Below are 56,864 nucleotides of genomic sequence, written 5' to 3'. Positions count from 1 at the left end.
TTGATTGCGCAAAACACAATTTATCCGCCTGGCAACGAAGTAAAAGCAGCTTCCGTTGTCGCTGCAAAGCTCAGAGAAGAAGGTATTGGCTCGATTGTTTATGAGATTTTGCCGCATCGCACCAACTTAGTGGCGCGACTTAAGGGTACGGGGGAAAAGCCTGGTCTCGCGTTCTCCGCCCATTTCGACACGATCGATGTCGACCTCAAAAAGTGGTCAGTCGACCCCTTTGCTGGCGAGATGCGTGATGGTCGCCTGTACGGCCGGGGCACCGCTGACATGAAAGGTGGAATGGCAGCAATGACCATGGCGATGATCGCGATCGCCCGCTCGGGCACCCCCCTTAAAGGCGATCTCGTACTCACCTTTTCGGCGGCGGAAAACTCCGACTGCCTCGGCGCCAAACGCCTTGTTGCAGATGGGCATCTCGATGGCGTTGGTGCATTGTTGATTAGCGAGCCGTCGGGTAACCGACCACTAGTAACGGAAAAAGGTGCCCTGTGGTTACGCGCTACAGCGACCGGCGATTACACGCACAATGCGTTTACTGAAGACCGCACAGGTGATCGAGGTAACGCAATCATCCGACTCGCTCGCTATCTGGACAAAGTCTACGATCTAACGCTGGATGTGCCCGAACACCGCCACGTCAAGCCTCCGACTATCAACGTTGGCGTAATTCGCGGCGGCCACGAGGCCGCGTTCGTCCCATCCAGCGCATCGGCTGATATCGATATTCGCATGGCGCCTGGTCCTTCTGCAGAAGCTGTACTCGCTCAATTTCAGGCTATTGCTGGGCCGTACATCAGCTTGGAGATATTGGATCACAAGCCTGCAGTCGACACGCCTGACGACCATCCATTCGTTGAACTTTGCGTCGCCGCTTACCGTGAAGAAACAGGTAGTGATTTGGGCCCTGGGGGGGTTGGGTACTACACCGATGCGGCCATCATTTGCCCAGCCCTTGGTTTGCCCATGGTCATCGTCGGCCCCGGCGAGATCGGGATGAGCGGAGCCATTAATGAATATGTCGATATAGAAAAGCTCGAAACCTCAGCTCTAATTTTTGAACGCATCGCTCGCACATACTTAAGTTAAAGGGAGCTTGATCAAATGACGGAATTACCAGAAGAAAGATTGGCGGCGATGGGACTTGAGCTGCCGACAACTGTACCCCCTCAATTTTCTTATATCTCGACACGCTTTGTTGGAGACTTGTTGTATATCTCCGGCCAAGGCCCACGGGAGCCCAATGGGAGTTACCGTGCCGGCAAAGTTGGTAGTGACGTCAGCGTCGAGCAAGCCTATGCGGATGCACGATTAACAGGCCTGCATTTGTTAGCCGTTGCTAAAGAGTCTCTTGGAAAACTGTCGCGCGTGAAGGCCGTGGTCAAGGTATTTGGAATGGTCAATGCAACCGCGGATTTCGATCGTCATCCACAAGTGATCAATGGCTGCTCTGATTTACTTGTCGAGGTGCTCGGGGAACCTGGCCGCCACGCGCGCTCTGCGGTAGGAGTGGGCTCCTTGCCTCAAGGCATGACGGTTGAGATCGAAGCGATTCTACAAGTGGGGCCCTAGTGGCCGATTCTTGTAGCTCCAATACCGACTACCCGCAAGTATTGCATGCGCCTTGAGAGAACACTCAAAAGGCGCATGCTTGCAAAGAAATTGGGGGGCGGATAGTCTGAAATCACGTTTAAATGACTATATGTAGGCTCATTAAAATGATTTTGCCGCCTCTTAACACGCTTCAAGCATTCGAGGCCGCGGCCCGCCATTCAAGCCTCTCGAAAGCGGGTGATGAATTGAACATTACGCACGCGGCTATCAGTGGACAGATGAAGCGGTTGGAAGATTGGATGGGGCGGAAGCTGTTCGAGCGATCCGGGCGAGGTGTGGTGCTGACCCCGGCAGGATTGGAACTGTACAAAACCGTCGCTCCTTCACTCTCGTCGATTGCCCTTGTCAGCCAGTCGCTGCGTCGTCGAAAAGATAAGAAAAGTCTCACTGTCGCGTGCGTACCATCAATCGCGGCACGGTGGCTGATACCAGCACTGCCAGAGTTTGCGGAGGTGTTTCCGGATATTGAAATTCATGTGTCTTACGCCACTGCGTTTCAGGAGTTCGACCCTGAAATGCATGACATCTTGATCAACAATCGCAGTGACGTCACCGATGCGGCTGAAGTAGTCAAACTCTTTTCGCGCATCAACAAACCAGTCGCTAGCCCTGATTATCTCCGAAGAACTGGTGTCGACGAACGACTTAACGGCGCCCATCTGCTCTATGACGAGACAGTCGCCGACTGGGAGGAGTGGTTCGCTAAAGCTGAGTTGGCGCCGACCGGATTGACGCGTGGGCCGATCTACCAGGACTTCAATTTGCTATCGACTGCCGTAATTGCAGGACACGGCGTAACACTTTGTCCAGTCGAGGTGTTTCGGCGGGAGATTATGCGGGGAGATCTAATCGTGTTGTCGGACATCGCGATACTTGATGACCAAGGTTATTACCTTATAAGCGAGAAGCAGAGTAATCGACTCGTGTCGAAATTTTGTCAGTGGCTGCTTACTGTCTGCGTGAAGAGGGACGCGTGATAAGCAGCGGTTAACCGCTCGCAGAACTGCTGAGGAAAACCTGCAAAACGGCTAATCCATCTCCTCAAGAGAGCTATTCGATATAGGGCCTGACCAAAATAAAATCACCTAGCCAACCAAGTCTCAACATTCTCGAACAGGCCGTTAGCGTTAGACATGTTGACCACAAAGGGTCCTAGCAGAGCGCTTTTCATTTTTATGTTTTATCTGTCTCCCTGCTTAGCTAGCTCAAGCAGTTTTTGTTGCCTAGAGAGCGCTTTTGGATTGCGCCCAGACACCTGTCCGATCTCAGCCTTCGCCGCCTGTTCAATACCCCCGACCACTTGCACCCCACTACCGTCAGAGAGACCTTATTCGCGTCATGGAATAAATGGGTCTGCCTGGCAGACCCAGCCGAACACTAGAAGGATGTAAGCAACGTTTTCGCGGCTGCCTTCAGGATCTCTGCCAATATTTTGGGATCGCCAATTCTGGCCGTTGGACCTGCTACGGAAATCGCTCCTCGAACCTGCTCTTCGCTAATCACCGGCACGGCAACGCAAGTCAGGCCATCGATCAACTCTTCGTCATCCAGCGCGTAACCTTGCTCACGGATTTTGGCCAGCTCAGTCCGGAGCTGCTCTTTTCCAACAATGGTTTTGGGCGTGAATCGCTCTAATCCATGTTCGCAAATTTTCGCAAGAAATTTCGCTTCATTTGAAGCGAGCAGTGCCTTGCCTACTGCGGTTGCATGCAACGGTCCTCGCCAACCGACTTGGGAAAACATCCGAATTGGATGGGGAGAATCGACCCTCGCAAGGTAGACGATACGATCACCATCAAGTGCGGCAAAGTGAGCCGACTCTCCCGTTTTATTTACCAGCTGTTGCAACAACGGCTTTATGCGTTCGGCAAGAGCCGCCTCCGCACCCGCACCAACGCCATGGAAAAGCCCGGTAAGTCGAAGGCTGAGCCGATATGTCTTCTCTTCCTGAATCACCCATTCTTGTTGGGCCAGCGTTTTGAGTAATCGGTAAATCGTCGCCCGCGGTAAATCAAGGGATTGCGCCATCTGACTGACGCCAAGGACATTCTCCGAACTGGCCAGCAATTCAACAAGGCGGATAGCGTGCTCAACGCTATTGATTGTCGCAATTTCACCCATCAGCTCTCTCCTCAACGGTAGACGAAGACGAACACGCATTCACTTGACCAGTATTAGGCAGGCGAGTAATGTGTTCATTATTGATCCTAACATGTTCAGTACTGATACACAAGAGGGTGAAAAATGAGTGAATCAACATCTGGGACGCCTTGGATCGCCGCGGTAATCCAGGGAACCCCTATCCCGTTTGACCAGCGCCGAACTTTGGCAAAAGTCGAAGACCTTGTTGCTTCTGCTGTTTCCCAAAACGCCAAACTCGTCGTATTTCCAGAAGCATTCGTCGGTGGCTACCCCAAGGGCCACGCATTCGGATCGTACGTTGGTGGACGTACCGACGAAGGAAGGGAGGCCTATCGCGAGTATTGGGAAGCGGCGATCGATGTGCCGGGGCCTTGTGTAGATGAACTTGGTGCAATCGCAGGACGGCACGGTGTTCATTTGGTGATCGGCGTTATCGAACGCGATGCTGGAACGCTCTATTGCTGCGTGCTCTTTTTCGGGCCTACCGGAGATTTCCTTGGCAAGCACCGCAAGCTGATGCCAACCGGAAGCGAACGTCTTATCTGGGGTTATGGCGACGGATCGACCATGCCAGTACTAGATACCGCACTTGGAAAACTTGGCGCAGTGATTTGCTGGGAAAACTACATGCCGATGATGCGCACTGCTATGTATGCCAAGGGTATACAGCTTTATTGCGCGCCGACAGCCGATTCCAGGCCGTCATGGGTAGCTTCAATGCAACACATTGCCATCGAAGGTCGATGCTACGTGCTTGCAAGTAATCAATTCCTTCGGCGAAGCGACTTCCCTGACGCCTATACAAGCCTTTTCGGAGACGACGCCGAAGCGGTGGTTCAAGCCGGAGGGAGCTGCATCATCGATCCTTTTGGACGAATTCTCGCAGGCCCTGCGTTTGGCGAAGAAACCATTCTCACAGCAGAAATAGATCTTCGAAATATTGCACGCGGCAAGTTCGATTTTGACGTAACGGGGCACTACAGCCGCCCAGATATTTTCCGCTTAACGGTTGATGAGCGTCGTCAGTCGCCGGTGACCGTTATTCCATCGACACGCCAACCTGAGAGCAGTTACGAGGATTCGTCCAAATGATCACAAAAGAAGACATTCTCACAGCCGCGCAGCGTATAGCCCCATATATCCGTACCACTCCCACTATGCAGCTGGAAGACGGTTGGTTTGATGTACCTGGTGACACCTTCCTTAAGCTCGAATGTCTTCAGGTGACAGGTTCGTTCAAGCCAAGGGGAGCTTTCAATCGCCTACTCGGCGAGCCTCTTCCACCTGCGGGCGTTATCGCAGCGTCTGGAGGAAATCACGGTATCGCCGTCGCTTACGCAGCGCAGAAACTCGGCGTCCGTGCAGAGATTTTTGTGCCAAGCCTCGCGACTGAACTCAAGCGCAAAATGCTGACAGATCTTGGTGCGCATGTTGTTGTGGCCGGAAATACCTATGTTGAAGCACTCGCAGCTAGTGAAGCTCGGGCCGCCGAAACGGGGGCGTTGACGGTACACGCGTTCAACGACCCCGCCACGGTAGCAGGTCAAGGAACTATTGCTATCGAGCTGGACGCGCAGTTGCCAGACATTGACACGGTACTGGTTTCCGTTGGCGGTGGGGGATACATCGGCGGTCTCGCAGCATGGTTTTCTGGACGCGTCAAAATCGTCTCTGTCGAACCGGAACTATGTCCAACGTTTAATCGTGCATTGGAGGCTCGTGAGCCAGTCGATGTGCAGACAGGGGGCATCGCCGCGGACTCTCTCGGATGCAAACGTGTCGGAGACGTGCCTTTTTCCGTCCTGCTTCCGACCGTGAGCGACTCCGTGCTGGTATCGGAGGACCAGATTCGCGAGGCGCAACAGGTTCTGTGGGAAAAGCTCAGGATCGTCTCGGAGCCTGGCGGCGCAACCGCTTTCGCAGCTCTGCTTTCGGGCGCATATAACCGCTCGCCCAGGGAACGAGTTGCCGTAGTCATTTGCGGTAGCAACGCTGACCCAGCGTCGTTCATCAGATGAAGCGTCAGATGGTTTTGGTTGCCAGGTACGGCAATCATACCTCCTGCAGTGACGACCAAATGAACGCTACTTGGGCGCGCCGAAATACTGCGGCAGTTGAACAAAATATCGCTACGTACACTGCGATGCTTTTTAAGACTGAATCGGTACAGGCAAAGCTGATTGGTGGCGAGATGCTTGAGATGGGGATGTGCGATTTGACCTTCAGCCACAGCCTCCGTCACTGCACCCAGGTTGATCCGTTGATTATTGAGGAGTGAACGTCATGCAATCAATCGCTCAACTCGCACAGCAATTAGCCTCTGGTCAGACTACCAGCCAAGCACTAGTTGAGGCGGTACTTGATCGTATAGATGCCCATCGTAAGGCAGACGGCGCTGCTTTCATAAGTGTGGATGTCGATGCCGCAAAGGCTGCGGCAAGAGCGAGCGATCGAGACAGAGCTGCCGGTCGAGTTCCCTCGTTACTGGCCGGCTTACCTGTGTCCATCAAAGATTTATTCGACGTCAAAGGCCAGGTCACTCGTGCGGGCTCCATATTACTGGACACCGCAATGCCTGCTAAGGCAGATGCAATCGCGGTTAGTCGGTTGCGCGCCGCTGGTGCGATTTTGCTCGGACGGACCAACATGAGTGAGTTCGCTTTCTCCGGCTTGGGTCTAAACCCTCATTACGGAACACCTCGAGTACGTCAGGCGCCTTCGCGCGTGGCCGGTGGGTCGAGTTCTGGCGCCGCTGTAAGCGTCGTAGAGGGAATGGCAGTCGCGGGCCTAGGAACCGACACGGGCGGATCAGTACGTATCCCTTCGGCATTCTGCGGTCTGACCGGATTCAAGCCAACGGCCAGTCGAGTTCCCTTGGACGGTGCATTCCCCTTGGCGCAGAGCCTCGACTCGATCGGACCGTTAGCCCACAGCGTCGAAGACTGCTGGATAATCGACGGAATCCTCGCTGGCACACATTTACAAACTCCTGCATTGCCCCTTGCAGGCTTAAACCTCGCTATTACCCGTGACTACGTTCTTGAAGATATCGATGACGCTACCGCCCGTGCATTTCAGAAGAGCGTTCAACGTCTGACTGCTGCGGGCGCTCACGTGACATGGATTGATTTTCCGGAGCTATATCAGCTTCCGGAGATCAATGATGCCGGTGGCTTCACAGCCGCCGAGGCATGGTACCACCACCGGTATTGGCTAGAGGGTGACCGGCGTCATCTCTATGACCCACTGGTGGCCTACCGCATCAAGCGCGGTAAATCCTTGAGCGCGTTTGACTATCTGCAACTAATTGAATGGCGTCAGCAACTGATTGGGGCTGCTCAACAGCGGCTGGGACATTTTCACGCCTGGCTCATGCCGACCGTGGCAATTGTGGCCCCTCGGATCAGTGCACTCCAGGAGAACACCGCGACGTTTTTCAGTACTAATGGTTTGGTTTTGCGTAACCCGAGCGTCGTTAATTTTCTCGACGGTTGTGCATTGAGCCTGCCTTGTCATGCGCCAGGGGATTTACCCGTTGGACTTTCGGTTGTCGGTCTACATCGACGCGATGCTCAAGTCCTAGCAGTTAGCAAATCGATTGAAAAATGCCTGGCGACCATGCGCGGCGGATAGCTATTGCATGGAACCGGTATAAGGCCTGGTCCCACTGAATCATTTTTGAATTTGCAGCGGTAAACCTACTGTAGATGCGTTTGCTCGTCTGCAAATTAACCAATTGGAGCTGATCAAGCACATGGCGCAGGGAAAGCGCATAGCACCGCGCCACCGGTTGGTGACGCAAAACAACAATAACTAGGAGTCTAAGATGAAAATGTTCGCGTCGTTTTCCCAGAACTTCAAACATAGCTTGAGTATTTCACCTCGATCATCAATCGCCGCAATGGCGTTTACCATCTTGGCTGGTATTGGCCAGTCACAGGCAGCCCCACTCCCCAAGCTCAGCGTTGCCGCAGACCCTAGCGTCAAACCGTTTGCCTACATGGATCAGAAATCACATCAGATGGAAGGCTTTGACATGGATCTGATACGCGCATTGGCGCCGCTGGCTGGATACCAAGTGCAAGTTTTGCCGCTCGACTTCGCGGGCATTATTCCTGCCCTGCAAAGCGGAAACGTCCAAGCCTCGGCATCAAGTATCACAATCACCGACGCCCGCAAAAAAGTCATTGATTTCTCCAATCCTTACTACGACTCAGGCCTGCAAGTCTTGGTGAAGGACGGCCAAAATGGGGTCAGTTCGATGGAAGATCTCAAGGGCAAGACGGTCGCCGCTGTAACCGGATCGACGGGCTACATATTTACCCAGGAAACCTTGGGGAGTGACGTAAAACTCGTCCCTTATGCGACATATGCGGCTGCCTTCCTGGCGTTGACTGTAGGCAATACCGATGCAGTGGTTGGAGATCAACCGATGCTCGCCAACTACTCCACAACTGCTGGCAAGGGCAAGGTCAAAGTGGTCGGTCCGCTCTACCACGGCGAACAATACGGGATAGCCTTCAACAAAGGCAGCCCGTGGGTCGAGCCCACCAACAAAGCACTGCAGACCCTCAAAGAAAACGGCACCTATGCGCAGATTTACCAGAAATGGTTCGGCGTACTGCCTCCACAGACGCCTATTGTCCAACAATAAGTTTCAACAATTGAGGGGCTGCCTTACCGCGGCCCTGATGATTCGAACGAGGTACTCATGAACTTCCAATTTGATTGGCACGCCGCGCTTGCCTGTATTCCTGCATTGCTCAACGGATTGCCCCTAACATTGCTGATTTCACTGGTCGGCGTCGTCATTGGTATGTTGCTCGGGGTGGCCTTTGGTCTCCTGCGTTTGGCTCCTCAGTGGTACCTAAGGGCCTTGGCGGTAATCTACGTCGAGGTATTCCGTGGTACACCCGTGCTAGTTCAGGTGCTGTTCATTTTCTACGGCCTACCGTCGCTACTAGGTCATCCTCTTGATCCACTCACTGCGTCCATCGCAGCGATCGCACTGAACTCTGGCGCCTACATTTCTGAAGTGGTACGCGGCGGTGTGGGTTCCATCGACCGAGGTCAGAGCGAAGCCGGTTTCTCACTGGGCCTTGGCCCGATCCAAAGCTTCGTCTACGTGATCTGGCCTCAGGCACTCAAGCGAATGGCACCGGCGCTTGGTAATCAAATGATTACCAGCATCAAAGATACGTCATTGTTCTCAGTCATCGGGATAGGTGAACTAGTGCGCGAGGGGCAAACATTTATCGCAGCCACATTCAACGCCCTAGAGGTATACCTGATGATTGGGGTGTTCTACTTGATTATCACGCTGACCTTGTCGTTACTGATAAATTTCTACGAAAAAACCCAACTGCAAGGACGGGCGCGGTAATGAAGACGAACGAAATAGTGGTATCCGTCGAAGGCCTGCATAAGCACTATGGAGAGGCTCACGTACTCAAAGGAATAGACCTGCGAGTCACCGCTGGCGAAGTAGTGGTAATCCTTGGAGCCAGTGGCTCAGGAAAATCCACCTTGATCCGCTGCTTAAATGGTCTGGAAACTTACAGCGAAGGACACGTAATCATAGGAGGCCTCGCATTGCCACCTAATCGCCCATCGCTGAAAGTACTCAAGCACATTCGTAAGGACGCTGGAATGGTGTTCCAGCAATTTAATCTCTTTCCGCACAAAACGGTGTTGGAAAACATAACTTTGGCACCATGCAAGGTTCGGGGCAAATCCCGGGAAGCAGCCCGAGAACATGCAGTGGAACTTCTTGAAAAAGTGCGCATCGCGGCGCATGCACATAAGTTCCCTGGACAACTATCCGGCGGTCAACAGCAACGCGTGGCTATTGCACGAGCATTAGCCATGGAACCAAAAATAATGTTGTTTGACGAACCAACGTCCGCATTAGATCCGGAAATGGTAAGCGAAGTATTGGATGTGATGCGCGAACTCGCTCGTTCAGGCATGACTATGATCATCGTTACACATGAGATGAACTTCGCCCGAGAAGTTGCAGATCGCGCCATTTATGTGCATGAAGGACGCGTTCTTGAAGAGGGGCCGCCCCGTCAACTTTTCGAAGCACCACAGCATGAGCGAACTAAGGCATTCTTTTCCAGCGTTCTAAAACAGGCCTAAGGCAAGACTAATAATCCTTCTGCGCAGACGCATTAGCACTTCGAGCGCCTGCCTCAAACTTGTAGCTTTTCGAGCAGCGGCGTGCCTGCAATATTGCATGTACGCTGCACACGAATTTTAAACTACGCAAACGCGCTCTTAACAATCAGATTAAAGCCTGATCAATATCAACGATGGATTATTCACGGGTGTTGCTAGCATGGTTGATTCAAAAGCCTTTCAGGTAATTCTATGAGAAACTCATTAGCACAGTTTGAGCTGATCAAGGCAAAAATAACAAAAAAAACGTCACCAACGAATGTATTTTATGGTCCAAAACTGTACGTTGATGAGCCAGCTGAAAATCATACCGGGTTCATATGGAGTGACTTAGGGAAGGAGAGCCGGTTAATTCAAGATCTATGGGGAGAGGGGTACCTATATAACCTTTCCTTATGGAAAGATATCGATTCCCTACAAGATTATCTATCAAAAACCCCCCATATTGAATTCATGAAGAAAGGTGATGATTGGTTTTACCAAATCTCTAAGCCCAGAACAGTTCTGTGGTGGGTCCCAGAAGGGCATTTTCCATGTGTGCAAGAGGCCCATAATAGACTTGAATTACTTTACGAGATTGGGCCATCGTACCAGGCATTCGATCTTAAAAGCTGCGCCCGGGTTCATCAGTACTAAGATCCACCTTCTCAAGTAAATTTAGGGTTGCCTTCTACGCAGTCTCAATACACTTCACCCCAAGCACGACTGAAATTATCAAAGCGTACTGCGTGCATCTGATTCAGGAAGAAAGCAACTGTGATCAAAAATCTGAAATTTATTCACAAAATACTTATTGCAGTCTGTTTTATTGTTGCGAGTGCATTCACATCATTCGCATTCTATAACGACAACTTACAACGGGGCGCGATCTATAGAGACTTGAATAAAAACCTTCATGAACTGGGCAGCATTACTGCAAGCAATATTGCTAACTGGCTTTATGGCAGGGTTTTGTTGATCGAGAGTCTCTCTCAGGTTTCAGCCATTAACTCGACGACTGAGAGTGCCGCGCTGCTTCTCAAACAACAAGCACTTTCAACGTCATTTCTAACAGTTTTCATAGGGGATAAAGAAGGTAAATTTAGTAACTTTCCAGATAAAAAAATGCCAGATGACTACGATCCCCGCACTCGTCCATGGTACAAAGACGCAATAACAAGCAACAGCTCCACAATCACTGAGCCGTATATTGACGCCTCAAGCGGAAACCTAGTTTTAACGGTCGTTGATGCTGTAAGAAAAAATGGGCAGATCCTTGCTGTTGCTGGCGGAGATCTAAGTTTACAGTCCATTACGGACAGCATTAATTCGCTCGACTTCAATGGTCTAGGGTACGCCTTCCTCGTCAGTGCCGATGGGAAGATACTGGTGCACCCTAATAAATCCTTGGTAATGAAATCAATAAGTGAACTTTACCCAAAAGGCACACCAGGAATTAACTCCGACATCAGTGAAGTTAATTCTAATGGCGAAAACTGGATGGTAACATTCACTCCAATCAAAGGTATCCCCTCACAAAATTGGTATTTAGGCCTATCAATTAATAAGGATAAAGCTTTTTCACAGCTAAACGAGTTTCAAATTTCTGCAATAGTAGCGACATGCGTCGCAGTTATGACCACCATCGTCTTGCTCAGTGTTCTAATTCGGATATTAATGCAACCTTTTCGAGTTATGATTCGAGCAATGCACGACATCGCCGAAGGCGAAGGCGATCTTACGAAGCGTCTCCTCATTCAATCCAAAGATGAATTTGGCACTCTCGGCATGGCATTCAACCGTTTCGTCGATCGGATTCATGGTTCTTTACGTGAAGTTTCATCGGCAACAGAGTTAGTCAATGAAGTAGCTAAGAGGGTTGTAACAGCATCCAGTTCCTCAATGCGTAACTCGGATGAGCAATTCAATCGAACTAATAGTGTCGTAGCGGCTATTAACGAGCTTCGTTCAGCCACTTTAGAGATTGCCAGAAATGCATCTCAGGCCTCGCATGAAGTTAGCGATGCCGGCGGGTTGGCCGCAGGCGGCCAGGAAGTTGTGTTCAGAACAATCAGCGCAATGAAAATGTTGTCAGAGATGCTAAACAGCTCTAGCGGCAATATTGAAACACTTAATAGCAAAACAGTGAATATTGGACAGATTCTCGACGTCATTAGCAGTATCTCTCAGCAAACTAATTTACTGGCACTTAACGCAGCTATTGAAGCTGCCCGTGCCGGCGAGGCCGGACGGGGCTTTGCAGTAGTAGCTGATGAAGTTAGAAATTTGGCTCATCGAACCCAGGAGTCTGCGCATCAGGTCAAAACGATGATCGAAGAACTACAATTAGGCGCACGTGATTCGGTCAGCACTATGAATCAGAGCCAGCGGCACAGTTTGGAAAGTGTGGAGATCGCTAATCTTGCGGGAGAGCGATTGAATAAGGTGACACTGCGCATCGCTGAAATCGATGGCATGAATCAGTCAGTTGCTGCCGCCACAGAAGAGCAAACTGCCGTCGTCGAGTCAATCAATACAGACATTGGGGAAATAAACGCGCTTAATCATGAAGGGGTGGAAAACCTTCAATTGACCTTGCAAGCCTGCTCTGAACTGGAGCAACAAACTGTTCGTTTAAAACAATTGGTTGGCAGCTTTCGCATTTGACACTCATCGATTGACTACAAGGAACTAGCATTCAGAAGCAAATTGATCGTGTGTTGGACATGACGTCGGAAAATCGGTCTCGCAACACACCTACCCTGCGATCGAAGCTGACTGTCTGTGGAGCGCTTCGCACCGACCCGACGCGCGATGACCTTTGCCTTTACTCCTCCAATAATCCGGCGCCATTCTTTATGTTAAAAACTAAGGCGTGTTTTTCTTCATCTTATTGCAGATGAAGCGATGTTGAAGAAAGTCTGGGTTAAGCGCCTCTCCTAAGCCTTCAATGATAAAAACTAAAGCAAACGATGAACAACGAATTTTGAATGGGGCCTATATGACTGATAGAGTTTATTTTCGATCAGATAGCTTGGAAATGAATACATCCGTAGTTAGCTGTCGCGCACATGAAAATGGGCTGTACCGTATAGTACTTTTGGCGACCTTATTTCACCCTCAGGGCGGAGGGCAGCCATCTGACAAGGGGATGATCAACGATGTAAATGTTGTGCAGGTTTTTTTGGATCAAGGAGAGGTTGTACACCTTACAGATGGTCCCGTGGAAATTGGAGTTGTAATTTTAAAGGTGGATGCTGCTTGGCGTAAGCTGCACACTCGCTATCATTCTGCGGGACATCTCATAACCGCAGTCAGCGAACGATATGGTTGGGTTGGGCTGAAAGGAAATCATTGGCCCGGTGAGAGCCGTGTCACGTTAAATCCAAGTAACAATCCTATTTCGTTGACCGAACAAATGCTGGCCATAGCGGTGGCGGAACTAGTTACTCAAAATCTACCTCGCGTGATCGCAGAAAAGGATGGGAAGAGAACCGTTAGATGGGGACCATTGGCGGAGTCCGCCTGCGGCGGTACGCATGTCCAAACGACAGGTGAGATTGGCGCTGTTCAAATCATTCGTGCGCGCTTAAAAAAAGGCCAACTGTCAGTACAATACGAACTCAGCACTCAAGAATAATGTGTAATTAGCTAAACGTTTACCAGCACCAAAGCTATTCCGGTAGCATAATCAGTAAACGCATAGTTAATTTACCTAACCGATTGCTTTATTGTCTAGGCGTTCAATATAGAAAACTTCAGCGACTTCGATTGATAATGCCAACTAAAGACTTTAGAGTCACCGCAGAAATCATTATTAGCGACTAAGTCGAAGTCGTTGCCGGCAAGCATGAGCTTGCCGTTGCTCATCGAAGACCACTTCTTAATCCCGGGCCCAGTCACGTCCGTTGATCGGTGAGTCTCTCGTGATGCCTGGGGAGCCGTAGTATCCAGTTAGTAACGTAAGCGTCTAGGCAATACACCTTCCGAACTCCAGTATTAGGGGAGATGATGTCCGCGTATTTTTAAACGGACGCGATTGACCTTAACTTCAGCCCCCTAATGCACCAACGATTTTTTACCCTAAACCTGTCAAGTCCCAGGTTGTTCAAGAGTATCTGCAATCAGGCGCGACGGAGTCAGAGGTCTATGGAGTGTCAGCGCGTGTGGGCAGAGCAATCTCCGGCACATGCTTGATCATCAACTCCACTACCCAGTCCATGAACACACGTAATTTTCGGCTTACATGGCGGTTCGGCGCATAGGCAATATAGAGTGGCATCGACGCGATATCCCAGTCCTTGAACAGCGGTACAAGTTCGCCGCTCGCCACTGGTTGCAAAGCCATATATCGCGGCAGCCATATTACCCCCAAGCCAGCCTGTCCGGCTGCTAGATATGCATTGCCATCGTCCACTGCCAAAACATGTCGGCCATGCACCTGCAACTGCTCGCCCATGCGCCGCAAGGTGTAGGGGAGAGCTTTGCCTGTTCGTGCCCATCGATACCCCACAACACGATGCTCGCCTTCCTGCAATTCACGCGGATGGGCTGGCACACCATAGAGGGCCAGGTACCTGGGCGCTGCGTACACTCCCAGCGGCAGGTCGGCGATGTGCCGCGCGATCAGGGAGGTATCAGTAATCTCACCGCCGCGAATCACACAATCAACGCTCTCATCTATCAGGCTCACATGACGGTCGCTCACGCCAAGGTCTATCTGGATGTCCGGGTAGCGCTCAAGGAATGCTGGTAGCGCCGGAATCAGTAGCAACCTGGCCAGCGGACTGGGCACATCCACCCGCAGGCGCCCACGCGGCGCAGATGCGGCACTGGATAGCGCGGTTTCAGCGTCATCTAACGCTGCCAACAAGAACTGTACCCGCTCGTAGTAGACGCTGCCATCGGCGGTCACCTTCACCTTGCGCGTGGTGCGATTGAGCAGCTTCACACGCAAGTGCGTCTCCAGTTGCTGGACGAGTTGGCTCACTGTGGTTTTGCTCATGTGCAAGGTGTGGGCGGCCCGAGTAAAGCTGCCGGTTTCTACCACCCGAGCGAAGGCTTGCATGGCATCGAAACGATCCATGGATGCTCCATATTGTTTGGGGATTACAAACAGTAATGACCAGAATTGCCTGTTTATCGGGCCCGAGCAAGCGCCGTAAAGTCCTCATGTAGTTTCCAACTGCTGGAGTTTTCTGATGAACCAACGAGATGTTGTATTCCCCGCCGGCCGTCAGGCCCTTTACGAGCAAAACCGTTATTCAGCTGCGGTACGCGCCAATGGCTTGCTCTTTGTTTCCGGCCAAGTGGGCAGCCGCGAAGATGGGTCACCGGAGCCAGAGCTCAAGGCACAAGTTCGACGCGCTTTCGAGAATCTCAACGCGGTGCTGGCCGCATCCGGTTGCAGATTTGATGATGTCCAAGACGTTACAGTCTTCATGGTTGAACCGCAGAAGATCTTCGAACAGGTGTGGGAGGTCGTACCGGAATATTGGGGCGAGGCGCCTTTTCCCACGGTAACGGTGGTAGGGGTCACTTGGCTGTACGGTTTCGATGTTGAGATCAAGGTTGTGGCTAAACTTCCTAACGTCTGAGTCTACACCTGCTCACCTTAAGCGAACTGGCATAGCTGGTTGCCTAACGGCACCCAGTTATGCGGCAACAACTTAACGATTTCACTCACGCGCTGTGCTGGCAATCGCGTGAGGATGTCCTTCAGATACGCGTACGGATCATGTCCATTCAGCCGCGCCGACTGGATCAAACTCATGATCGCCGCTGCCCGTTTTCCGCTGCGTAGCGACCCTGCGAAGAGCCAGTTCTTGCGCCCAAGAGCCCACGGCCGGATTTGGTTCTCCGCCCAATTGTTGTCTATGGGGACGGCCCCGTCATCGAGGTAGCGCGACAGCGCTGCCCAGCGTTTTAGGCTGTAATCCAGGGCTCTGCTAATAGCCGAACCTTCCGGCACGAGATCTCGCTGGGCGATCATCCAGGCATGCAGCCTTTCCATCACGGGTACGGCTTTTTCTTGCCGTATTCGATGCCGTAACCCCGGTTCCAGGTCGCGGACTTCGCTCTCGATTTCATACAGCAACTGGATATAGCGAAGGGCCTGTTCGGCTAGCATGCTCTTGTTGGTGGCGTGCAGTTCGAAGAACTTGCGCCTTGCATGGGCCATGCAGCCGATCTCGGTCACGCCGAGTTCGAAACTGGCCTTGTAGCCACCAAAATCATCACAGACCAGTTTGCCCTTTCAGTCTTGCAGGAAGTTGCGCGCATGCTCGCCGGCGCGGCTGGGGCTGAAGTCGTAGACGACCGCCGCGGTTTCGCAGAACTGGCTGGTGGCGTATGCCCAGACATAAGAGCGGTGGGTTTTCTTTGTACCTGGCGCGAGCATCTGCACCGGTGTTTCATCGGTATGGATAACCTGCTGACCGAGCACTACGTCACGCAGTGCATCGACCAGGGGCTGCAACTGCACGCCCGTCATGCCCACCCATTGGGCCAACGTGGAACGGGGAATCGCCAAGCCGGCCCGACCGAAAATCGATTCCTGTCGGAACAGCGGCAGATGATCGGAAAACTTGGCGATCATGACGTGGGCCAGCAACCCGGCGGTCGGGATGCCCTTATCAATGACCTGCGCCGGTACGGGTGCCTGGATCAATGTTTCGCAGTCATTGCAGACCCACTTGCCACGGACATGACGTTCAACGGTAAACACGCCGGGCGTGTAGTCCAACTTCTCGCTGACATCTTCACCAATGCGCTTGAGTGCGCAGCCACATGGGCAGTGAGTGTTGTCCGGCTCGTGATGAATCAGTGTGCGTGGAAACTCTGCCGGTAGCGCCGTACGCTTGGGCTTCTGCTTTTTTCAGTCGCTACGGGAGCTGTTTGCAAGGCTTGAAGCTCGGCTTCAATCGCCGCGATATCGGTATCGATCAGGTCATCGAGCAAGCTGGCCTGCTCAGGATTCATCTGCTCGCTGCGCTTGGCAAACTTCAAGCGCTTGAGTTGGGCGATCTCGTGGGTCAGCTTCTCGATCACCGTTTGATCGCGGTTGATCTTCTTACCCATTGTCTCGACCGTCTTGCCCATGGTTTCGACTTGCGAGAGTAGCTGCGCGGCCAAGGCACGCAGTTGGTCAGAGGACATTTGGTCGAGATTGGGCGAAGAAGTCATGCCCCGGATTTTGCCAGAGCGTGCCGTTCACGGCGATAGACCGATAGGCTAATGGCTGCGGTTAAAGCAGTGTGATCGCGCCGCCGGAGCCCGCACGTTGCCATGGTAGCCCCAACACCAACGCCTGAAGTTGTTCGGTATCCAGCTCCATTTCAGCGCCGTGGCGAATGCCTGGCCAGTGAAACTTGCCCTGGTTCAACCGGCGCGCCGCCAGCCAGATCCCGAAGCCGTCATGCACCAGCACTTTCATCCGAGTGGCGCGGCGGTTGGCGAACAGATAAGCACAGTGCGGCTGCGCCGCACCGAACACCGCGATCACTCTGGCTAGTGCGGTCTCAGTGCCCGCTCGCATGTCCATCGGTTCGGTGGCCAGCCAGATGGAGTCGATGCGGATCACAGGGCAAGCCCCCGGATAAAGCGGGCGCAACCTTCAGGGTCGGAAGCTGGCCACTTCACGCAGATTGATTGCTCGCCAAGCAGAAGCTCGATGATCGCCGACGCTTGAGCCTTTGGTTTGGGGTCGACCGGCGCGACTTTCACAGGAACAAAAGCTGGCAGCGCGACTGCCTGTTGATCGCGGAACAGCGGTATCCACCGGCGAACGACATTGGCGTTGATCCCGTGCCTCATCGCAATCGCGGCCACGGAAACTCCGGGCTGCTCACACTCTTGGACGACTTTGGTTTTGAAGGATTTCGGGTAGGACTTACGTTGGCGCATGGTGATCCTGGCGTTAAGGGCAATTGCGTCCGCAAAAATACGCGGACACAATCGTCCTTATGGGCCGGGCTCGGAAGGTGTGTTCACCGGCCCCTTACCATCGTCCTCTCGTGTTGGAAACACCAGCACACTGTATTTCCCTGAGGCATCTGTTTGTGCCTCAGGGAAGTAGAAATGGCGGCCATCATGGAGGGTGTACCGCAGCGAGGCCCCATCCTGACTTCGAGCGATTTCCAACAATATATCCATGTGCCAGTCACCGGTGCCGTTGAGCCACCCAGGTGACACCAACTGTACCGACCTGACTTGGACTCCCGTTTCCGTTAGCTCCAGAAGGGACGTTAGCGCTGGCAAGCCATCCACAAACACTACGTCGTGGAATTCTAGGCCGTCCTCGCATCTGACTATCGTTGTATGAAACCAAGGTGACAGCAGGTGTTGTTGAACAAAATGCCAACCTTGGTGGCCAGGCTCCAGCATTGCTTGAGAGCCTTTCACTTCTGCCTGTTTATTGGTTATGAACACGGCGAACCCTCAGCATGAACAGTATACATTGTAGTCATATACTGTTCGAAAGCGCCTTATCGTTCCTTTTGCAGGGCATGCAAAGTGGAATTGAAAAGTGCTTTCGGGACAGTTCTTCGGTGGCTTCGTGTGAAACAAGGCCGGACGCAGGAGGACTTTTCCACCCTTAGCAGTCGGACTTACATCAGCACATTGGAGCGAGGTTTGTATGCTCCTACTATCGAGAAGCTCGACGACATTGCTGCTGTGCTCGGTACGCACCCCATAACGTTGATGGTCGGTAGCTATGCTCTAAAGGACAATCGTTCTGTTGCGAAAGTCCTTGAGGACGTCATTGGGGAGATCGAGCGTCTTGAGGTCGCCGAGGGCGTTTCGAAGCTTCGCAAGCATTACCCCAAAACCGAGTAAGCGCGAGAGCTTTGGAAACACTCGAGTAATGACTTCAATGCGCTGTATTTCACTTCGTCGTGTCGGCGCATTGGTTCGATGCAGGGATAGTTACCAGAGGGCGATTAAAGACCGGACACCTCCGGGGGGCAGGGTAGGCCCAAATTCTGTAACCCTAATTTTTGCACTGTAAACCACTGTGGTTAACAAGGAACAAAAGTGGTTTACACGGAGCAATTTAAGCCTCGGTTACCAAGGATATTTCTGTACTGACATTTCCCTCGACGCAAAAGGGTGCGAATGCATGCTATGCAAAATCGACCTATCCATGCGGCTTCCTTGAAGTCAGTTCGACAATCTTAGGGTCGTTCAGCTTTGCTTTGAGCACACGGTTATCGTCCATCAGCACCTCATTGATGGATGCGAGATTGGCGACCTTGGCCCGCAATTCTTCGATCTCCTGTCGGTACGCAGCGGACTTCTTACGTTCCGCAATCAAGTCTTGTTGTTTTACATCACGCATGGCGCGACTGGAACGACCTTGAACCTCCCGGATCGCTTCGGCAATTCGTGGGTAGTGGTTGTGAATCAGCGCCGTTGATACGCCCGCCTCACGGGCGACCGCTGCGATGGTAACCTTGGACTCCCCAGTGCGGGTACGACCCTTCTGGATGCGGAGGAGCGCGAGTTTCAGATCCTTCTCGCGATCCTCGGCAGGCTTGTAATTGGTTTGCTTGTCCTTAGGTATCATGCGATTAAAGTCTCCGGGGCCATTCCCAACTGCGCCAGTACGTCACGGCAGCGCTTCAGGTCGCGCTCAACGCGCTGACGTCCGCCCTCGCCGATGTCTGTGCAATGCAGCAGCCCTTTCAGATCATCGTAGAGTCGCTGGTAGATGGCCGCGTGGCCGCGTCCGATCACGGCATGGTTGCAATCGCCGCAGCGGGTACGTTCAAGGGTGTTGCCGACGCAACCGTCATTGTCCGCCGTGCACCAGGCATGGCCGTTGCTGCGGATTGCGGTACTCTCACTAATGGACTTCAACATCGAGGCGTGATCCTTGAAAATCAGCAGGTTCTGCGGCTCCCGCTGCCACTGCTTGAGCGCTTTGCCATAGCCCCCGGCCAAGGATTCGTCACCTAGCCATTTATCTACGACACCGAGTTTTATGTCTTCCACCTCTCCCTGAATATCGGCGTACAGTTCAAGGTCCAGATGTTGTCCCCAGCTATCGTCCATGGCGTAGCCCAAGGTCATGTCCAACGACCAGTGCGCGTAATGCTCCCTGAGGTAGCGCAGATCGCCGAAGCGGCTGTGCGCGGCGTAGTTGGCGAACTTGCGGCGGAACTGATGGGTAGTGAGATTCCAACTCAGACCACAATCCTTGGTGAATGCTTTAAGGCGCCCATTCCAATTTTTGTTGCTAAGCGTGCGTGCCTGATTAATTTTTGGATCCACAGCGAGAAAGAGCGCATGGCGGTGTTTCTGTGCCTCAACGATCTGCGGATCATATGGATTGGCGCGTCTCCGCTGCGTGATTTCGGCGGCAAGCATGGCCTGATAGGGCGTGCTCCAGCGCTCCATCAGGCGCAGGGCGCGCACAGCAACTTCGGGGATCATCCAGTCATGCACACCAGCATCGGTTTTTTCCGAGCGAGAGCGCATCCAGTGGTATATGGTGCCTTCGTCGTCCTCGGTGCGGTGGTGTGCGCCTGACTGTAGATTGGTCAGCTCGTGGTTGCGACAGCCGGAAGTGCTGGCTACGACGATGTAACAAGAAGTCCGCAGATCGAGTAGTGCCTTATTGAGTGAGTTCAGACCGCCCTCCCAACCAAGAGAGCCAAGCTGAAGGTTCTTGGCAGCATAGACGGAACTGGTAGGTTGCCCTTTTCGCTGCGTCGTTAGGGCATCCATTGCATCGCGGAGGTCAAGCAGGTGCTGACCGCTTTCAAGTTGCTGGTAGGCTCGCTCGAACAGGACGCAGAACACATCATCGGAAATTAAATGTGTTTTGCTTATGTAATTGGATCCATGGCCGGTGAGCCCCGCCAATGCCGCCGCTGAAGTCTCGGGCCATGGATGCGTCGGCATCCGGTCGTCGGTGTATTGACTGAGTTCATAGAGCGCTTCGACGGCTTGGAAACGGGATTCCATTATATTTTGCGAAAGTGGCTTATCTTTAGAATGCTTGGTTTGCCGATACGCCTTGCTTGCGTTCACATAGGTCCCGCAAACCATGGGGGTTGCCGCGTAAATGTGATCGAGCTTAAGCGCCTGCAAATGGCGTAAGAATGGCAGTGCATTATGGAATAAAACTTTCGTAGAGCTGCCTTTAGGCCGTATACCGGCTCTGCGGCCACGTCGTAGATAGCGGTACAACATTGCCTTCATCACTTCTCGAAATGCCGACGGTATTTTGTTGAAGTCCAGCCGTCTCCTGCTCATCTCCACGTTGCTGGTGAACCCATCGAGTTGCCAAATATTATCGCGGTAGTGGCTGAGGATGACCCACTTTCCATCGATCTGAGTGCTGCTGACAATTAGGGTTTCGCGCTCGGATGCGGAGAGCCCACGCACATCATCAGGCTGGGCTGCAAAGAAGGCACAGGTTGTTACCACCAAGGTGTTGTCGCTCATGCAAAGACCTCCAAGTTGTCAATCAGATCAACTGTCCAGAATGGATGAGGCAGGATGCGGGCACGCTCACGGGCGGCCTCCACGACGGCTGCCTTGAACGTGCCGCGACGAAGGCCCTCAGCAATGATGTAGTGGTCTATCAAACGGGGGATGTGGGCGTACTCTCGTGCCCAGCGCCGCTTGTCCATACGCGAGCGCTCGGTCAGCACGCGGAAGTAGAAGCTGAACAGTTTGTACAGATCCTCGGCGGTCACCGCATAGTGACTGCACCGCAGGCAGTTTATGAAGTTCGTGCAGGTCGCACCCTCGCGCTTCGGAGCATACTGGCCGTTCACCGGGTCGGCGCAGCGGCCCATGGGGGTATTCTTATAGGTCGCTCCAATGGTCTGGGTTAGCAACTCCTGCACCAGTACCTCACCCATGAACTGCCAGTTGCGACGGGCAACTTCACCGGGTGCCAAGTAGTTTTGGTCGGCTACACGCGGGGTATTGCCGAGTGCCACGGCAGTGGTCGCCAAATCTCCATCGGTCAGCTCGAAGATGCGGTTGGCGAAGGTCTTGCGCAGACGCGAGATGTTAATGCGCAGCGGCCTTCCGTCGCTGTTGGTCAGGTTATAGCGAGCTACAAGGCTGGTTACTGCGTATCCCAACGATGACGCACTCAACGCATGGATTTCGCCGGCATTTTTTCCGGAACGAATGCGATGCAGCCACACTCGGCCCTTGAGGTCGACCGGTGCCTCTGCATCCAGAGGCTCGGTTAGAGTCATCACGCGACGGATCAGCCGTTCCAGGGTGGTTCTCACGCTCGGCGTGGATTCCAAAACGCGTTCGGCGTCTGACTCGGGGCGGAGGGCCACTTTGCTGGAGTTGTAGCCGCGCCGTTTCCATAGCACCAGGAACACAGTGTTATCCTTAGGGTGCGAGCGCAGGCAGTCGCGGCCCATTTCCAGCAGTGGCGTGGTATTGCGTCCAGTGTGCAGTGCCACGACCAGCAGGATAACGCTTAGGAGTTCACCGGTCACAGGTACATCGTCATCCCAAATCGACTTGATGGCCTGCCGCAGCGCCACCGTTAACGCTTGCCGCTCGCGCTTGGACAGCGCCGTCTCGCCATTGACCTTACGGTTGCTATTCGGAAAGGGATTATCCGGGAAGGTCGCGGCATCGCCGGAGGTGACCAGGTGGACCAGTCCACGCCGCCCCAAGGCGAGCAGTACGGACTTGGTCTGTGAATAGGTGGTTCGGTTACTGATAGTTGTCACGTCTAACCCAGCGAGATGGCCGAGATAACCGTCGATTAGATCTCGGGTTATATCGGCCAAATCCAATTCTCGGCCAAATGCCGTTGCCCGCAGCATGCAATAGTCGAGAAAATTGCGCAGTCCCTTGCAGTAGCTAGTCACGGTGCTGGTTGCTAGGACGGCCTCTCCATCTGAGAGGAAGCGCTCGATCTGGCGCTGGCAGGCATGGGTGAGGGGGTCGATGCCAGCGCCGTACCAACGGGCAAAATCGAAGCTACGGATAGTGGTAGTGTTCCGCTTGAACTTGATAATGGTGTTACTCGGCGGTATGGCCTTGCGCAAAATAACCACATTGGCTACTGCATCGCGGCTGTGCTCGACTTGCGAGACACTGAGATCGGTCTTTGTAAATACCTTGCGCTTTCCCATTAGACCGCCTCCGCCAACGCGTTCAACTCATCGTCATAGGCCAGCACCGCTTCGTCGGCCATTTCGTTGACCAAGTGCAGGTACACCATGGTTGTCTGAATCGAACTGTGGCCGAGTTGCCGCTGAACAAACACTAAGGGCTCTAGTCCGCTCGCAGGGTTACGCTGAAGGCTGACCAGGGTTTGGGTGGCGTATGTATGCCGTAGCATGTGCGCATGAACCTTGATTCCAGCTTGCTTGCCAGTCTTGGTGATGATCCGGTTGAGACTCTTGCCGTTGTCCCCATAAGGTTCCCCGGACTTATTGAGGAACAACGCCTTTTGCGGGTTCTTGCTCAGCGAGGCACGCTCGCCGCGCACCTTCGTTGCATAGCGATAGAGATCGGCCATGAATTGTCGGCTAACTTGAATATCTCGCGGCTTGCTGCCTTTGGTCACCATGCCGCTGCCGTCAAACGGATCAAGTCGAATGCGCAGGTTGCGTTCGGTTTTTCCAGCGTTGTCCGGGTCGAAAACATAGACCAGCGGGAAGGCTGCGATTTCCTCGCGGCGCAAACCTGTATACAGCGCTAGGCGTATCATCATCCGATGATGGGGGTTCTCCGCTGCGGTCAGGAGCGATTTGATCTCGGGCATGCTCAGAAAACTGGGTAGGGTCCTGTAGGTACGGGGCATTACATCTTTTGCCATGGTCTTGCCGCCACTGGCATCGACATGGGCTAGGAAGCTCGCTTCACGCTTTACGTTGCGTTCTTCGTAGGTGAAGGGCACGCGATTCACCCACCCCTCCTTCAGGGCGTACTCGTAGAATTTGCAGATGTAAGTCAAGCGCTGGCGGGTGGTATTGCGTGTCAGTTTGCACGTCGTCATGCAATAGTCCCGATAGGCTGCCACCAGGCTCTTTGCCTCGCCACGATCAACGTCACGCCAGTCCAACTCATGGGCTTGGAGGAAGCTGAAGAAATCGTAAAGAGCACGCCCAGTACTGGGCCAAGAACGATTAGACCCGATAGCTCCGCGAAGCAAGTAGTGGCGGAAGAATTGATTGACGGGGATACAACTCTCCATCGAATCCCACAGAAGAATGGGAAATTCCGGGAAGGGTTGCCCAGCAATCACAAAATCTTGAGTAGCCCTCACAAGCTCCATCTGCCATCCCTACGTTGACCAGACACCCAATCCCTTTTGTCTGCTTTAACAGATTCAGGGCCATTAGATCGCCCCTTAATCACCAGCTCAGGCTATGAGGTCGTAAGGGGCTGCCATCTAATACAATGGGAATCTAACGCTTGCAAGGTGTCAGATCATTGCATTACCACCAGTATTTCCCGAAATTTTCCGGATTGGCCCAGAAGCGCGAATTGAGCCAGTCGGGGACTTGTTTGTATTCAAGCAGATCGTAGGTAAACAGGGTCAAGACCTGTTCGTCCCGTTGAAAGCGTTCGCTGGCTTGCAGGGCCAGGGAGAAAAAGTCCGTTTCCTGCCAGCCACAGGCCGGCAGATCTGCCAGCACTGCTATACGGCTGGCATTGAGGTTGCGGATGCCGCCTAGCAGGTTCAGGCCGTCGCGCTTGGGCAAATGCTCCAGGCAATCGACCACCAGGGCCAGGTCGAAACGGCGGGCCGCCAACTCGTCGGGCAATGGGCCGGGGGGCGCGAAAGCGACGCAACTGTCCGGGTGAGCGAGTTTGAAAGCCTCCAGCGCCGGGAACTCGCTGGCGCCGATCAACAACAGGCGCGCGGGGGCATATCGGTCAAGTAACGCGGCCAGTGCCTGCTGCGGCGTGCGTGAAGAAATACCTGCAATCATCAAAGATCCTCAATCAGATCCGCCAAGACTAGCCTGCCCGAACGTTCGGGCCTAGAGCGGCTTGGCGGTAAAAGCGCCAACCCGTCGTTAACGCGTGAATAAACAGCATGGCCTATTGCTGGCGGAGATTAAAACTCGGGTCTTTACTACCTGAATCGGTTCCAAGCCGATCCTTCAGGAGAAAACTAGATGAGCATAGTTCGGACAGCATTACCCTTGGTTCTGCTAACCAGTGTCTTGACTGGTTGCGCAGGTTTGCAGAAAACCGACTGGCCGACCTGTGCGGCGGTTGGTGGTGTCGTGGGTGCGGGCCTCGGTGCGACCGAAAGCTCGGCATGGGCAGGGTATGGTGCTCTGCTCGTCGGCGGTACGGCAGCGGCTTATTGCTGGGTTCACGGTGATGGCGACGAAGACGGCGATGGTGTACCGGATAGCCGCGACAAGTGCCCGGGCACGCCTAAAGGCGTTCATGTCGATGCCAACGGTTGCCCACCACCGGCACCTGTGGTCGAAGAGGCGGTTGTGGTCAAGGAAGAAACCATCGTCATCCGCGATGTTCACTTCCAGTTTGATAAAGCCACGCTTACCTCGTCCGACAAACAGGTACTCGACAAGATTGCCACTCGCCTGAAAGCCGAAGCACCGACTGCTCGACTGACCGTAACCGGCCATACCGACAGCGTAGGCAGCGATTCCTACAACCAGAAACTGTCGGATAAACGCGCCCACTCGGTGGTTGAATACCTCATCGAGCAAGGCGTACCTCGCAGCAACTTCGTGTCGGTTGTCGGTGCCGGTGAAAGCCAGCCGGTTGCAGACAACAAAACCGCTGACGGTCGTGCACAGAACCGTCGTACGGAAATCAAAATCCAGCGTTAAGCCCCCTCGCATCCGCGCCTTGTGCAGTCGCGGATGCGGGTCTTTACTCCTGTGTAACCGGTATTGGCCGGGGACACAGGAGCTTTCAACATGATAGTTCTCACAAGGACCGTCTTGCCGGTTCTGCTACTTGGCAGCCTCTTGACCGGCTGTGCGACCCACAGTGACGGCACTGCCCCCCTCAATCAACGCACCTGGCCAATTTGCAGCCTCATCGGCGGCCTGGTCGGTGGTGGCCTGGGCGCAATCGAAAGTGGCAGTTGGGCCGCGGGTGGGGCGGCGCTGGGTATCCTGTCCGGCGGCTTGATCTGCTATGCCCAGGATGGCGACGAAGACGGCGATGGCATTTTCGACCGACGTGACCGTTGCCCTGACACACCCGCCAATACCCTGGTCGATCACCACGGTTGCTCGGTGCCGCAGTATCCGGACAGCGTACAGGCCGAACCTGTGCAATCGGAAGTCATTACTCTGAGCGATGTACTGTTTGTCTTCAATCAATCCGACCTGACCCCGACGGCGAAGAGTCAACTGGTCGCGTTGATGAGCAAGTTCGAGGATGCCGATGTGGTCAGCATCAAGGTGGTCGGCCATACAGACAGCGTCGGTTCGGATGCCTATAACCAGAGCTTGTCGGAGCGGCGTGCCAGCAGCGTGGCGGAATACCTGTTGAGCCAGGGTGTGGCGCCGAACAAAGTCACCAGCGAAGGCAAGGGCAAGAGCCAGCCGATCGCCGATAACGAAACAGAAGAAGGCCGTGCGAAAAATCGTCGCGTGGACCTGCATATAAACCGCTGAGCCAAGAGATAGAGCCGTCGGGCGACAGGTTTGATCGCTGTGACGGCCGTTCGGCGGCCATCATGAAGATTTTTCCATTGCCCTCTGGCTTATCCCGCGTGGAAGCCGTTACTGTGCGCGCAAACAATAATTCTCATCGGGGGAGCGTATGAAAGTCTTATGGGGGCTGGGGCGGTTGCTGACCCTGCTGTTCTGGTCGGTGGTGCTGGTCAATCTGCTCACGCCGTTCGTCTTTCCGCTGCACCTGTTGGTCAATCTAGCCGGTGGCCTGTTGGGGGGCATCCATCTTCTGGAAGCGTTGCTGTGCTATCGCAGCCTCCGGGGGCGCGCCCATCCCTGGCTTGACCGACTGAAGATCATCATTTTCGGTGTGTTCCACCTGCAAACCATTCCAGCCCCCACCGCTTCGAAGGCTTCCCATGCGTAAACTCTGTCTGCTCGCCGCACTCATCAGCCCATTGGCCAGCGCACAGGTGGTGAGTGTCGAACCCAACTCGCTGATGCGCTTGCCCAACACCACCAGCACCCTGCAACTGGAACGCCTGGAAGTGGCCGATTACGGCACCTTGCTGATCCCCTCGAATGTGACCGAAGTTACCGTGGGTGAATTGCATCTGGGGCGTGAAGCACGCATTGCCATAGTGCCCGGGGAACAGGCGCTGGCGCTGAAGGTCCGTCGGGCCGATTTGTCCGAAGGCAGCCAGATCACCGCTCGTGGCGCACCTGGGACTTACCAGAAGGCCGCTCGATCTGGGCGCAACCTTGATTTGCAGATCAAGGCACTGAACGCACCGCAATTGATCGTTGATGCTCGCGGTGGTGCGGGCGCACCGGGGTTTGTGGGTCTTGATGGGGCCAACGGCCAGGAACCGGGCTGCACCTGGGGGCAGGCCGGTCGCGGTGCCGATGGCAGTGATGGCAGCAATGGTCAGCCGGGGGCACCGGGGGCGCTGGTCAAACTGGCAGTGCCGCACGATTTCCCGGCCGACCGGATCAAGGTTCAGGTGGCCGGTGGTGTCGGTGGCCTGGCCGGCCCTGGCGGCAAACCGGGTGCGGGTGGCAAGGCCAAGGGCTGCCTGGTTTACAAGGCCGATGGCGGCAAGAGCGGTAAACCTGGGGCTGATGGTCAGCCTGGGCCAGAAGGCGCGGCGGGTTCGGTGACTGTGCAGCGGATGTAAGCAACACCGAGATCCCTGTGGCGAGGGAGCAAGCTCCCTCGCCACACCAAGCTCCCAAGCCAGAGTTACTTCACAACATCGGCCGTGCTGCAGCAATCGCCACCACAGCCAACCCCACCAACAAATTGATCCCCACCAATCGGCGAATCCGCCCCAGTACCGCCGCCCCGGCCGGCCAATCCTGCTCGGCCACGGCTGAGCGCAACTCCGGCAGCATCAGCGCCTGAATGCGGATAAACAACGCGGTCATCACCACATACAACCCCATCATCACCTGCACATAGCGCGGTGCGGCTTCAAAACCGTTGAAGTGCAGATGCAACATGCCCACGCCGCTGATTGGCAGCAGTACAACCGCCACCCAGACCCAGCGGAAAAAACCTTGAAACACTTCTACCCACAACTTCAGTCGGGCAGGGCCTTCAAGTGCCTTCATCGCGGCGGGGCGCAGGACCATCCAGGCGAAAAACATGCCGCCGACCCAGACCAGGGCGGCCAGTACATGCAGGCTATAAACGAGGCTAAAAGGTGTCATTGGGTTACTCCGTTCTGCGCAGGATTCATTAGCGGGGTATGATAGCGACCGAACCGAACTACTGAAAATTTATCCAGCGTTTTTTGCGCCCGACAATCCATGATCAGCACCGAACTCAAAACCACGATCCAGGGCGCCTACTCGCGTTTTCTCGAAGCCAAGAGCCTCAAGCCGCGCTACGGCCAACGCCTGATGATCGCCGAAGTCGCCAAGGTCCTGGGTGATATCGACACCGACGACGAAGGCCGGCGCAGCGGCGAGCCCGCAATTGTCGCGGTAGAGGCCGGCACCGGTACCGGCAAGACCGTGGCCTACAGCCTGGCGGCGATTCCCACGGCCAAGGCTGCCGGCAAGCGCCTGGTGATCGCCACGGCTACCGTGGCCCTGCAGGAGCAGATCGTCTACAAGGACTTGCCCGACCTGATGCGCAACAGCGGGCTGAACTTCAGCTTCGCCCTGGCCAAGGGGCGCGGGCGCTACATGTGCCTGTCCAAGCTCGACATGTTGCTCCAGGAAGGCCACGCGCAGACTGCCACTGCACAACTGTTCGAAGAAGAAGGCTTCAAGATCGAGGTCGACGAGGCCAGCCAGAAGCTGTTCACCAGCATGATCGAAAAGCTCGCCGGCAATAAGTGGGACGGCGACCGCGACAGTTGGTCCACCGCCCTAGAGGACGCCGACTGGGCGCGCCTGACCACCGATCACAGCCAGTGCACCAACCGCCATTGCCCGAACTTCGGCCAGTGCGCCTTCTACAAGGCCCGCGAAGGCATGGGCAAGGTCGACGTGATTGTCACCAACCACGACATGGTCCTGGCTGACCTGGCCCTGGGCGGCGGCGCTGTGCTGCCGGACCCGCGCGACACCATCTACGTGTTCGACGAAGGCCATCACCTGCCGGACAAGGCCATCGGTCACTTCGCCCATTACACGCGCCTGCGCTCCACCGCCGACTGGCTGGAAACCACCGCCAAGAACCTCACCAAACTGCTGGCCCAGCACCCGTTGCCCGGCGACCTGGGCAAGTTGATCGAGCAGGTGCCGGAGCTGGCGCGGGAGATCAAGACCCAGCAGCAATTCATGTTCACCGCCTGCGAGCAGATTGCCGATTTCAAACCCGGCGAAGACGTTGAAGGCCGCGAGCGCCCGCGTCACCGATTCGTTGGCGGGGTGATTCCCGAGCACATGCGTGAAATGGGCATCGAACTGAAAAAAGGCTTCGCGCGCCTGACCGATCTGTTTACTCGCCTGACCGACCTGCTCAAGGAAGGCATGGACGGCGAGGTCAACATTGGCATCGCCAGCAATCAGGCTGAAGAGTGGTATCCGCTGTTCGGCAGCCTGTTGTCGCGTTCTTCCGGCAACTGGGAGCTGTGGACAGCCTTCACCGTCGAAGACCCGGAAGACAACCCGCCCATGGCCCGCTGGCTGACCCTGGCCGAAAGCGGTTCGCTGTTCGACATCGAGGTCAACGCAAGTCCCATCCTCGCGGCGGAAATGCTCCGGCGCAACCTGTGGAACGTGGCGTATGGCTGTCTGGTGACTTCGGCGACCTTGACGGCCCTCGGCACCTTCGACCGCTTCCGCATGCGCGCCGGCCTGCCGAAAAAAGCCGTGACGGCGGTGGTGCCGAGCCCGTTCCATCACGCCGACGCCGGTGTGCTGCGGGTGCCGAACCTGAACGCCGACCCGCGTGATGCAGCGGCGCATACCGCCGCGATCATTCGTGATCTGCCTGAATTGGTCGAAGGCTCGCGGGGCACGCTGGTGCTGTTTTCCTCACGTAAACAGATGCAGGACGTGTTCGATGGCCTCGACCGCGACTGGCGCAAGCAAGTGTTCATTCAAGGCAACCTGTCGAAACAGGAAACCCTGAACAAGCACAAGGCGCGAGTCGATGGCGGGGATTCCAGCGTGTTGTTCGGCCTGGCGAGCTTCGCCGAAGGGGTCGATTTGCCCGGTGCCTATTGCGAGCACGTGGTCATTGCCAAGATTCCTTTCTCGGTACCCGATGATCCCGTCGAAGCGGCGCTGTCGGAATGGATCGAAGCCCGGGGTGGCAATCCGTTCATGGAAATCTCCGTGCCGGACGCCTCGCTGAAGCTGGTCCAGGCCTGCGGGCGCTTGCTGCGCACCGAAGAAGACCGCGGCACCATCACCTTGCTCGACCGGCGCCTGGTGACCCAGCGCTATGGCAAAGCCATCCTCAACGCGTTGCCGCCGTTCCGTCGAGAAATTTCCTGAAGCACCGGTGGGCAGTTTTGCCCACCGCGTTGTCTATCTCTCTGCCATCGCTTTTCCACTGGCCCATTGAAGGTCGTTAGGGAGATTTTCGTTCTCATGATTTGCCGTTCGTTGCCTGCCGTTTTTGCCCTGCTGTTCGCAACACCGCTGTTGGCCGCTCCTGCCAGCCAGCAGACGCTGTTCAACTTTGTGCGCCCCGCCGACGTGGTCCAGGTGGCGACTCAGGACGCCAGCCTGCCGCAGTCCAACGCCGAGCAAACCCCTGAAGGCGAAGTGCTGCGCCGAGTGACGTTCAACCCGGTCGCCCGGCCGGCTTTGCGCCTGACCCCACAAACCGGTGCCTGGGACTGGTCGCAGTCGGGTGTCATGAGCCTGCGGATCCAGAGTGCGATGAACTGGGCCTTGACCCTGTACGTAACCATTCAGAGCAACGACGGCAAGACACTGGTCAGCCGCGTCGATTTGCCGGCGGGGCCTGCGCAAACCCTGTTGGTGCCTTTGCAGGCGACATCACCGCTGAGCCAGGGCATGAAGGCTGGCCCGCCGATGCCGATGACCGTCGAGGGGCAGCGTGTGTTGCTGGCCAGTAGTGCCGGTGAGCTGGATCGCAGCCAGGTGGTGTCCGTGACGTTGTCGATGGACCAGCCGAAAGCCGCGCAAAGCATCCTGCTGGAGCGCTTTGGTGTGCAAGACGGCGAGTCGGTCACCCAAGCTGTCTATGGCGGATTGGTGGATGCATATGGCCAGTCGACCCGGACCAAATGGCCGGAAAAAGTCAGCAGCGACGAACAACTTAAAGGTGCAGCTGGCAAGGAGCAGCAGCAACTGAAAACCTGGCTGGCCGAGCGCGAAAAGTCCTCCCTGGACAAGTTCGGTGGTTTGAGCAAAGGCCCGTCATTCAAGGCCAGCGGCTTTTTCCGCACCGAGAAACGCGATGGTCGCTGGTATCTGGTGACGCCTGAAGGCCACCCGTTCTATTCCCTCGGGGTCAATACAGTGGCCCCGGATGTCAACCAGACCTACGTTGCCGGCCGCGAGTGGATGTTCGAATCCCTGCCCAAGGCTGACGAAGCACTCGCCAGCCATTACGGCGAAGGCGACAACCGTGGCGGCAACGGTGCCGATCAAGGGCGCGGCTACAATGCCGGTCGCTGGTACGACTTCTACGGTGCCAACCTGCAGCGTCTGTATGGCGATCCATGCGCGAAGGGCAGCGATGCCAAGGCCAGTGTCGCCGAAGCGGCGGTAGAGAAAGCTGCTGAGCCAAAATCTGTCGAACCGTGCAAAGTGCTGTTCGACGAGCAGCGCTGGGCCAGTCACACCCTTGACCGCTTGCAGGCCTGGGGCTTCAACACCATTGGCAACTGGAGCGCACCCGTACTGGGCAACGCTGATCGCGTGCCGTACACCTTGCCGCTGTCGATTGTCGGCGACTATGCCAGCATCAGCACCGGTACCGACTGGTGGGGCGGCATGCCCGACCCGTTCGACCCGCGTTTCGCCATGGCCACTGAACGTGCCGTGGCCATTGCCGCCCGCGATCATCGCGACGATCCGTGGCTGATCGGTTACTACGCCGACAACGAACTGGCCTGGGCCGGTCCCGGCGATGACCCGAAAGCCCGTTATGCCCTGGCCTACGGCACCTTGAAAATGACCACTGACGTGCCGGCCAAGCGCGCGTTCCTCAAGCAACTGCGCGACAAGTACCGCAACCAGGCGGGCCTGTCGAAAGCCTGGGGCATTGATCTGCCGGCCTGGGAATTGATGGAAGACCCAGGGTTTGTGCCGCCACTGCCAAGCGCCGAGCACCCGGAAATCGAAGCGGACTTCAAATACTTCCAGAAGGTCTTTGCCGACACTTATTTCAAGACCATCTCCGACTCACTCAAATGGCACGCGCCGAACCAGCTGCTGCTCGGCGGCCGTTTCGCGATCAGCACGCCGGAAGCCGTGGAGTCCTGCGCCCAGTATTGCGACGTGTTGAGCTTCAACATGTACACCCTGCAACCCCGGGATGGTTACGACTTCGCCAAACTGCGCAGTCTCGACAAACCGGTGCTGATCACCGAGTTCAATTTCGGCTCGGCTGATCGTGGGCCGTTCTGGGGTGGCGTCACGCCGTTGGTGAAGGAGGAGGACCGCGGTCCGGCGTACGCCAACTTCCTCAAGCAGGCATTGAGCGAGCCGTCGATTGTTGGCGTGCATTGGTTCCAGTACCTCGATCAACCGGTCACCGGGCGCCTGCTTGACGGTGAAAACGGTCACTTCGGGTTGGTGGGCGTCACTGATCTGCCGTTCCAGGGCTTTGTCGACAGCGTGCGCAAGAGCAATCTGGCGACGGTCGAGCATTTGGGCAAAGAGGCCGAGAAGGCCGCAGTCGCAGCCGACAAAGCCAGCCACGATGCTGAGGGCGGCAGGAAAGCCGAGGCCGGCAAGGGACCGGGGAAGGGCGCTGGTGGGCATTCGGGGAAAGGCCATTAATCGCTGAAACCCTGTGGCGAGGGGGCTTGCCCCCGTTGGGTTGCGTAGCAACCCCAAAATCTCGGCAATGGCCGAAAAATTGGGAGCGCTGCGCACTCCAACGGGGCGGTGCGGCGATCCGAAAAGCCCCCTCGCCACAACCATCCAGCCCAACCCTGTTCCCAAAACCCTCAAGGGCTGGAACAATGCCCGCCACTTTGTAGAGCGTTAATCCGGGGAGTTGCGGGTGCAGATTCAGGGTCATTACGAGCTTAAGTTCGAAGCGGTGCGAGAGGCGTTCGCGGCGCTGTTCGACGATCCCCAGGAGCGTGGCGCAGCGTTGTGCATTCAGATAGGTGGCGAAACCGTCGTCGATCTGTGGGCCGGCACTGCCGACAAGGACGGGGCCGAGGCCTGGCACAGCGATACCATTGCCAACCTGTTCTCCTGCACCAAGACCTTTACCGCCGTCACCGCGCTGCAACTGGTGGCCGAAGGCAAGCTGCAACTGGATGCCCCGGTTGCGCGCTACTGGCCCGAATTTGCCGCTGCCGGCAAAGAATCCGTCACCCTGCGTCAACTGCTCTGCCATCAGGCCGGCCTTCCGGCATTGCGCGAGTTACTGGCCCCTGAAGCCCTGTACGACTGGCAAACCATGGTCGACGCCCTGGCCGCCGAAACGCCGTGGTGGACGCCGGGCGAAGGTCACGGTTACGCGGCGATCACCTATGGCTGGCTGGTCGGTGAATTGCTGCGCCGTGCCGACGGTCGTGGGCCGGGGGAGTCCATCGTGGCGCGGGTCGCCAGGCCGTTGGGACTGGACTTTCATGTGGGGTTGGCCGACGAAGAGTTCTATCGTGTGGCCCACATTGCGCGGGGCAAGGGCAATGTCGGCGATGCCGCCGCCCAGCGCCTGCTGCAAGTGACCATGCGTGAGCCAACGGCCATGACGACCCGGGCGTTCACCAACCCGCCGTCGATCATGACCAGCACCAACAAACCCGAGTGGCGACGCATGCAACAGCCAGCCGCCAATGGCCATGGCAATGCCCGCAGCCTGGCCGGGTTCTACGCCGGCCTGCTCGACGGTAGCCTGCTGGAAAGCGAAATGCTCGATGAATTGACTCGTGAGCACAGCCTCGGCGAGGACAAGACTTTACTGACTCGGACCCGTTTCGGCCTGGGTTGCATGCTCGATCAACCGGACGTTGCGAATGCCACGTTCGGCCTTGGCCCGCGGGCGTTTGGTCATCCGGGTGCCGGCGGTTCCATCGGTTTTGCTGACCCGGAGCACGATGTGGCCTTCGGATTTGTGACAAATACCCTGGGGCCATACGTCTTGATGGACCCGCGCGCGCAAAAGCTGGTGCGGGTCCTGGCCACTTGTCTGTAAAAACGACTATCGGGTGCCAGGGCTGGAACCCGATAGCCATTCCAGTTTCAAACCGTTTGCTTCTACCGGCCAATGTGGCCTGATTTTTTTGACTTCATTTTTGTGGATATCCAATGTCATCCAATAAAACCCTCGCTTTGGCTCTGTGCTTCGCTATTACCGGTTGCGCACAGACTCCACAGAAAGATGCGACGGCACCTGTCGCCAAGACTGAAAGCGCCAGCCATTGGTATTGGCCGTTCGGTTCCGACGACAGCGCCGGCAAGCCCGTGGTCAAGCCAGAGGTGAAGCCCGCAGTCAAACCGGTTGCGGTGGCCAAGGCCGAAGCCGATAGCGGTAGCAAGTGGTACTGGCCGTTCGGCGGTAGCGAACAGAGCGCGGCCAAGGCCGTGCCGATGCCAGATCCGAAAGTCACCCAGGCCTGGCTTGATGACTACGAACCGCGTCTGCGCGAGGCGGTCAAGGGCAGCAACATGCAACTCGAGCGCCGCGAAAACGTACTGGTGGTGACCGCGCCGGTCGAAGGCTCGTTCAACCCTGATCGTCCGGCTATGTTGCTGCCGGTCACGCTCGGTCCGTTTACCCGGGTTGCCAAAATCCTTGAAGCCGATCCAAAGACTGCTGTCTTGATCCTCGGCCACAGCGATACGTCCGGCGCTGCGCCTGCCAACGTCAAACTGAGCCAGGAGCGTGCCCAGGCCGTTGCGGCGATTTTCCGTCTCAGTGGTTTGCAGCGTGATCGCTTGATGCTGCGTGGCCTGGGCGGTGAAGCGCCGCGTGCTGCCAACGACAGCGTGCAAGGGCGTGCGTTGAACCGCCGCGTGGAACTGCTGGTGACCCCGCAAAACACCATGGTCGCGCTGCTGAGCAAGTACAACATGCCGGCGCCGGCGCCTGTGACCATGGTCGCTGCCGCTGACGTCAAGCCGGTGGCAAAGCCTGTGACACCGGCCCCGGCGACTAAAAAGGCTGCTGTTCCAGTGGTGAAGAAAGCCCCGGCGAAAAAAGCTCCGGCCAAGAAAGCACCTGCGAAAACTGCAACGCCGGCGAAGAAAACCACGCCAGCCAAAGCTTCCGCGGCTGACAAGAAAGTCGCCGCCACCGATACTGCAAAGCAGTGATTCGTTAACCAAAAGGAATGCGCCATGACCAAGGGCCTGGCTGATATGCGTCGTGACTACACCCGTGATGGCTTGACCGAGGCACAAGCCCCGGCCGAGCCGTTTGCGCTGTTCCACCAGTGGTTCGCCGACGCGGTGAAAACCGAACAGGCGCCCGTGGAAGCCAACGCCATGACGCTGGCCACCGTCGACCCGGACGGTCGACCACACTGTCGCATTCTGTTGCTCAAGGGCCTGGACGAGCAGGGCTTCACCTTTTTCACCAACTACGAAAGCGCCAAGGGCCAGCACCTGGCCGCGAATCCGTTCGCGGCCATGACGTTTTTCTGGCCGGCGCTGGAGCGCCAGGTGCGCATCGAAGGGCGGGTGGTGAAGGTTACGCCTGAGGAGTCCGACGCCTATTATCAGGTCCGCCCACTGGGCAGTCGCCTGGGGGCCTGGGCTTCGCCGCAGAGCCGCGTGATCGCCGATCGTGGCGAACTCGAAGCGCTGCTCAAGGACACCGAGCAACGTTTCAGCGACACCCAGCCGCATTGCCCGGAACACTGGGGCGGTTATCGCCTGCTGCCGGAACGCATCGAATTCTGGCAGGGCCGCCCAAGCCGCCTGCACGACCGCCTCAATTACCGCCAGCAGGGCGCCGACTGGATTCTTGAACGTCTGGCACCCTGAAGTCTACCGACCGGGATAGCCTGCCGCAGCGGCCTCCAGCCACTTCGGCAGGTCTCGACGCTTGATCTTCTGCGCCCGGGCACTCGCCAACTGTTCGAGCATGAAGGCTTTTTTCTGCTCGTCCTTGCCCGCCAGCGCTAGCGCCAGATCGCGGTCCATCCAGCGTTTGATCCGCACGTACAGCCACCAATGGAAGTACAAACCGGCAACAGTCGTGACGACGATGATAAAGTAGTCCATGAGAATCCTTGGCCAGTGGGCAGTTTTCCGGTTTTGCCGCTACTGTGTGAGTTCGTGGAGGCGCCTTAACGGAGCCTGAATCAAAACAATTTTATCCGGGCGTTGTCGTGACAGGCGTCAAGCTGCGGAGTTTAATGAATATCTGTTTCTTTGGAGTTGATGCTATGCGTAAGTCTGTTCTACTGGTTGCTTCCTTTTCCACGATGGCGATGTTGCTCACTGGTTGCCAATCGAGCCTGACCGGTGACTCCTACTCCCGTGACGAGGCGCGTCGCGTGCAGACCGTTCGCATGGGCACCATCGAAGCATTGCGTCCGGTGAAGATCGAAGGCACCAAAACCCCGATCGGCGGCGCTGCAGGCGCAGTGGTCGGCGGCGTTGGTGGCAGCTCCATCGGTGGCGGCAAAGGCAGTGTTGTTGCTGCGGTCATCGGCGCAGTCGCTGGCGGCCTGATCGGTTCGGCCGCTGAAGAAGGCTTGACCCGCACCCAGGGTGTGGAAATCACCGTGCGCGAAGACGATGGCAGCATGCGCGCCTACGTTCAGGAAGTTCAGCCGAACGAAGTGTTCCGTGTTGGCGAGCGTGTGCGCATTGCCAGTGTGAATGGCACCAGCCGCGTTTCGCACTAAGCGAAAACACCGGATAAACAAAAAACCCGATCAGGTGACTGATCGGGTTTTTTGTTTTTCAGCTCAGGTGAGTCCTGATTGGCGCCAGGCGGTATCGCGGTTTATCAGGATGCCAGGTTGGAGCTCTTGCGGCTCGCCATCGCCGTTACCCCATAACCGATCAGCGCGGCCAGAATCGAACCTGTCAGGATCCCCATGCGGTCCATCCCGGCGAAATCACTCACGCCCGGCTCAAAGGCCAGCGAGCCGACAAACAGACTCATCGTGAAACCGATGCCGCAGAGAATCGCCACGCCCAGTATCTGGCCCCAGTTGGCGCCTTGGGGCAGGGCGGCGATACCGGTTTTCACGGCCAGCCAGGTCAGGCCGAAGACACCGACAGTCTTGCCCAGCAGCAGCCCGATGGCGATGCCCATGGGGACGTGGTGAGTGAAGCTTTCGACGGTGACGCCGCTCAGGGACAGGCCAGCATTGGCGAAGGCGAACAGGGGCAGGATGCCGTAGGCCACCCACGGATGCAGGGCGTGTTCCAGGGTCAGCAGCGGGGAGGACTCGGCATTTTTAGTGCGCAACGGAATGCAGAAGGCCAGGGTCACGCCGGCCAGCGTGGCGTGGACACCGCTCTTGAGCACGCAGACCCAGAGGATCAGGCCAATGATCATGTACGGCCCGAGCTTGACCACACCAAGCCGGTTCATCCCGATCAGCGCCGCAATGCAGGCGGCGGCCAGCGCCAGGGACAGGGTCGACAGCGCGCCGGAGTAGAAGATCGCAATGATGATGATCGCGCCGAGGTCGTCGATGATCGCCAGGGTCATCAGGAACAGTTTCAGTGAGACCGGAACGCGTTTGCCCAGCAGCGCCAGCACGCCAAGGGCGAAGGCGATGTCGGTGGCGGTCGGGATTGCCCAGCCATTCAGGGCCGGTGGCGTGTCGCGATTGAGATACCAGTAGATCAGCGCCGGCACCACCATGCCGCCAATCGCCGCTGCGCCAGGCAGGACGATTTGCGACGGTTTGGACAACTGGCCGTCGAGGACTTCGCGCTTTACTTCCAGGCCGATCAGCAGGAAGAACAGCGCCATCAGGCCGTCGTTGATCCACAGCAGCAACGGTTTGGCGATTTTCAGCGCGCCGATCTGCGCCACCACGGGGGTGTCCAGCAGGCCGTTGTACAGCCACGACAGCGGCGAGTTGTTGATGATCAGAGCCAGAACGGCAGCGGCGATCAATAACAGACCGCTGGCAGCTTCCAACTGAAAGAAACGCGTGAAAGTGCTACGCAGAGGCAAGGTCGCTCTCCATCCGTGAATTCAAAAGGTGTTACACCCTAACAAGTACCGTTAGTTGTTAAAACAAAAGTTATATTCTTTTTTGTTATATGTCGTTACAACGTGATCTGCCAGTAGCGAACTGAGCCTAGCAGTTGCCGGGCGTATTGGATCTCAGCTGTACCTGTGCTGGATGTAGGTTTTTTCCTAAGCTTGATGGTTGAGCCCTGTGACAAGGCCGACTCTTGCCTGATTCAATGAGAAAACCATCATGAGCGACAACCGACAGTGGTCCCGCGAAGCGATCCGGATCATCGAAGCCGACTACCAGCGCAGCGCCGACACCCACCTGATCCCTTTGCCGCTGCCTGGTTTTCCGGGTATCGAGTTGTACTTCAAGGATGAGTCCAGCCACCCCACGGGTAGCCTGAAGCACCGGCTGGCGCGCTCGTTGTTCCTCTATGCACTGTGTAACGGCTGGCTCAAGCCCGGTGCGCCGGTGATTGAAGCATCCAGCGGTTCGACGGCGATTTCCGAAGCGTACTTCGCGCGTATGCTGGGCTTGCCGTTCATTGCAGTGATGCCGGCAACTACCTCGAAAGAAAAGATCGCGCAAATTGCCTTCTACGGTGGCCAAAGCCATCTGGTGGATGACCCGACCCAGATCTACGCCGAGTCCGAGCGTCTGGCTCGCGAACACGACGGGCATTTCATCGACCAGTTCACTTACGCCGAGCGCGCCACCGACTGGCGGGCGAACAACAACATTGCCGAGTCGATCTTTCATCAGATGCGTTTCGAGCAGCATCCCGAGCCGAGCTGGCTGATTTCCAGCCCAGGCACTGGCGGCACCACGGCCACCCTGGGCCGTTACGTGCGTTATCGCCAGCATTGCACCCGCGTGCTGTGTGCCGATGCCGAGCGTTCGGTGTTCTTCGATTACTACCAGACCGGCGATGCCAGCCTGCGCCTGGACCACGGCTCGCGCATCGAAGGCATTGGCCGGCCGCGTGTGGAAGCGTCGTTTCTGCCCAAGGTGATAGACGCAATGGTCAAGGTGCCGGATGCCCTGTCACTGGCGGCCATGCACTACCTGGCCGAGCGCCTGGGACGCCATGTGGGCGGGTCGAGCGGGACCAACCTGATCGGCGCATTGATGGCTGCTCAGCACATGAAGGCGGCGGGGGAGACGGGGTCGATGGTGGCGATTCTATGTGACAGCGGAGAACGCTACGCCACGACCTATTACGATCCGGAGTGGCTCAAGGCTCAGGGGTATGAGTTGAGTGGCTTGATGGCTGCGGTGGCCGCGACGGTGGAGAGAGGGGAGCCGCTGCCGGACTCGGTTTTGCGCGCCAATATCTGACACGGCGAAGATCAAATGTGGGAGCGGGCTTGCTCGCGAAAGCGGTCAATCAGCCAACACATATGTTGGATGTGAAACCGTCTTCGCGAGCAAGCCCGCTCCCACATTAGAGTGGTATCAGGCATCGAGGCCGAGGATGTCCCGGGCCACTGCTTCTGCAATGCGAATACCATCAACACCCGCTGACAGAATCCCGCCCGCATAACCGGCACCTTCACCGGCCGGGAACAAGCCTTTCACGTTCAGGCTCTGCATCGACTCCTTGCGGGTAATACGCAGCGGCGACGAAGTACGGGTCTCGATCCCGGTCAACACCGCGTCGTGCAGCGAGTAACCGCGAATCTGCTTTTCGAATGCCGGCAAGGCTTCGCGAATCGCTTCGATGGCGAACGCCGGCAGCGCCAGCGCCAAGTCACCCAGGGCAACCCCCGGTTTGTAGGATGGTTCGACCGTGCCCAGTTCGGTGGACGGTTTGCCCGCGATAAAATCGCCGACCAGTTGCGCCGGGGCTTCGTAGTTGCTGCCGCCCAGCACAAAGGCATGGGATTCCAGGCGTTCCTGCAGCTCGATTCCGGCCAGCGGGCCGCCCGGATAATCGACTTCCGGGGTGATGCCGACGACGATCCCGGAGTTGGCATTGCGCTCGTTACGCGAGTACTGGCTCATGCCATTGGTAACCACGCGGTTCGGCTCGGACGTCGCCGCCACTACGGTACCGCCCGGGCACATGCAGAAGCTGTAGACCGAGCGGCCGTTCTTGGCGTGGTGCACCAGTTTGTAGTCGGCGGCGCCCAGTTTCGGGTGGCCGGCGTACTTGCCCAGGCGCGCACGGTCGATCAGCGACTGCGGATGCTCGATGCGGAAACCCACCGAGAACGGCTTGGCTTCCATGAACACGCCACGGCCGTGGAGCATGCGGAAGGTGTCGCGGGCGCTGTGGCCGAGGGCCAGGATCACGTGTTTCGAGTGTAGCTGCTCACCGCCATTGAGTTCGACGCCGACCAGTTGGCCGCCCTCGATCAGCACGTCGGTCACCCGCTGCTGGAAACGCACTTCACCGCCCAGGGCACGAATCTGCTCACGCATGTTTTCCACCACGCCGGTCAGACGGAACGTGCCGATGTGCGGTTTGCTGACGTAGAGGATTTCTTCCGGTGCGCCGGCTTTGACGAACTCGTGCAGGACCTTGCGACCGATGAACTTCGGGTCCTTGATCTGGCTGTAGAGCTTGCCGTCGGAGAATGTCCCCGCGCCGCCTTCGCCGAATTGCACGTTGGATTCCGGATTGAGCACGCTTTTGCGCCACAGGCCCCAGGTGTCCTTGGTGCGCTGGCGCACTTCGGTGCCACGTTCAAGGATGATCGGCTTGAAGCCCATTTGCGCCAGTAGCAGCCCGGCGAAAATTCCGCAGGGGCCGAAGCCGACGACGATCGGACGTGTGCTCAGGTCGGCCGGTGCCTGACCAACCATTTTGTAGCTGACATCCGGCGCCACGTTGACGTTACGGTCATCGGCGAACTTTTGCAGCACCGCCGCCTCGTCGCGAACTTCAAGGTCGATGGTGTAGATGAAGCACAGCTCGGAGGACTTTTTACGCGCATCGTAGCTGCGTTTGAACAAGGTGAATTCGAGCAGGTCATCGCTGTTGATACCCAGGCGCTGCACGATGGCAGGGCGCAGGTCTTCATCGGGATGGTCGATTGGCAGCTTGAGTTCGGTGATTCGTAACATGGCGGGATCCGGTTCGCGGGGCGCACAACTGCGCCAGGGCGTTTGAAGCCGGCGATTATAAGCCGCAATGGCGCAGTCCCGTGAGGCCTAAACGATCAGTCGTCGCGCGATCCGCCGAAATACCCGCAACCGCGCTGCACCTGGCCGTTGATACGCAGTTCGGCACTCATGTGCTGGATGCTGCCAGTGCTGCTGTCGACGCAACGTTGCGGTGCGACCCACAACTCGACGTGCTGATTGTTGGCTTCGGTGCTGAGGTTGAAGCGGCCGTCGCCCAGTTGTTCTTCGACGTAGGGCACGGCGAGGGGAGGCTGACCGGCGCGGTCGATGACCATGCCTTTACCGCTGACTTTTACGCTCCATTCCGGGGCGTGGCCGGCGGCGCGCAGGATCAGTTGCTTGAAATTCGGATCGTCGCACGCGCTGCCCGAGCGCTCGACGCGGTACAACTGCTCAAGATCGAACTGGCCGTCACCACCGCTGCCGGCTACAACCCGCCCGCGCACGTCGGCAAACAGTGTGCCCTGCTTGTCCGCCAGGTTTGCGGCCTGCTGCAGGACGCTGGTACCGCCCGTGTCGTTGACCACATAGCGGTTTGCCTGGTTGCACGGCTGGAACACCAGTTTGCCGTCCGTCGCGGTCAACTGGCCTTGCATGCGTGTCTGGCCGACATGGGAGGCGCTCTGCCGCTCACCCTCGAACAACTGGCAAGCGGCGAACAGCGGAAGCAGGGCAACGAGGACTAAGGAACGGGCAACACGCATCTTGGGGTCTCCTGACAAGTGCCGCCACGTTACTCAGGCTGACTGTTCATCACAACCCATGAGTTGGACTTGTCACCGGACCGAATCTGCGCAAGTAACATTCGGCTTTACTTCAGGCACTAGGGCGAGAGGGATTTTGGCGTAACCTCGTCGTCCTTTTTCGTGGGAGGAGGTTATATGAAAAGTGCAGGCAAACTGATTTTTGCAGTATTGGCAATGTTGGGAGCGCTACAGTGTCTAGCGGCAGAAATCGCGCTTTCGTCGGAGACGGACTTTACCGAAATGACGCTGGAACTCAGACGGGCTGACAATTTGAATCCGGATAGCATGGAGCTAAGTGTGACGCTCAGCCCCGACGCGCAGCGCCGATTGGCCCTCGTAACGCGCCAGGAAATGCATAATTACTTGCAGCTATCGATCAACGGCATAGCCGTATCGAACGCGATGATTCATTCGGTGATTGAAGGCCCGAGTCTGGTGATAATCGTGCCGCGCAAAATTGCCCGCGATCTGCTACCCACGTTGCTGGAGCCTTCAACACCCTGATGCGACGCTGAAGCAGCGCCGCATGCCGAGTCAGTTCAACCCACGTGAAACGTCTGGCCAGTCTGCAGGCCTTCCACACTTTTGGCGTAGGCCAACGCCACATCCGCCGCAGGAACCGGCTTGAAGCCGCGGAAATACGGTGCGTACTTGCCCATGGCTTCGACCAGCACGTTGGGGCTGATCGAGTTCACGCGCAGGCCACGTGGCAGCTCGATGGCGGCGGCGCGGACGAAACTGTCCAGCGCGCCATTGACCAGCGCTGCCGAGGCACCGCTGTAAATCGGATCGTGGCTGAGGACACCGCTGGTGAGGGTGAACGAGGCACCGTCATTGGCAAACTCGCGGCCGATCAGCAGCAGGTTGACCTGGCCCATCAGTTTGTCTTTCAGGCCCAGGGCAAAGCTCTCTTCGGTCATCTCGTTGAGCGGAGCGAAGGTCACGTTGCCGGCGGCACAAACCAGCGCATCGAACTTACCGATTTGTTCGAACAGTTTGCGAATCGAAGCGCTGTCGCTGATGTCCACCTGAAAGTCGCCGCTGGTGCGACCGATGCGGATGATTTCGTGGCGTTGCGACAGTTCCTTGTCGATGGCCGAACCGATGGTGCCGCCTGCGCCGATCAAAAGAATTTTCATGGAGGCTGATCCTCGTTGTGGGTTGAACGAGGTATCAGTTTAGGGTGGTTTTTTCCGTAGATAAGCGCACTAATAGGCAACCTTTGGTTTTCAAATGGAAACAATCCGTGAGCGAGATGGATGACCTGGCCGCGTTCGCCGTATTGATTGAAGCGGGAAGTTTCACCCTGGCGGCGCAACAGCTCGGTTGCAGCAAAGGCCAGCTGTCCAAGCGCATCAGCCAGTTGGAAGCGCAGTTTTCCGTAGTGCTGTTGCAACGTACCACTCGCCGCTTGAGCCTGACTGCAGCCGGTGCTGCGTTGTTGCCACAGGCACAGGCGCTGGTGGTGCAAGTCGAGCGGGCGCGTCAGGCCCTGGCGCGTCTGAAGGATGACATGGCTGGTCCGGTGCGGATGACGGTGCCGGTGTCGCTCGGTGAAACCTTCTTCGATGGTCTGTTGCTGGAGTTCTCCGCCAAATACCCTCAGGTGCAGATCGAGCTGGAGCTCAACAACAGCTACCGCGATCTGTCCCGCGACGGCTTCGACCTGGCGATTCGCTCTGACGTGGCCATTGACCAGCGACTGGTGGCGCGCCCGTTGCTGGCGTGGCAAGAACTAACCTGTGCCAGCCCGGCTTATCTGGAGCAATACGGTGAACCGCAAACGCCCCAAGCGCTGGCAGAGCATCGCTGCCTGCTCAACAGCCACTACAGCGGCCGCGAAGAATGGCTGTATCACCAGCAGCACGAGTTGTTGCGGGTGCGGGTGTCGGGGCCGTTCGCCAGCAACCACTACAACCTGTTGAAGAAAGCCGCACTGGTCGGCGCCGGTATTGCGCGCCTGCCATCCTACTGTTTGCCAACCGAACTGGCCGACGGGCGTTTGCGCTGGCTGCTGCGCGATTATCAGACCCGCAGCATGCCGATGTACCTGGTGCATCCGTATCAGGGTGGGTTGCCCAAGCGCACGCAGGTACTGGCGGATTATTTGATCGGGTGGTTCAAGCGCAGTGGGGAAGCTCTGGATCGGCTCTAAATCATCACACAGGGATTTTCGTCATCACCCGAGATTGTGGCGGGCATAAAAAAAACGGCCCGCGAAGGCCGTCTTTTGTTTACCGCAATGGCTCAACCGCCGAGGTACGCTTCGCGCACTTTCGGGTCGGTCAGCAGCGCTTCACCGGTGCCTTGCATCACCACCCGGCCGTTCTCCAGAACGTAGGCGCGGTCAGCGATCTTCAGCGCCTGGTTGGCGTTCTGCTCGACCAGGAACACGGTCACACCATCCTTGCGCAGCTGTTCGATGATGTCGAAGATCTGCTGGATGATGATCGGTGCCAGGCCCAGGGAAGGTTCGTCGAGCAGCAGCAGCTTGGGCTTGCTCATCAGCGCACGGCCGATGGCGAGCATTTGCTGTTCGCCGCCGGACATGGTGCCGCCACGCTGGCTGAAGCGTTCTTTCAGGCGCGGGAAAAGTCCGAGGACCTTGTCCATTTGTTCCTGATAATCGCCCTTGTCGGTGAAGAAACCACCCATGGACAGGTTTTCTTCCACTGTCAGGCGGGAAAACACCCGACGACCTTCCGGCACCACGGCAATGCTCTTGCGCATGATATGCGAGGAGTCCTGGCCGACCAGTTCCTCACCCATGTAGCGGATGCTGCCGCTGTGGGCCTGCGGCGAACCGCAGAGCGTCATCAGCAGGGTCGACTTGCCGGCACCGTTGGCGCCGATCAGGGTCACGATCTCGCCCTGACGGACTTCGACGTTGACGCTGTGCAGGGCCTGGATCTTGCCGTAGAAGGTGGAAACGTTTTCGAACTGCAGCATTTACGCTTCCCCCAGGTAGGCTTTGATCACTTCAGGATTGTCGCGGATCTGTTCCGGCGTACCGTTGGCCAGGGGGGTGCCCTGGTTGATCACGACGATGTGGTCGGAAATGCTCATGACCAGTTTCATGTCGTGCTCGATCAGCAGCACGGTGACGTTGTGTTCTTCACGCAGCACACTGATCAGGGCCTTGAGGTCTTCGGTTTCCTTCGGGTTCAGGCCGGCGGCCGGTTCGTCGAGCATGAGGATCCGAGGGCGGGTCATCATGCAGCGGGCGATTTCCAGGCGACGTTGCTGACCGTAGGCCAGGGTGCCGGCCGGACGGTTGGCGAACTCCTTGAGGTGAACCTTTTCCAGCCAGTACTCGGCGTGCTCCATGGCCTCGCGTTCGCTTCTGCGAAATGACGGGGTCTTGAACAGGCCGGACAGGAAGTTGGTGTTCAAGTGACGGTGCTGTGCGATCAAGAGGTTCTCGACCGCGGTCATGTCCTTGAACAGCCGCACGTTCTGGAAAGTACGCACCACGCCTTTGAGGGCGATCTTGTGGCCGGGCAGGCCCTCGATGGCCTCGCCGTCCAGCAGGATGCTGCCGCCGCTCGGCTTGTAGAAGCCGGTCAGGCAGTTGAACACGGTGGTCTTGCCGGCGCCGTTGGGGCCGATCAGAGCCACGACCTGCTTTTCCTTCACGCTCAGGGCTACGCCGTTGACCGCCAGCAAACCGCCGAAGCGCATGCTCAGATTTTCTACTTTCAGGATCTCGCGGCTCATTTACGCAGCTCCATGTGAGGACGTTGCATGGGCAGCAGACCTTGAGGACGCCAGATCATCATCAGCACCATCAGGGCGCCGAACATCAACATGCGGTATTCGCTGAAGTCACGCATCAGCTCGGGCAACAGAATCATTACGACGGCCGCGAGGACCACGCCTAATTGCGAGCCCATGCCGCCCAGCACCACGATGGCGAGGATGGTGGCCGACTCGATGAAGGTGAACGATTCCGGCGTGACTAGCCCTTGACGCGCGGCGAAGAAGCTACCGGCGAAACCGGCGAAGCAGGCACCCAGGGTGAAGGCCGACAGCTTGATCACGGTCGGGTTCAGGCCCAGGGCACGGCAGGCGATTTCGTCTTCACGCAAGGCTTCCCAGGCACGACCGATCGGCATGCGCAGCAGGCGGTTGATCACGAACAGCGCGAACAGCGCCAGCAACAACGCAACGAGGTAGAGGAAAACCACCTTGCTGACGGGGTTGTAGGTCAGGCCGAAGTACTCGTGGAAGGTCTGCATGCCTTCGGCGGCCGTTCTATCGAAGCTCAGGCCGAACAGCGTTGGTTTGGGGATGTTACTGATGCCGTTAGGTCCGCCCGTGAGGTCCGTCAGGTTACGCAGGAACAGACGGATGATCTCACCGAAGCCCAGGGTCACGATCGCCAGGTAGTCACCGCGCAAACGCAGTACCGGGAAACCCAGCAGGAAACCGAAGGTGGCCGCCATCAACCCGGCGATCGGCAGGCAGATCCAGAAGCTCAAGCCGTAGTAGTGCGACAGCAGCGCATAGCTGTAGGCGCCCACCGCGTAGAAACCGACGTAGCCCAGGTCGAGCAACCCCGCCAGACCGACCACGATGTTCAGGCCCAGACCGAGCAGTACATAGATCAGAATCAGCGTGGCGATATCCACCGCACCGCGCGAGCCGAAGAACGGCCACACCAGAGCGACCACGATCAACCCCATGATGATCCAGCGCTGGGTGCTGGGCAGGGTCATGAAGTGGCTGACCTTCGGCGAAACCAGCGAGCCTTTCGGCGCTGACTTCATCATGGTGCTCCACTGCTTGTCGAACAGCACCCGCAGGAACATCAGCACCGAGCTGCCGGTGATGATGAACAGCGTAGAGGTACTGGCACCCAGTACTTCGAGGTTGATGCCGGCGATGGACAGTTTCAGACCGAGTACCGGATAGGCCACGGCCCAGACCAGCAGGGCGCTGAACAGCGCTTGTTTAAGATTCCTAGTCATACTTTCTCAATCTCCGGGCGCCCCAACAGGCCGGTTGGCCGGAATAACAACACCAGAACCAGAAGGCCGAAAGCCACCACGTCCTTGTACTGGTCACCGAATATATCGGCGCCGAATGCTTCGGCCACCCCCAGCACCAGACCACCGAGCATGGCGCCCGGAATGCTGCCGATGCCACCCAGTACCGCCGCGGTAAAGGCCTTGAGGCCCACCAGGAATCCGGCGTTCGGGTTGATCACGCCATACTGCATGCTGAGCAATACAGCCGCCACGGCCGCCAGGGCGGCACCGATAACGAAGGTCAGGGCGATGATGTTGTTGGTGTTGATGCCCAGCAGGTTGGCCATCTTGATGTCTTCGGCACAGGCCCGGCAGGCACGTCCCAGGCGTGAACGCGAGATGAACTGGGTGAGGCAGAGCATCACCACCAGGGTCACCACGAACACCAGGATCTGCATGTAGGAGATCAGCACTTCCTGTGCGCCGCCCGGACCGAAGCTGAAGCTGCCCGGAATCAGGTTGGGGATCGATTTGTCCTTGGAGTCCTGCGAGAGTAATACGGAGTTTTGCAGGAAGATCGACATGCCGATGGCCGAGATCAGCGGGATCAGGCGGTTACTGCCCCGCAGGGGGCGGTAGGCGATCCGTTCGATGCTGTAGCCGTAGGCACTGGTTACAACGATGGTCGCCAGGAATGCGGCGGTCATCAACAGTGGCAGAGAATGGATACCCAGCATGGCCAGTCCGGCAAGGACGATGAAGGCCACGTAGGAGCCGATCATGTAGACCTCGCCATGGGCGAAGTTGATCATTCCAATAATGCCGTAAACCATTGTGTAGCCAATGGCTATAAGGGCATAGGTGCTGCCAATGGTCATCCCATTAACCAGCTGTTGGAAGAAGTGATAGATCTCAGGCATTACAACGCTCCTAAAAACCTGATACGCATTTCACTGGTGGAGTCATGTTCCGGCCTGGGCTGTGTGGTCTGTGGCCACCTTCGCACAAGCGTTTGCCAGCGAACCGCTGGTGACGGTTTTAAGATTTTCAGGTGAATCAGTTCCCGGATCACGGGACCCTGACCCATTAACCTCGTAAAACAAAGCCCACTGCTTGCGCAGTGGGCTTTATGACTCATGGAGCCCGCTTACTGAGGCGAAACTTCGGTCTTTGGTTTACCGAAGTGCCACTCGTAGACCACGAACTTGAAGTCCTTCAGGTCGCCCTTTTCGTCGAACGACAGGTCGCCGGTAGGGGTCTTGAAGGTGCCTTTGTGGATGGCTTCAGCCACCTTGGCGGTGTCTTCGCTCTTGGCGGACTTGATACCTTCGGCGATCACTTCGACGGCCGAGTAAGCCGGGAACACGAACGGGCCGCTCGGGTCCTGCTTCTTGTCGGCGAAGGCTTGTACCAGCGCCTTGTTGGCAGGGTCCTGGTCGAAGGATTTCGGCAGGGTCACCAGCAGGCCTTCGGAAGCGTTCTGGGCAATTTGCGAGATGGAGTCGTTGCCGACGCCTTCAGGTCCCATGAACTTGGCTTTCAGGCCCTTTTCCTGGGACTGGCGCAGGATCAGGCCCAGCTCCGGGTGGTAGCCGCCGTAGTAAACGAAGTCGACGTTGGCTTGCTTGAGCTTCTGGATGATCGAGGAGAAGTCCTTGTCACCGGCATTGAGGCCTTCGAACACGGCAACCTTGACGCCTTTGCCTTCGAGGGTTTTCTTCACGGCGGTGGCGATGCCTTCACCGTACTGCTGTTTGTCGTGCAGTACCGCTACAACCTTCGGCTTGACGTGGTCGGCGATGTAGTTGCCGGCGGCAGGGCCCTGGGCGCTGTCCAGACCGATGGTGCGGAACACCAGTTTGTAACCACGGGTGGTGATGTCCGGGTTGGTGGCGGCCGGGGTGATCATGATCACGCCTTCGTCTTCGTAGATGTCCGAAGCCGGTTGAGTGGAGCTGGAGCAGAGGTGACCTACAACGAATTTCACACCATCGTTGACCACTTTGTTGGCGACGGCCACGGCTTGTTTAGGGTCGCACGCGTCGTCGTATTCCTTGGCTTCAAGCATCTTGCCGTCGACGCCGCCCTTGGCGTTGATCTGCTCGATGGCCATCTTGGCGCCGATGAACTGCATGTCGCCGTATTGAGTGACCGGGCCGGTTTTAGGGCCGGCGATGCCGATCTTGATGGTGTCAGCTGCGAACGAATGGCTGGCAACCCCGGCCAGAACCATAGCGGCAAACAGTTTGGAAATCTGCTTAGTAGCCTTAGTCATAGTGCTCCACTCTTACTGTTGTAGTTTTTATAGTCCTGGCGCCTTGGGCAGCAGAACCGGGTCAGATAGCTGCGACATTCCCCGGAAAAGCCCCTCGGCAACTGTACCGGTACAGTGTAGAGCGCCGATTGTCAGCCTGGGAAGGCGGCGCCGAGGGGCAAAACCTGCAAGTGTCGCTTTATTGAAAGTAAAAGACAGAATTGCGGCGGGGACATTGAGAGGCTTATAGCCGGATTCATTGCATTCCCTGGCTTTCCTGCGTTTTTCATTTCGGTCACTCAATTGCATCCGGGTTTTTCTGCCGGACCACCGACGTTATCATTCGCGTCGATTTCTTTTCCGGACAGTCCCATGAATCAAGAACCTAGCACCCTCTATGCCAAGCTGCTTGGTGAAACTGCATCTATTACCTGGAAAGAGCTGGAGCCGTTCTTCGCCAAGGGTGCCCTATTGTGGGTCGATCCCGGCCTGGATTTGATCGCTGCAGCCGAGGCCGTGGCCCAGGATGAAGGGGAGAAAGTGGCTGCCTGGCTGGCCGCTGACAAGCTCACCAAACTGTCTGAAACGCGGGCGCTGGACCTTTTTGAACGTGATCCGCAGTTGTGGGCGGTGGTTGTTTCGCCGTGGATTCTGATCCAGGAAAGGGCGCAGGCTTAAAAGGTTGCACCTTCTTGGTGCGCTCTTTTCATAGGGAAAAGTGTGTAGCCGAGTAGCGTGATGGCATGTTGCCGTAGAGAAAGGCCACAGCTTCACGGTGACGTAAACGTAACGGGAACAGTTGAGAGCGCAACTGAACGGCTGCTCAATTGTTTCTGAATGTGGATTTGCAGTGAATTCAAGGCCGCCATCGCGAGCAAGCTCGCTCCCACAGGGATCGCATTCTTTCAGAGAGAACGCGGTCAACTGTGGGAGCGAGCTTGCTCGCGATGGCGGCGACGAATTTTCCCGTCTTGTTAAGCAGTCTTGCCCGTATGGTTATTCAGCGAAATAACCTTGGTCTTGCCAATGCGGTGACGGTAGATCTCGCGCAGGTACTTGATCGCTTTCTTCACGCAGTCGCGTGACAGGCGGATGTCGTTGATCGAGACGAATTTTTCCTTGTCGTTGATCAGCTCGCGGTATTTCTTCTCGTACATCGGCTTGATCGCGTACCAGTTGGTATCGAGGATCTTCGCCGGGTTCTCGAATTCGTTGAGCAAGTCGTCGATGCGGTCCTCATCGAATTCCTCCTGGACGATGAAATCCAGGATCGAGTTGTCCAGGGTTTCGTCGAAACGGTACGCAGGCTTCGCAAAGCAGCGCTTGATGAAGGCCACGATCAGCGTCAGGAAGTCGTCCGAAAGGCACGGGCTCTTGGCAATCAGGGTGGTCAGCGACAGGTTGGCCGAAGCACCGATCACCAGCGCGTAGCGCTTGAGCGTGGTGTTGGGGAACAGGCTGTTGAGGTGAGTCTTCAACCGGTTCAGATCCATGTAGGACAGCTTGTAGTCTTTCGGCAAGGAAACGATCGACACCACCGACGAGCAATTCTTGAAGAAGTGCAGGTCATGCAGGGCCGCCGCGTCGTACCCAGAGTTCTTGTACTGCTCCAGCGACGCACGATAGCGCTTGGATTCGATCGGCAACAGGCTGATGCCTTCGATGGCCTGGGTTACCTTGTTGAAGTGCGGCAGGTCGATCGAACGGAAGAACAGGTCGTCGATGTTCAGGCGCTGCGGCTCTTTCTCGAATACCTTGAATTTGTCGCTGCTCGGCGGCGGGGTTTCCGGCACCACGGACTCGGCATAGGCAATCGCCACCGGGCCGGCCAGGCTCATGAACAGGTCGTTGGCGTCCAGGCGGATGGTTTCGCCGATGTCGATGCCGGCGCGACGGAAATAGTTCTGGTCGTAGTCGGTGGTAACTGCCTGGGCCGTCAGAATGTTGAAGATCTGCTGCGAGATATATTGGTTTGCATGCTTTTCCATGGCATTGACATCAATGTTCTGGATATTACCGTCATCGTTCTCTTCGGCGTAACGCATGATGTCGTTGGAAATCAGCATCATCGCGTTCCATGGGCGGATGCGGCCCATGACGCTGGCTTCGCTACTGTCTTCGTTGGCGAAGTTGTAGGAGAAGTCCCACTCTTCCGACAGGTATTTGCACAGCAGGCGGCCGGCGTTGATGTGCAGCGCCTCGGACATTTCACTGCGGTGATCGGAAATGTTCGGCAGTACACAGATGCCACTGGTGAAGATCGGTTCGAAGACGAAGGAGTGGCCGCTCTTGCTGTCGTGCTCGTCCATCGGCTTTGTGTCGAACGTCTTGTTCATGTACGAGTGCTGCTGGGCCAGGCCGAATTCCGAGGCCATGCCCGAACCGGTACCGCCGCCGGCACTGAAGATCGAGAAATACAGGCGCGACTGGTTGGCCTTGATGCCGCAGCTGTCGATCAGGTACGAGTGAATCATTTTCCAGTCAGGGCTGGAGAAACGCTGGGTGTCCTTGTTCAGGATGATCTTGGCCAGATACTGGCCGAGGATCGGCGCGTTACCGGCGCCACCGGCGTGGACTTCCGACAAGTCCATGATTTTCATCTTGCTGTAGTCGCGCAGGAAGCCGCTTTTTTCGCCCTTGCGCGAGAAACGGATGCGTCCGGCAATGTCCTTGTCCAGGTCGCCGAGCATCACCAGTGGCTCGACCAGAAACACCGGCTTGGTGTTTTTGTTCTGGCCCAGGCGCAGGTTGTTGCGGATCCACTGGGCCGGGCTGTAGCCCTTTTCGGCAAAACGCTTGTCCGGTGACAGGCGATCTTCGTTGTTGAATTCGTTGAGGTAGAACTTGCGGGCGTTGTACACCAGCTCCGCCACGTCCAGCGCAATGTTCGAGCCGCAGCGGCCCAGGCCGATCAGGCACACCGAGGGGAATTCCTGATCGTTGTGCTGTTCGCTGTCGCCTTCCAGATGCGGTGCGCGCGGGAACACCATGTCGCGCAGGCCGTCGAGGTTGTCGAGGATGCGGTCGGTGTTGGTTTCCGTGAAGTACAGGTATTGCTGGGTCGCCAACGGACGGGATTGAATCAATGGCTTCGGTGATGACGGGCTGTTGGCCGCGGGGCTCAACGTCAGATCGGTTACCGCAGTGGCCGGGTTGTTTTTAGAAGTCATTGTTCGCCATCTACCTGGGCTGATTGGTTGGCCGACTCGCTGTCGTCGAACCGTCACGGAATAGAATCGCGTCTTTTTTCAGCGCGTACTCGGACCATGCCTTGGTCTTTAGCCTGAGCATCACTCGGGGGGAATCCTTTCCTAAGTCATGATGAATCGGCCAGTATTCGGTGATCTTTAATCAAAAGGAGGCTAAATGATGTCAATGCTACCTTCGCTAGGGTTTGCCGGGATCGGCCTGATGGGGTTGCCGATGTGCCGGCGCCTGCTGGCCGCGGGTTATCCGCTGGCGGTATGGAATCGCAACCCGGACAAGTGCAAGCCGCTGGTGGAAGCAGGCGCCCGTCAGGTCGCCAGCCCGGCCGAACTGTGCCGGCACGCTGACGTGTTGATGTTGTGCCTGGCGGATACGTCGGTCGTACGCGAGGTAGTGTTTGGTCCGACAGGCATTATCGAAGGGGCGAAAAAAGGCCAGCTACTGGTGGATTTTTCCAGCCTGGAGCCCAACGCAACGCGGGAGATGGCCGCAGACCTCGCCGATAGAACCGGCATGCACTGGCTCGACACGCCGGTGTCCGGCGGCGTGGTGGGGGCTGAGGCCGGGAGTCTGGCGATCATGGTCGGTGGTGACGTACAGGACCTGGAACGGGTCCGGCCTGTTCTATTGACCCTGGGGCAGCGTGTGACGCACATGGGCGGCGTCGGGGCAGGGCAGGTGACCAAGGCGTGCAATCAGATGATAGTCGCCTGCAATGCATTGGTGATTGCCGAAGTGGTCGCGCTGGCGGAGCGTTCCGGGGTTGATGCGAGCCTGATCGCCGAAGCGCTGGCCGGCGGCTTTGCCGATTCGAAACCGTTGCAGTTCCTGGCACCGCAGATGGCGGAAAACCGTTTCGAACCGGTCAAGTGGCATGTGCGCACGTTGCTCAAGGATCTGGATACGGCGGTGAAGTTTTCCCGTGAACAAGGCTCGGCAACACCGATCAGCGGTCTGGCCGCGCAGTTGATGCGCCTGCATGGGAGTCAGGGTTTCCTTGAGAAAGACCCGTCTACGTTAGTGCAGATGTACCGTGAGCCAGGCTCGGCGTCGTGACGGTATAGGCGTGCTTGCGCTGGTTGATTTCGTTCAGCACCGGATGCAGCTCGGCCAGTGGTACCGGCCGGCTCAGCAGATAGCCCTGGACGAAGTCACAGCCGTGGTTTTCCAGGAATTGGTATTGCTCGAAGGTTTCCACCCCTTCGGTGACCACTTGCAGGTGCAGGGTATGGGCCATGACGATAATCGCCTGGACAATCTCCATGTCCTGGGTGGCCTTGGGGATGTCCTGGATGAAGGAACGGTCGATTTTCAGCGTGTTGAGCGGCAAGCGCTTGAGGTAGGCCAGGGATGAATAGCCGGTGCCGAAGTCATCGATCGACAGCGAAACGCCGAGGGCGCGAATCTGTCGCAGCAACACCAGGGTGTTGGCGATATTGCCCATCAAGGCGTTTTCCGTGACTTCCAGTTCCAGCCGGTTGGGCGCCACACCGGCGACCCGCAATGCGTACTCGATTTCATCGGCCAGTTCTTCGCGTGCGAGGTTCAGCGGCGAGCAATTCACGGCGATCTTGAGGTCTTCACAGCCTTTGCGCGACAACTCGCCCAGATCCTCGCAGGCCTTGCGCAGCACCCAGTTGTCCAGCTCGGCGATCAGGCCGTTGGCCTCGGCGATGGCGATAAAACGATCCGGTACGAGTAAACCATGGACCGGGTGTTGCCAGCGAATCAAGGCTTCGAGCTTGCTGACCTGACCGGTCTTGAGGTCATAGATCGGCTGGTAATAAAGCATCAGTCCGGTATCTTCACGCAGGGCGTGGCGCAATTCTTCTTCCAGCTGCAGCTCCAGTATGGCGCGGGCTTTCAGGTTGGCGCTGAAAAAATTCAGCCCGTTGCGGCCGCTGCCCTTGGACTGATACAGCGCCAGGTCGGCGTTCTTCAGCAGTTCCTCACACGTCTTGCCGTCTTCCGGAAACAGACTGATGCCGATGCTGGTGGTCATGACCATGCGCCTGCCGGCCAGCTCGATGGGCTCCTTCATTTTCAGCATGATGCGTTGGGCCATATGCCGCGCCTCCTCACGATCATGCAGGTTGATGAGCAGGCAGAACTCGTCACCACCGAAGCGCGCGACCACATCCTCGTGACTGCGAATCGAGCTCTTGATGTGTTGGGCAAGCACTTTGAGCAGATCGTCACCGGCATCGTGACCAAGGCTGTCGTTGATCCGCTTGAAATGGTCGATGTCCAGGAACATGACCGCCAGCATCCCGCCTTCGTTGGTTTTCTCAATGAGTTTTTCGGCGAAGATCTGGTTGAACCCGCGGCGGTTGATCAGGTTGGTCAGCGGGTCGTAGTGCGCCACCTGTTGCAGTGACATGCGCGCCTGGTCCAGTTGGCTGAGCAGGGAGTTGACCCGCTGCAGGTCGTGATCCTTGTGTTGCAATTTCTTGTCCGCCAGTGCCGCGCTGATGCTGCTGCCGATGATCAGCAGGGCCATGACCGTTACGGTCAGTGCCAGTTGCAGTTGGCTGTGTTCACCGGTTTGCGCTGGCAGGCTGTCGCCGGGCAGCACCATGTTGAAGGCGGCCATCGCAGTGAGGTGCATGCTGAGGATGCCAGCCCCGAGCAACAGGCTGGCGCTGTATTTGAAGAGCTGATGCAGCATGCCGGTGCCGTCGCGCAGATACCATGCCAGCAATAAGGCTGCCAGCGCGGCACCGATCGCGATCGCGATCGAAAGGGCGAACAGGCCCGGATGGTAATAGACCTCGGCATTGGAGTGCATGGCCGTCATGCCCACGTAATGCATGGTCGCGATACCCAGGCCGATCCCGATCGATGATGTGAGGCACTGTCGAAAACTCAGCTCAGGAAGGCTGAGGGTATGCATGGCCAGCCACGCGGCGAGCAGCGCGATGGTTAGTGAGAACACTGTGACAGGCAGTTGATAGTGAAGATCGATAGGTGTCTGGAATGCCAGCATCGCGACGAAGTGCATGGCCCAGATACCGCCGGCCAGGCATCCGCTGCCAACCCAGCGCCAGCGTGTCTTGGAAGCGGAATTTTCAGCGTGAGCAACCCGTTCGGCCATGTCCAGCGTCGCGAAACAGCCGACACAGGCGACCAGGTAAGCCAGCAGCACCAGAAAAGGGTCATGTGTGCAATTAAGTACGACCTGCCCACTCTCTGGTAGCTCGGTAAGGAAATGCAAACCAAGCCATTCCATAGCATGCCCCATTGTTATCCTCAGGCTGGCGCAAGGAGCGCCGGCGAATGCCTTGGAGTATAGAGGGCATGGATGGAGCGCAAGTGGTGGTGGCACATTGATGCCAATCTTTTTGATATTAGCCTGATAGCGATTAGTGCTATGACTCAGGCGAATTGCTTCTGAGGCGTCTCGAATAGGGGTTGCAGGGCCGGCAAGCCGAAAGCGGCACGGGCCGCGTCGCAATCGGGATTGGCCACGCCATCGACCCAGGAAGCTTCGAACTCCCGACAGGTACTGGAGCGTTTTTCGTAAATCGAGCATTGCACCGTACTGCCCACCTCTCCCACCAGGCTGGTGCAGCGTACGGGTTTGCAGCCGGTGCCGAGCATCGCGACCCGACTGGGGCTGATCTGCTCGACAAGCTCATCGGGTACCGTCCCCCCGGACGAAGCGCATTCACCCCAGAAAAATGACACGCGAAAATGAGAACAGCAGGCACCGCAATTCAGACACGGACTGGCTTCGGACATGGGCGATTATCGTAAGGAGGAGTGGAGACACAGGGGGGAAACAAGGCCGCTATTCTAGGCTTCGCCAACGGCTTGGGAAGGGGGGGTGAAAGGTATTTTTTATCGGCCGGACGAACTGCTGGATACCCATCTGGCGAACGCTGTATCTCCTGTGGGAGCGGGCTGTGCGCCATGGGCAGGTATCAGCCCGGCGAATAATGAAAGACAGTTATGGCCGGCCTGTCTAGATTGCAAAGTCCGGGGGCAGTGACGCCCCAAAACAATAAAAGAGACGGACCCATGCAGAACTCGACCCAAGCGGCCAATGCCTGGCGCATTCTGTTCCTGTTGTTCCTGGCCAACCTGTTCAATTTTTTCGACCGCACCATCCCGGCCATCATCATCGAGCCCATTCGCATGGAATGGCATCTCAGTGATTTCCAGTTGGGGATCATCGGGACGGCATTCACCATCGTCTACGCGATTGCCGGCCTGCCGCTGGGGCGCATGGCCGATACCGGCTCCCC

At 56.9% G+C, this 56,864-nt stretch carries 54 protein-coding genes and 1 pseudogene (1 of these 55 running past the window's edge); 31 read left to right on the top strand and 24 right to left on the bottom strand.

The features are described 5' to 3' along the window. From PMI29_RS18275 to PMI29_RS18285, 3 genes are all read left to right on the top strand, one after another. A protein-coding gene (locus tag PMI29_RS18275; RefSeq protein WP_050548070.1) for a M20 family metallopeptidase crosses the window boundary here: on the top strand, positions 1-1,098 show its 3' portion. It extends 42 nt beyond the left edge of the window; only the last 1,098 of its 1,140 coding nucleotides appear in the window; its start codon lies off the left edge, out of view; it ends in the stop codon at positions 1,096-1,098. A 15-nt stretch (positions 1,099-1,113) separates the two neighbouring features. Then, positions 1,114-1,581, top strand: coding sequence for a RidA family protein (locus PMI29_RS18280; protein WP_007996857.1), 468 nt, complete (start codon positions 1,114-1,116; stop codon positions 1,579-1,581). Between the two features lie 146 nt (positions 1,582-1,727). Beyond that, complete coding sequence (locus PMI29_RS18285) at positions 1,728-2,600, top strand: LysR family transcriptional regulator (RefSeq protein WP_007996856.1); 873 nt, start codon at positions 1,728-1,730, stop codon at positions 2,598-2,600. A gap of 400 nt (positions 2,601-3,000) precedes the next feature. On the opposite strand, the gene PMI29_RS18290 is transcribed toward PMI29_RS18285, so the two are convergent. Beyond that, complete coding sequence (locus tag PMI29_RS18290; protein WP_007996855.1) at positions 3,001-3,744, bottom strand: IclR family transcriptional regulator; 744 nt, start codon at positions 3,742-3,744, stop codon at positions 3,001-3,003. A gap of 123 nt (positions 3,745-3,867) precedes the next feature. Here PMI29_RS18290 and PMI29_RS18295 point away from each other — a divergent pair, with 123 nt between their 5' ends. The 10 genes from PMI29_RS18295 (at position 3,868) to PMI29_RS31010 (ending at position 13,564) form a co-directional block, all read left to right on the top strand. Further along, positions 3,868-4,857 carry a nitrilase-related carbon-nitrogen hydrolase gene (locus PMI29_RS18295; protein ID WP_007996854.1) on the top strand — a complete coding sequence of 330 codons (990 nt, stop codon included), beginning with the start codon at positions 3,868-3,870 and terminating at the stop codon, positions 4,855-4,857. Continuing rightward, the gene (locus PMI29_RS18300; RefSeq protein WP_007996853.1) at positions 4,854-5,783 is read left to right on the top strand and encodes a threonine/serine dehydratase; all 930 of its coding nucleotides are present in this window, start codon (positions 4,854-4,856) and stop codon (positions 5,781-5,783) included. Before PMI29_RS18295 ends, PMI29_RS18300 begins: the two co-directional genes overlap by 4 nt. Beyond that, positions 5,780-6,043: a hypothetical protein gene (locus PMI29_RS18305; RefSeq protein WP_007996852.1), complete on the top strand. Its 264-nt coding sequence runs from the start codon at positions 5,780-5,782 to the stop codon at positions 6,041-6,043. The genes PMI29_RS18300 and PMI29_RS18305 overlap by 4 nt, the downstream gene beginning before the upstream one ends. Positions 6,044-6,048: 5 nt before the next feature. Next, a complete protein-coding gene (locus PMI29_RS18310) occupies positions 6,049-7,398 on the top strand; it encodes an amidase (RefSeq protein WP_007996851.1) in 1,350 nt (449 codons plus the stop codon). Between the two features lie 193 nt (positions 7,399-7,591). Beyond that, the gene (locus PMI29_RS18315; protein ID WP_007996849.1) at positions 7,592-8,419 is read left to right on the top strand and encodes a transporter substrate-binding domain-containing protein; all 828 of its coding nucleotides are present in this window, start codon (positions 7,592-7,594) and stop codon (positions 8,417-8,419) included. 57 nt (positions 8,420-8,476) lie between these two features. After that, positions 8,477-9,148, top strand: coding sequence for an amino acid ABC transporter permease (locus PMI29_RS18320; protein WP_007996847.1), 672 nt, complete (start codon positions 8,477-8,479; stop codon positions 9,146-9,148). Then, entirely contained in the window at positions 9,148-9,906 is a 759-nt protein-coding gene (locus tag PMI29_RS18325; protein WP_007996845.1) for an amino acid ABC transporter ATP-binding protein, read from the top strand. Before PMI29_RS18320 ends, PMI29_RS18325 begins: the two co-directional genes overlap by 1 nt. A gap of 231 nt (positions 9,907-10,137) precedes the next feature. After that, positions 10,138-10,581, top strand: coding sequence for a DUF3291 domain-containing protein (locus PMI29_RS31015; RefSeq protein ID WP_081501653.1), 444 nt, complete (start codon positions 10,138-10,140; stop codon positions 10,579-10,581). Positions 10,582-10,701: 120 nt separating this feature from the next. Then, positions 10,702-12,591, top strand: coding sequence for a methyl-accepting chemotaxis protein (locus tag PMI29_RS18330; RefSeq protein ID WP_007996843.1), 1,890 nt, complete (start codon positions 10,702-10,704; stop codon positions 12,589-12,591). A 283-nt stretch (positions 12,592-12,874) separates the two neighbouring features. Further along, positions 12,875-13,564, top strand: coding sequence for an alanyl-tRNA editing protein (locus PMI29_RS31010; RefSeq protein ID WP_157221359.1), 690 nt, complete (start codon positions 12,875-12,877; stop codon positions 13,562-13,564). A 507-nt stretch (positions 13,565-14,071) separates the two neighbouring features. Here the strand turns inward: PMI29_RS31010 and PMI29_RS18335 are convergent. Further along, positions 14,072-15,010, bottom strand: coding sequence for a LysR family transcriptional regulator (locus PMI29_RS18335; RefSeq protein ID WP_007996840.1), 939 nt, complete (start codon positions 15,008-15,010; stop codon positions 14,072-14,074). A 115-nt stretch (positions 15,011-15,125) separates the two neighbouring features. On the opposite strand from PMI29_RS18335, the gene PMI29_RS18340 reads away from it, so the two are divergent. After that, entirely contained in the window at positions 15,126-15,521 is a 396-nt protein-coding gene (locus PMI29_RS18340; protein WP_007996838.1) for a RidA family protein, read from the top strand. A 17-nt stretch (positions 15,522-15,538) separates the two neighbouring features. Here the strand turns inward: PMI29_RS18340 and tnpC are convergent. From tnpC to tnpA, 3 genes and pseudogenes are all read right to left on the bottom strand, one after another. Continuing rightward, a pseudogene (gene tnpC, locus PMI29_RS0130020) lies at positions 15,539-17,109 on the bottom strand (IS66 family transposase). 61 nt (positions 17,110-17,170) lie between these two features. Next, the gene (gene tnpB, locus PMI29_RS32545) at positions 17,171-17,506 is read right to left on the bottom strand and encodes an IS66 family insertion sequence element accessory protein TnpB (protein WP_007996831.1); all 336 of its coding nucleotides are present in this window, start codon (positions 17,504-17,506) and stop codon (positions 17,171-17,173) included. Then, the gene (gene tnpA, locus PMI29_RS18350) at positions 17,503-17,829 is read right to left on the bottom strand and encodes an IS66-like element accessory protein TnpA (protein ID WP_007996828.1); all 327 of its coding nucleotides are present in this window, start codon (positions 17,827-17,829) and stop codon (positions 17,503-17,505) included. The genes tnpB and tnpA overlap by 4 nt, the downstream gene beginning before the upstream one ends. 609 nt (positions 17,830-18,438) lie before the next feature. On the opposite strand from tnpA, the gene PMI29_RS0130010 reads away from it, so the two are divergent. Further along, positions 18,439-18,762 (top strand): helix-turn-helix domain-containing protein, encoded by a 324-nt coding sequence (locus PMI29_RS0130010; protein WP_033052252.1) that lies wholly within the window; start codon positions 18,439-18,441, stop codon positions 18,760-18,762. Between the two features lie 301 nt (positions 18,763-19,063). Here PMI29_RS0130010 and PMI29_RS18355 read toward each other — a convergent pair whose 3' ends face one another. The 5 genes from PMI29_RS18355 to PMI29_RS18375 all read right to left on the bottom strand — a co-directional run bounded on the left by PMI29_RS18355 (position 19,064) and on the right by PMI29_RS18375 (position 24,860). Further along, entirely contained in the window at positions 19,064-19,492 is a 429-nt protein-coding gene (locus tag PMI29_RS18355; protein ID WP_007996824.1) for a hypothetical protein, read from the bottom strand. After that, positions 19,489-21,378, bottom strand: a complete 1,890-nt coding sequence (locus PMI29_RS18360) for a hypothetical protein (RefSeq protein ID WP_007996821.1) — start codon at positions 21,376-21,378, stop codon at positions 19,489-19,491. Before PMI29_RS18360 ends, PMI29_RS18355 begins: the two co-directional genes overlap by 4 nt. After that, entirely contained in the window at positions 21,375-23,051 is a 1,677-nt protein-coding gene (locus tag PMI29_RS18365; RefSeq protein ID WP_007996819.1) for a hypothetical protein, read from the bottom strand. The genes PMI29_RS18360 and PMI29_RS18365 overlap by 4 nt, the downstream gene beginning before the upstream one ends. Next, a complete protein-coding gene (locus PMI29_RS18370; RefSeq protein WP_007996817.1) occupies positions 23,051-24,199 on the bottom strand; it encodes a tyrosine-type recombinase/integrase in 1,149 nt (382 codons plus the stop codon). The genes PMI29_RS18365 and PMI29_RS18370 overlap by 1 nt, the downstream gene beginning before the upstream one ends. Positions 24,200-24,362: 163 nt before the next feature. Further along, positions 24,363-24,860, bottom strand: a complete 498-nt coding sequence (locus PMI29_RS18375; protein ID WP_007996815.1) for a DUF6231 family protein — start codon at positions 24,858-24,860, stop codon at positions 24,363-24,365. A 189-nt stretch (positions 24,861-25,049) separates the two neighbouring features. Here PMI29_RS18375 and PMI29_RS18380 point away from each other — a divergent pair, with 189 nt between their 5' ends. The 4 genes from PMI29_RS18380 (at position 25,050) to PMI29_RS18395 (ending at position 27,715) form a co-directional block, all read left to right on the top strand. Continuing rightward, positions 25,050-25,739, top strand: a complete 690-nt coding sequence (locus PMI29_RS18380) for an OmpA family protein (RefSeq protein ID WP_007996813.1) — start codon at positions 25,050-25,052, stop codon at positions 25,737-25,739. 90 nt (positions 25,740-25,829) lie between these two features. After that, positions 25,830-26,537: an OmpA family protein gene (locus tag PMI29_RS18385; RefSeq protein ID WP_007996811.1), complete on the top strand. Its 708-nt coding sequence runs from the start codon at positions 25,830-25,832 to the stop codon at positions 26,535-26,537. A gap of 148 nt (positions 26,538-26,685) precedes the next feature. Continuing rightward, the gene (locus tag PMI29_RS18390; RefSeq protein WP_007996809.1) at positions 26,686-26,964 is read left to right on the top strand and encodes a DUF1145 domain-containing protein; all 279 of its coding nucleotides are present in this window, start codon (positions 26,686-26,688) and stop codon (positions 26,962-26,964) included. After that, positions 26,957-27,715 carry a hypothetical protein gene (locus tag PMI29_RS18395; RefSeq protein ID WP_007996807.1) on the top strand — a complete coding sequence of 253 codons (759 nt, stop codon included), beginning with the start codon at positions 26,957-26,959 and terminating at the stop codon, positions 27,713-27,715. Before PMI29_RS18390 ends, PMI29_RS18395 begins: the two co-directional genes overlap by 8 nt. A gap of 70 nt (positions 27,716-27,785) precedes the next feature. Here the strand turns inward: PMI29_RS18395 and PMI29_RS18400 are convergent, their stop codons facing one another. Beyond that, positions 27,786-28,250, bottom strand: coding sequence for a CopD family protein (locus tag PMI29_RS18400; RefSeq protein WP_007996806.1), 465 nt, complete (start codon positions 28,248-28,250; stop codon positions 27,786-27,788). A 99-nt stretch (positions 28,251-28,349) separates the two neighbouring features. Here PMI29_RS18400 and dinG point away from each other — a divergent pair, with 99 nt between their 5' ends. From dinG to pdxH, 5 genes are all read left to right on the top strand, one after another. Next, on the top strand, positions 28,350-30,494 hold the full coding sequence (gene dinG, locus PMI29_RS18405) for an ATP-dependent DNA helicase DinG (protein ID WP_007996804.1): 2,145 nt from the start codon (positions 28,350-28,352) through the stop codon (positions 30,492-30,494). A 96-nt stretch (positions 30,495-30,590) separates the two neighbouring features. Beyond that, positions 30,591-32,978 (top strand): beta-galactosidase, encoded by a 2,388-nt coding sequence (locus PMI29_RS18410; RefSeq protein ID WP_007996803.1) that lies wholly within the window; start codon positions 30,591-30,593, stop codon positions 32,976-32,978. A gap of 226 nt (positions 32,979-33,204) precedes the next feature. Further along, positions 33,205-34,350 carry an EstA family serine hydrolase gene (locus tag PMI29_RS18415; protein WP_007996802.1) on the top strand — a complete coding sequence of 382 codons (1,146 nt, stop codon included), beginning with the start codon at positions 33,205-33,207 and terminating at the stop codon, positions 34,348-34,350. A gap of 113 nt (positions 34,351-34,463) precedes the next feature. Beyond that, complete coding sequence (locus PMI29_RS18420) at positions 34,464-35,471, top strand: OmpA family protein (RefSeq protein WP_007996800.1); 1,008 nt, start codon at positions 34,464-34,466, stop codon at positions 35,469-35,471. A gap of 24 nt (positions 35,472-35,495) precedes the next feature. After that, a complete protein-coding gene (pdxH, locus tag PMI29_RS18425) occupies positions 35,496-36,143 on the top strand; it encodes a pyridoxamine 5'-phosphate oxidase (RefSeq protein ID WP_007996798.1) in 648 nt (215 codons plus the stop codon). Between the two features lie 3 nt (positions 36,144-36,146). On the opposite strand, the gene PMI29_RS18430 is transcribed toward pdxH, so the two are convergent. Beyond that, positions 36,147-36,383, bottom strand: coding sequence for a hypothetical protein (locus PMI29_RS18430; protein WP_007996796.1), 237 nt, complete (start codon positions 36,381-36,383; stop codon positions 36,147-36,149). 164 nt (positions 36,384-36,547) lie between these two features. On the opposite strand from PMI29_RS18430, the gene PMI29_RS18435 reads away from it, so the two are divergent. After that, entirely contained in the window at positions 36,548-37,012 is a 465-nt protein-coding gene (locus PMI29_RS18435) for a glycine zipper 2TM domain-containing protein (protein WP_007996795.1), read from the top strand. A 104-nt stretch (positions 37,013-37,116) separates the two neighbouring features. On the opposite strand, the gene nhaA is transcribed toward PMI29_RS18435, so the two are convergent. Beyond that, positions 37,117-38,304, bottom strand: coding sequence for a Na+/H+ antiporter NhaA (nhaA, locus tag PMI29_RS18440; RefSeq protein ID WP_007996793.1), 1,188 nt, complete (start codon positions 38,302-38,304; stop codon positions 37,117-37,119). 247 nt (positions 38,305-38,551) lie between these two features. On the opposite strand from nhaA, the gene PMI29_RS18445 reads away from it, so the two are divergent. Then, positions 38,552-39,649: a PLP-dependent cysteine synthase family protein gene (locus PMI29_RS18445; RefSeq protein ID WP_177323273.1), complete on the top strand. Its 1,098-nt coding sequence runs from the start codon at positions 38,552-38,554 to the stop codon at positions 39,647-39,649. A gap of 117 nt (positions 39,650-39,766) precedes the next feature. On the opposite strand, the gene PMI29_RS18450 is transcribed toward PMI29_RS18445, so the two are convergent. Together PMI29_RS18450 and PMI29_RS18455 are read right to left on the bottom strand one after the other, a co-directional pair. Beyond that, complete coding sequence (locus PMI29_RS18450) at positions 39,767-41,380, bottom strand: NAD(P)/FAD-dependent oxidoreductase (RefSeq protein WP_007996789.1); 1,614 nt, start codon at positions 41,378-41,380, stop codon at positions 39,767-39,769. Positions 41,381-41,475: 95 nt separating this feature from the next. Next, entirely contained in the window at positions 41,476-42,144 is a 669-nt protein-coding gene (locus tag PMI29_RS18455) for a COG3650 family protein (protein ID WP_007996788.1), read from the bottom strand. 177 nt (positions 42,145-42,321) lie between these two features. On the opposite strand from PMI29_RS18455, the gene PMI29_RS18460 reads away from it, so the two are divergent. Then, on the top strand, positions 42,322-42,690 hold the full coding sequence (locus PMI29_RS18460; protein ID WP_007996786.1) for a hypothetical protein: 369 nt from the start codon (positions 42,322-42,324) through the stop codon (positions 42,688-42,690). A gap of 35 nt (positions 42,691-42,725) precedes the next feature. Here the strand turns inward: PMI29_RS18460 and PMI29_RS18465 are convergent, their stop codons facing one another. Next, the gene (locus PMI29_RS18465) at positions 42,726-43,325 is read right to left on the bottom strand and encodes a short chain dehydrogenase (RefSeq protein WP_007996784.1); all 600 of its coding nucleotides are present in this window, start codon (positions 43,323-43,325) and stop codon (positions 42,726-42,728) included. A gap of 107 nt (positions 43,326-43,432) precedes the next feature. Between PMI29_RS18465 and PMI29_RS18470 the strand changes: the two genes are divergently transcribed. Next, on the top strand, positions 43,433-44,341 hold the full coding sequence (locus PMI29_RS18470; protein WP_008052920.1) for a LysR family transcriptional regulator: 909 nt from the start codon (positions 43,433-43,435) through the stop codon (positions 44,339-44,341). A 92-nt stretch (positions 44,342-44,433) separates the two neighbouring features. On the opposite strand, the gene PMI29_RS18475 is transcribed toward PMI29_RS18470, so the two are convergent. The 5 genes from PMI29_RS18475 to PMI29_RS18495 all read right to left on the bottom strand — a co-directional run bounded on the left by PMI29_RS18475 (position 44,434) and on the right by PMI29_RS18495 (position 49,431). Continuing rightward, the gene (locus PMI29_RS18475) at positions 44,434-45,135 is read right to left on the bottom strand and encodes an ABC transporter ATP-binding protein (RefSeq protein WP_007992410.1); all 702 of its coding nucleotides are present in this window, start codon (positions 45,133-45,135) and stop codon (positions 44,434-44,436) included. After that, on the bottom strand, positions 45,136-45,903 hold the full coding sequence (livG, locus tag PMI29_RS18480; protein WP_007996780.1) for a high-affinity branched-chain amino acid ABC transporter ATP-binding protein LivG: 768 nt from the start codon (positions 45,901-45,903) through the stop codon (positions 45,136-45,138). Next, a complete protein-coding gene (locus PMI29_RS18485; RefSeq protein ID WP_007996778.1) occupies positions 45,900-47,156 on the bottom strand; it encodes a high-affinity branched-chain amino acid ABC transporter permease LivM in 1,257 nt (418 codons plus the stop codon). Before PMI29_RS18485 ends, livG begins: the two co-directional genes overlap by 4 nt. Then, positions 47,153-48,076 carry a high-affinity branched-chain amino acid ABC transporter permease LivH gene (gene livH / locus PMI29_RS18490; RefSeq protein ID WP_007992413.1) on the bottom strand — a complete coding sequence of 308 codons (924 nt, stop codon included), beginning with the start codon at positions 48,074-48,076 and terminating at the stop codon, positions 47,153-47,155. The genes PMI29_RS18485 and livH overlap by 4 nt, the downstream gene beginning before the upstream one ends. Positions 48,077-48,303: 227 nt before the next feature. Further along, positions 48,304-49,431: a branched-chain amino acid ABC transporter substrate-binding protein gene (locus tag PMI29_RS18495; protein WP_007996776.1), complete on the bottom strand. Its 1,128-nt coding sequence runs from the start codon at positions 49,429-49,431 to the stop codon at positions 48,304-48,306. A 351-nt stretch (positions 49,432-49,782) separates the two neighbouring features. Between PMI29_RS18495 and PMI29_RS18500 the strand changes: the two genes are divergently transcribed. After that, positions 49,783-50,088, top strand: coding sequence for a DUF2288 domain-containing protein (locus PMI29_RS18500; protein ID WP_007996774.1), 306 nt, complete (start codon positions 49,783-49,785; stop codon positions 50,086-50,088). A gap of 296 nt (positions 50,089-50,384) precedes the next feature. Here PMI29_RS18500 and PMI29_RS18505 read toward each other — a convergent pair whose 3' ends face one another. Then, positions 50,385-52,580, bottom strand: coding sequence for a hypothetical protein (locus PMI29_RS18505; protein ID WP_007996771.1), 2,196 nt, complete (start codon positions 52,578-52,580; stop codon positions 50,385-50,387). Between the two features lie 196 nt (positions 52,581-52,776). Here PMI29_RS18505 and PMI29_RS18510 point away from each other — a divergent pair, with 196 nt between their 5' ends. Beyond that, a complete protein-coding gene (locus PMI29_RS18510; RefSeq protein ID WP_007996770.1) occupies positions 52,777-53,673 on the top strand; it encodes an NAD(P)-dependent oxidoreductase in 897 nt (298 codons plus the stop codon). Here PMI29_RS18510 and PMI29_RS18515 read toward each other — a convergent pair. Both PMI29_RS18515 and PMI29_RS18520 read right to left on the bottom strand, forming a co-directional pair. Continuing rightward, positions 53,630-55,846: a putative bifunctional diguanylate cyclase/phosphodiesterase gene (locus tag PMI29_RS18515; RefSeq protein WP_274517870.1), complete on the bottom strand. Its 2,217-nt coding sequence runs from the start codon at positions 55,844-55,846 to the stop codon at positions 53,630-53,632. The genes PMI29_RS18510 and PMI29_RS18515 overlap by 44 nt on opposite strands. A 146-nt stretch (positions 55,847-55,992) precedes the next feature. Continuing rightward, entirely contained in the window at positions 55,993-56,358 is a 366-nt protein-coding gene (locus tag PMI29_RS18520; protein WP_007996767.1) for a YkgJ family cysteine cluster protein, read from the bottom strand. Positions 56,359-56,637: 279 nt separating this feature from the next. Here PMI29_RS18520 and PMI29_RS18525 point away from each other — a divergent pair. Next, the coding region (locus tag PMI29_RS18525; RefSeq protein WP_007996766.1) for an MFS transporter at positions 56,638-56,864 on the top strand (227 nt) is incomplete at its 3' end.

The sequence above is a fragment of the Pseudomonas sp. GM49 genome, assembly GCF_000282355.1.
GTDB lineage: Bacteria > Pseudomonadota > Gammaproteobacteria > Pseudomonadales > Pseudomonadaceae > Aquipseudomonas.
This window is presented reverse-complemented; position numbering and strand designations above follow the sequence as displayed.

Bases quoted from the DNA above. Each gene is read 5' to 3' on its own strand.
- PMI29_RS18465 (WP_007996784.1), bottom strand. From the start codon at position 43,325: ATGAAAATTCTTTTGATCGGCGCAGGCGGCACCATCGGTTCGGCCATC.
- PMI29_RS18460 (WP_007996786.1), top strand. From the start codon at position 42,322: ATGAAAAGTGCAGGCAAACTGATTTTTGCAGTATTGGCAATGTTGGGA.
- PMI29_RS18285 (WP_007996856.1), top strand. From the start codon at position 1,728: ATGATTTTGCCGCCTCTTAACACGCTTCAAGCATTCGAGGCCGCGGCC.
- PMI29_RS18370 (WP_007996817.1), bottom strand. From the start codon at position 24,199: ATGGAGCTTGTGAGGGCTACTCAAGATTTTGTGATTGCTGGGCAACCC.
- PMI29_RS18325 (WP_007996845.1), top strand. From the start codon at position 9,148: ATGAAGACGAACGAAATAGTGGTATCCGTCGAAGGCCTGCATAAGCAC.
- PMI29_RS18400 (WP_007996806.1), bottom strand. From the start codon at position 28,250: ATGACACCTTTTAGCCTCGTTTATAGCCTGCATGTACTGGCCGCCCTG.
- livH (WP_007992413.1), bottom strand. From the start codon at position 48,076: ATGCCTGAGATCTATCACTTCTTCCAACAGCTGGTTAATGGGATGACC.
- PMI29_RS18485 (WP_007996778.1), bottom strand. From the start codon at position 47,156: ATGACTAGGAATCTTAAACAAGCGCTGTTCAGCGCCCTGCTGGTCTGG.
- PMI29_RS18295 (WP_007996854.1), top strand. From the start codon at position 3,868: ATGAGTGAATCAACATCTGGGACGCCTTGGATCGCCGCGGTAATCCAG.
- PMI29_RS18435 (WP_007996795.1), top strand. From the start codon at position 36,548: ATGCGTAAGTCTGTTCTACTGGTTGCTTCCTTTTCCACGATGGCGATG.
- PMI29_RS18360 (WP_007996821.1), bottom strand. From the start codon at position 21,378: ATGAGCGACAACACCTTGGTGGTAACAACCTGTGCCTTCTTTGCAGCC.
- PMI29_RS18355 (WP_007996824.1), bottom strand. From the start codon at position 19,492: ATGATACCTAAGGACAAGCAAACCAATTACAAGCCTGCCGAGGATCGC.
- PMI29_RS18475 (WP_007992410.1), bottom strand. From the start codon at position 45,135: ATGCTGCAGTTCGAAAACGTTTCCACCTTCTACGGCAAGATCCAGGCC.
- PMI29_RS18505 (WP_007996771.1), bottom strand. From the start codon at position 52,580: ATGACTTCTAAAAACAACCCGGCCACTGCGGTAACCGATCTGACGTTG.
- PMI29_RS31015 (WP_081501653.1), top strand. From the start codon at position 10,138: ATGAGAAACTCATTAGCACAGTTTGAGCTGATCAAGGCAAAAATAACA.
- PMI29_RS18420 (WP_007996800.1), top strand. From the start codon at position 34,464: ATGTCATCCAATAAAACCCTCGCTTTGGCTCTGTGCTTCGCTATTACC.
- PMI29_RS31010 (WP_157221359.1), top strand. From the start codon at position 12,875: ATGATAAAAACTAAAGCAAACGATGAACAACGAATTTTGAATGGGGCC.
- PMI29_RS18395 (WP_007996807.1), top strand. From the start codon at position 26,957: ATGCGTAAACTCTGTCTGCTCGCCGCACTCATCAGCCCATTGGCCAGC.
- PMI29_RS18390 (WP_007996809.1), top strand. From the start codon at position 26,686: ATGAAAGTCTTATGGGGGCTGGGGCGGTTGCTGACCCTGCTGTTCTGG.
- PMI29_RS18450 (WP_007996789.1), bottom strand. From the start codon at position 41,380: ATGTTACGAATCACCGAACTCAAGCTGCCAATCGACCATCCCGATGAA.
- livG (WP_007996780.1), bottom strand. From the start codon at position 45,903: ATGAGCCGCGAGATCCTGAAAGTAGAAAATCTGAGCATGCGCTTCGGC.
- PMI29_RS18305 (WP_007996852.1), top strand. From the start codon at position 5,780: ATGAAGCGTCAGATGGTTTTGGTTGCCAGGTACGGCAATCATACCTCC.
- pdxH (WP_007996798.1), top strand. From the start codon at position 35,496: ATGACCAAGGGCCTGGCTGATATGCGTCGTGACTACACCCGTGATGGC.
- PMI29_RS18290 (WP_007996855.1), bottom strand. From the start codon at position 3,744: ATGGGTGAAATTGCGACAATCAATAGCGTTGAGCACGCTATCCGCCTT.
- PMI29_RS18430 (WP_007996796.1), bottom strand. From the start codon at position 36,383: ATGGACTACTTTATCATCGTCGTCACGACTGTTGCCGGTTTGTACTTC.
- PMI29_RS18500 (WP_007996774.1), top strand. From the start codon at position 49,783: ATGAATCAAGAACCTAGCACCCTCTATGCCAAGCTGCTTGGTGAAACT.
- PMI29_RS18365 (WP_007996819.1), bottom strand. From the start codon at position 23,051: ATGGGAAAGCGCAAGGTATTTACAAAGACCGATCTCAGTGTCTCGCAA.
- PMI29_RS18455 (WP_007996788.1), bottom strand. From the start codon at position 42,144: ATGCGTGTTGCCCGTTCCTTAGTCCTCGTTGCCCTGCTTCCGCTGTTC.
- PMI29_RS18520 (WP_007996767.1), bottom strand. From the start codon at position 56,358: ATGTCCGAAGCCAGTCCGTGTCTGAATTGCGGTGCCTGCTGTTCTCAT.
- PMI29_RS18380 (WP_007996813.1), top strand. From the start codon at position 25,050: ATGAGCATAGTTCGGACAGCATTACCCTTGGTTCTGCTAACCAGTGTC.
- PMI29_RS18335 (WP_007996840.1), bottom strand. From the start codon at position 15,010: ATGGATCGTTTCGATGCCATGCAAGCCTTCGCTCGGGTGGTAGAAACC.
- PMI29_RS18410 (WP_007996803.1), top strand. From the start codon at position 30,591: ATGATTTGCCGTTCGTTGCCTGCCGTTTTTGCCCTGCTGTTCGCAACA.
- PMI29_RS18280 (WP_007996857.1), top strand. From the start codon at position 1,114: ATGACGGAATTACCAGAAGAAAGATTGGCGGCGATGGGACTTGAGCTG.
- PMI29_RS18300 (WP_007996853.1), top strand. From the start codon at position 4,854: ATGATCACAAAAGAAGACATTCTCACAGCCGCGCAGCGTATAGCCCCA.
- tnpA (WP_007996828.1), bottom strand. From the start codon at position 17,829: ATGCGCCAACGTAAGTCCTACCCGAAATCCTTCAAAACCAAAGTCGTC.
- PMI29_RS18515 (WP_274517870.1), bottom strand. From the start codon at position 55,846: ATGGAATGGCTTGGTTTGCATTTCCTTACCGAGCTACCAGAGAGTGGG.
- PMI29_RS18510 (WP_007996770.1), top strand. From the start codon at position 52,777: ATGATGTCAATGCTACCTTCGCTAGGGTTTGCCGGGATCGGCCTGATG.
- PMI29_RS18495 (WP_007996776.1), bottom strand. From the start codon at position 49,431: ATGACTAAGGCTACTAAGCAGATTTCCAAACTGTTTGCCGCTATGGTT.
- dinG (WP_007996804.1), top strand. From the start codon at position 28,350: ATGATCAGCACCGAACTCAAAACCACGATCCAGGGCGCCTACTCGCGT.
- PMI29_RS18320 (WP_007996847.1), top strand. From the start codon at position 8,477: ATGAACTTCCAATTTGATTGGCACGCCGCGCTTGCCTGTATTCCTGCA.
- PMI29_RS18315 (WP_007996849.1), top strand. From the start codon at position 7,592: ATGAAAATGTTCGCGTCGTTTTCCCAGAACTTCAAACATAGCTTGAGT.
- PMI29_RS18340 (WP_007996838.1), top strand. From the start codon at position 15,126: ATGAACCAACGAGATGTTGTATTCCCCGCCGGCCGTCAGGCCCTTTAC.
- PMI29_RS18375 (WP_007996815.1), bottom strand. From the start codon at position 24,860: ATGATTGCAGGTATTTCTTCACGCACGCCGCAGCAGGCACTGGCCGCG.
- PMI29_RS18310 (WP_007996851.1), top strand. From the start codon at position 6,049: ATGCAATCAATCGCTCAACTCGCACAGCAATTAGCCTCTGGTCAGACT.
- PMI29_RS18385 (WP_007996811.1), top strand. From the start codon at position 25,830: ATGATAGTTCTCACAAGGACCGTCTTGCCGGTTCTGCTACTTGGCAGC.